We start from the raw sequence: 49131 nt of genomic DNA on the forward strand, positions 1-49131 counted from the left end.
GTAGGGCCGCAACTTCGCGGTGCTCGTTTCGGCCACGCTGGCTCCGACCCGCTAAACCCCGCCCCGGGCTACCGCGACGCAGGCAACTACGGACGGTTAGGCGATCCGATGTACGTCGGCGACGGCGGGTACAACTGGGTTTCTACGGACAACGGTATCTTCGGCATGTTCTTGGGTTTCCATGCAACATGGTTCAATCCCAGCCACGCGGACAGCCGCGCCTACGGTTTTCAGTTGCGTTGCCTCTCGGAATAAACGGGGCGTGCCGCACTCCGAAATGGCAGCCTCTACCCTACGGCGGCCCCGCCCCGGGCTTCCGCGATGCGGGAGATTATGGAAATCCAGGGAAGTTAATGAGTGTCGGTTATGACGGATACAACTGGTCGTCTTCGGTCAGCGGCTGCTTAGGAATATATCTGTATTTTTACATGCAGGGGTTGGATACGCATGCTGTCTATAATCGAGCCCACGGTTTTCCGTTGCGTTGCCTCTCGGAATAAACAGAAGCCGCCCCGGGCTACCGCTACGCAGGCTCGGGCACACCGGCGAGCGTCGGTAACAACGGGTATAGCTGGTCTTCGACGGTCAGCAGTACAAATGGTATGTATTTGGGATTCAACGTGACATTGCTTAATCCTAACAACGCGCTCCACCATGCCTACGGTTTTCAGTTGCGTTGCCTCTCGGAATAAACGGAACAGGGGAAATAAAAAACACATGCCAGATACATATATGTCGATGGAAGCGAAACAGTTACGGATAGTTTATATGGGTACGCCCGATTTTGCGGTGGAACCTCTGCGGCGGTTGGTCGAAGGAGGATATCGTATTGTCGGAGTGGTGACGGTGCCGGACAAACCGGCCGGACGGGGGTGGAAAATGCAGCAGTCGGCCGTCAAACAGTATGCGACGGAGGCTTTGCCGGGAGTGCCGTTGTTGCAGCCGGTGAAGTTGAAAGACCCGGAGTTTGTGGCGGCGTTCGAGGCGCTACGGGTGGATTTGGCGATTGTCGTGGCGTTTCGGATGCTGCCCGAGGTGATCTGGGCGATGCCGAGGCTCGGGACGTTTAACCTGCACGCCTCTTTGTTGCCGCAGTACCGGGGAGCGGCGCCGATCAATTGGGCGGTGATGAACGGAGAGCGAAAGACCGGTGTGACCACTTTTTTGCTGGATCACGAGATCGATACGGGGGCGATTCTGATGCAGAGCGAGTTGCCGATTTCCGACACGGATACGGCGGGGACGGTGCACGACGGGTTGATGGAGCTGGGGGCCGGGCTGGTGGTGGAGACGGTCAAGGGTTTGGCGGCGGGGACGGTGCGGCCGACGGTGCAGCCTCAGGTTCCGGAGGATGGACTGAAGCCGGCGCCGAAGATTTTCAGGGAGGACTGTCGGCTGGTGGCCGAGGGGAAACGGTGGGAGGACTACTCCACCCGCTCGCTGTACGATAAGGTGCGCGGGTTGAGTCCGTATCCGGGGGCTTGGTGCGATTTTCCGGGCGAGACGACAGCCAAGATTTTAGAGGCACACTATGAACCGTTCGATGCTGTGTTGCCGGAGGCCGCTGAGCAGGGGTTCGACACGGACGGCAAGCGTTGGTTGCGGGTGGCGTGCAAGGATGGGTGGCTGTATGTCGACCGGTTGCAGGTGGCGGGGAAACGGGCCATGGAGGTCGAAGAATTTTTGAGGGGATACCATTTTGCAAATGAAAAAACGGTATGAACGGGATGTGGAAAATCGTGAACGGCCGGGTGGTGACGCCGGGCGGGATTTTGCCGCAGGGACAGGTCGTCGTTGCGGAGGGAAGAATCGCCGAGGTGACGGAACGGAATGTCGAACTGCCGGCCGGGGCTGAAGTGTTCGATGCGGAGGGGTGTTATGTGGCTCCGGGATGCATCGACGCGCATGTGCATGGGGCGGCGGGACATGATTTTTCGGAGGCGACGCCGGAGGCTTTCCGGGCGATTGCCCGGGCACATGCCCTGCATGGGACGACGGCGCTTTATCCGACGATTGCCGCCGATGCGGTGGAGGTTTTTCGGCGGTCGATCCGGACATGCGAACAGGTGATGGCCAAGCCGGATGGCGGCGGGGCGTGCATCATGGGGCTGCACCTGGAGGGGAACTATCTGAATCCGGTGATGAAGGGGGCTCAGCATCCGGATCACATCTATCCGCCCAAGCCGGAAGAGTATCGCGAACTGTTGGAGGGGACGACGTGCATCAAGCGCTGGAGTGCGGCTCCGGAGCTGCCGGGGGCGTTGGAGTTCGGGCGGTATGCTTCGGCGCGGGGCGTGGTGGTCTCGGTGGCCCATACGACGGCCGACTATCCGGCGGTGAGACGGGCGTGGGAAGCGGGTTTCACCCATGCGACGCACTTTTACAATGCGATGACGGCGGTTCACAAAGAGGGCATCTACAAACGCGGCGGGACGGTCGAGGGGATTTATCTGACCGAAGGGATGACGGTCGAGGTGATTGCCGACGGGATCCATGTGCCGGCGGATATTTTACGGCTCGTCTATCGGATCAAGGGGCCGGAGCGGGTGGTTCTGGTGACGGACGCGCTGTCGGAAGCGTGCCGCGAGGGAGAGGCGGAGGGGATTTGCCGGCGCGATCCGAGGCTGATGATCGAGGAGGGTGTCTGTAAACTGGCGGACGGTTCGGCCATTGCGGGGAGCATTGCGACGGGGATTCGGCTGATCCGGACGATGGTGCGGGAGGCGGGTTGTCCGTTGTCGGATGCGGTGCGGATGGCGGCCGGGACGCCGGCGCGGATCATGGGTATTTCGGAACGGAAAGGGGAGATTCGCCAGGGGCTGGATGCCGACCTCATCGTGTTCGACGACGACTTCGCGCTGCGGCGGACGATGGTCGGAGGAGGATGGATTCGGAAATAACCTCGGGGCTACTTTTCGTCGATCAGGTAGATCACCTCGCCCGGGCGGTGCATCAGGAAGTTCTCGCGGGCGAAGCGCTCCAGAAAGGCGCTGTCTTTCAGCCCGGCGATCACGGCGCTGTCCTCCGCGATCTTGTGGATATAGAATACCTTTTCCTGTTCGAGCTCCCGGATTTTCTGATTGAGCTGTCGGCTGTCGAGGTAGTTGTTGCGGTCGAAAAAGACGATCCACGCGACGAATACCAAGGTCGCGCAGATGAAGATGTTCCGGTTGGAGAAAAGTCGCTCGAATTTCATGGCCTGCCGGACAAAGATACGGTAAATTTCGGGCGAAGTCAGCGGTTTCGGTCGAAAAACGGTTCCACCGGGCCGTGCCCCGAACCGATCGACCGGTCGCGGGCGGCGGCGATCGCGGCGTGGATGAAATCGGTCGCCTGCTCCGCCGCTTCGGCCAGGGGCTGGCCCAGCGCCAGAAAGGTCGCCAGCGCACTGGAGAGCGTGCAGCCCGTACCGTGCGTATTCCGCGTCTCGATCCGGTCGTGGGTATAGGCATGCGCCGTCGGATCGCCGGTGGAAAAGAGCGTATCGGTGAGCCGGTCGCCGGTCAGGTGGCCGCCTTTGAGCAGGACGGCCTGCGCCCCCATCCCTCGAAATCGCTCCCAGGCAGCTTCGTAGTCGTCCGGCGAGGCGATGGAGAGTCCGGTCAGCTGTTCCGCCTCGGGAATGTTCGGCGTCACGACCGTGGCCAGCGGTAGCAGGCTGTCTTTGATGGCATCGGTGGCGCTCCCGCCGGTCAGCACGTCGCCCGAGGTGGCGACCAGCACCGGGTCGAGCACGATGACCGGCGGACGGTACTCTTCCAATAATTTCGCAACCCGTTCGACTACCTTCCTCGTTCCCAGCATGCCGATCTTCACGGCGTCCGTTCCGATGTCGTCCAGCACGGCACGGAGCTGTTTCTCAACGATATCCGGCGAGAGAAACTCTACATCCGCTACCCCTCTCGTATTCTGTGCCGTCACGGCTGTCAGGACGCTCGATGCGTAGCCGCCCAAGGCCGAGATGGTCTTGATGTCGGTCTGTATGCCTGCGCCGCCGCCGCTGTCCGAACCGGCTATGGTCAGTATGCGTTTCATGGTCAGAAGTGTTTGAATCCGCTGAAATCCAGCGGTTTCCCATCGTATCGAATTTCCGCAGGGCCGGCGACGCAGCGCCCGATCGTAGCCAAAGGCCGACCGAACCGTTCGGTGAACCGTGCCTGCAGCTCTTCGAACCGTGCCGGAGCCACTGTACCCAGCAAAACATAGTCTTCGCCGCCGGTCAAAGCCAGTTCGATGGCATTCCAGCCTTGCTCCGTGGCAACTCGCTGCAATCGGTCGGAGATGGGGAGAGACGCCGTGTCGATCTCCGCGCCGACCCCCGATGCCCGCAGGATGTGTCTCAAATCCGAAGCCACACCGTCTGAAACGTCCATCAGGGCGTGCACGTCGCTCTCTCGCCCCAGCCACTCCCCTTCGGCCAGATGCGGCCTCGGGCGGTGGTGGGCCTCGATCAGGGCGGCGATTTCCGGCGTGGTCGGCAAATCCGCCAGCAAGGCCTGCAATCCGGCTGCCGAATCGCCCAACGGCCCGGTCACGACGATCAGGTCGCCCGCCTCTGCCCCGCTCCGCCGCTTGATCCGGTCGCTCTCCGCCATGCCTAAAACCGTGATATTGATGACGATACCTTGCGGCGCAGCGGTCGTGTCGCCTCCTAAGAGCGGCACGCCGAACGAGCGGTAACCCTCGAAAAAACGGTCGCACCACTCTACCCCGACTCCGTCGGTCGGCAGACCTAGGCTCAGGAAGGTGGCCGTCGGCGTGGCTCCCATTGCCGCCACGTCGCTCAGATTGACAGCTAAGGCCTTGTATCCCAAATCGTAGGCCGAAATCCGGTCGCGCAGGAAATGGACATCTTCGACCAGCAGGTCGGTGGTGACGACCAGCGACCTGCTGTCGTCCCACGGAATCACGGCGCAGTCGTCGCCGATCCCCTCCCAGCCTGCCGGTACGAGCGGCCGGAAAGCGGCGGCGATGCGGCCGATCAGACCGAACTCTCCGATTTCTTCGATTTTCATCGCTCTATGCCTTTTCCGACTCGGTTTTCCATCGGCTGACCCGCTCTACGGCGGCGTCGAATTCGGTCGTCAGCCGCTGCATGATCTCCGCCACCGGCTCCACCTCGCGAATCAACGAGGCGATCTGACCGATCTCCAGCTCCCCTTCCGTCAGGTCGCCTTCGAAGATGCCTCGTTTCGAGCGCTTTGCGCCTAACAGTTCCCGCAACTCTTCAACTGAAGCCCCTCTTGCCTCGGCCTCGGCGACCCGTTGGTAAAATTCGTTCTTGACCAGCCGAACCGGACTCAACTTCTTGAGGGCGAGCATCGTGTCTCCCTCGCCGAGGGTCACGCACAACTGTTTGAAAGCCTCGTGGGCCGACGACTCCGCGGCCAGCGCAAAGCGTGTTCCCAGCTGCACCCCGTCCGCTCCCAGCGTCATGGCGGCCAGCATGCCCGCTCCGGTCGCAATCCCGCCTGCGGCCAGCAGCGGCAGTCCGGTCGCCGCCCGAACCTGCGGAATCAGGGCCATGGTCGTAATCTCCTCCCGTCCGTTGTGTCCGCCCGCTTCGAACCCCTCGGCCACGATGGCGTCTACCCCCGCCGCTTCCGCTTTCCGGGCGAACCGGGCGGAGGCGACCACATGGGCCACCGTGATTCCCGCCTCCTTGAGGCGTCCGGTGTAGAGGGCCGGGTTGCCGCCCGAGGTGAAGACGATCGGTACGCGTTCGTCGATCAGCAGTTGAATCACCCGTTCGATCTCCGGGTAGAAAAGCGGCACATTCACGCCGAACGGCCGGCCGGTATCGGCCAGTGCGGCGCGCGTCTTGGCGATATGTTCGGCCAGCGTCTCGGGGTGCATGGAGCCGGCGCCCAGCAGTCCCAGACCTCCGGCGGCCGATACGGCCGAGGCCAGCCGCCAGCCGCTGCACCAGACCATGCCGCCCGAAACGATGGGGTGTTCTATCTTAAAAAGCTCTGTAATAGGAGTTTTCATTCCGAGGTGAGTTTTTGGATATTTATTGGATAAAGATAAAGCAAAAAATCCATAAATTTGTAGAGTGCAATACCGTTGTCGGAGGGCAGCGGAAAGGCTGAAATTCAGATCGAAACGCGAAATGTCGAAAAAAAAGATCGTTGCTGTCATCGCCGGAGGGGACTCCTCCGAGGATGTGATTTCATATAAGAGTGGGGCGCAGGTGTGGGGCTGTCTGGATCGGAATCTTTATGAACCTTATCTGGTCGTGCTGCGGCACGGGGTCTGGCGGGTCAATCCGGTGGACGCGACGCCTGAGGGGGCGACGGTGCCGGTGGATTTGAACGATTTCAGCTTTGTCGATCCGGCACAATCGGGGGCGGGCTGCCGAAAAAAGTTCGACTATGCGCTGATCGAGATTCACGGGACGCCGGGCGAGAACGGGATTTTGCAGGGGTATTTCGAGCTGATGGGAATCCCCTACTCGACTTGTACGCCGGAGGTTTCGGCGCTGACGTTCAATAAATCGCTCTGCAAAGCGGCTTTGAGGGGGCGGCCGGGGATCAACCTGGCGCGGGAAATCTTGCTGCATCGCGGGGAACCGATTCCGGAGGCGGATACTATTATAAAGGAACTGGGGCTGCCGTTTTTCGTCAAACCGAATGCCAGCGGGAGCAGTTTCGGAGTGACGAAAATCAAGTCGGCTGATCCTGCGGCGATAAAAGCGGCCATCGAAGCGGCTTTCGCGGAGAGCGATGCGGTGCTGCTGGAGCAGTTCGTCGACGGGCGCGAGGTGAGCTGCGGGATGATGGTGATCGACGGATGGGAGTGGATTCTGCCGGTGACGGAGTTGATTACGGAAAACGAGTTTTTCGATTTTGAGGCGAAATATACGGCGGGGGCGTGTCGCGAGGTGACGCCGGCGGAGTTGCCGGAGGATGTGGTACGTCGGCTCAACGAGGCGACGGCGACGGCTTACCGTACTTTGGGATGCCGGGGGGTGGTGCGGGTCGATTTCATCATCGACCGACGGACGGGAGAACCGTACTTTATCGAGGTCAACACCACGCCGGGGATGAGCGCGGCCAGTATCGTGCCCCAGCAGTGGCGCGAGGCGGGCCTGACCATGGGCGAGGCCTTCGGAATGATTATCAACGAAACATCAAAACAATAAAACCGTTATGAGTACCAATTACAAGCTTAAGACCGAAGGAGGACTGAAAGCAGGGGCCGAACCGATGGAGATCGTCACCCGGTTCGAACGCATTCCCACCTACATCGCGGCGACGGCGGAAGAGGGGGCGATTCGTGTAGCCGATGAGATCGCAGCGGCTATTCAGGCTAAGACTGCGGCGGGTGAACGGTGCGTGCTGGCGTTGACGGCCGGAAAGTCGCCGATCGGAGTCTATCGCGAACTCGTCCGGAAACATAAAAGCGAGGGGCTGAGCTTCAAGAATGTCGTGATTTTCACCTTGTTCGAGTTCTACCCCATTCAGGCCAGCGAACAACAGAGCTATACCTACTCGCTGTACGAAGAGCTGATCAATCAGGTGGACATTCCGGCCGAACAAGTGCATACGCTGGACGGGACGGTGCCGGCGGAACGGGTCAGCGAATACTGCAAGGAGTACGAAGCGAAAATTGTGGCGGCAGGCGGAATCGATATCTTGCTGCTCGGGATGGGCGATCAGGGACAGGTGGCGCTGAACGAGGCGGGGACTTATCAGAATACCCGCACGCGGATCGTGGCGTTGAGCAATGCGTCGCGGAAGCTGGTGGCATCGTCGTTCTACGGGATCGAGAACGTGCCGACCCGGGCTTTGACGGTCGGGATTGCCACCCTCATGCAGGCCAAACGCATCATCCTGATCGGATGGGGCGAGGACAAGTCGGAGGTGGCGGCCAAGGTGATCGAGGGAGCTGTGGATGCGGCTGTGCCGGCTTCCTACCTGCAGAACCATACCAATGTCGAAGTGGTGCTGGACGAGGATGCGGCTTCGCAGCTGACGCGCGTGGCGACGCCGTGGCTCGTGGGGACGTGCGTGTGGACGAACCGGTTTATCCGGAAAGCGGTCTTGTGGCTTTGTCAGAAAGTCAACAAACCGATTCTGAAGGTGACCTATCAGGACTATATCGACAACAGCCTCGGGCAGCTGATCGAAGATACCGGAATGACCTATGACAAGATCAATATTCAGGTCTTCAACGATTTGCAGCATACCATCTCGGGATGGCCGGGCGGAAAGCCGAACGCGGACGACTCGACGCGGCCGGCGCGCTCGTTCCCGTTCCCGAAACGGGTGGTGATCTTCAGCCCGCACCCGGACGACGACGTGATTTCGATGGGGGGGACATTTATCCGCTTGGCGGATCAGGGACACGACGTGCATGTCGCTTACCAGACCTCCGGGAATATCGCCGTGCATGACGATGTGGTGCTCCAGACTTTGGATACGGCGCGCGAATGCGGGTTCGAGGACAAGTACGAACATTTCAAGCAGCTGATCCAGAGCAAGGTCAAGGGACAGCCGGAGCCGCTCGAACTGCGGAAATTCAAGGGGGCGATCCGGCGCGGAGAGGCCAGAGCGGCTGACCGGAGCTTCGGCTTGAACGACGATACCAATGTACATTTCCTCAATCTGCCGTTCTACGAAACCGGTTCGGTGAAGAAAGGGGCGATCAGTCAGGCGGATATCGATATCGTGGTCGCGCTGCTGCGGAAGATTCAGCCGCACCAGATCTATGCGGCGGGCGACCTGTCGGATCCGCACGGGACGCACCGCGTTTGTATCGAAATCGTGCTGGCGGCGGTGAACCAGATCAAGGAGGCGGGGGATGCGTGGTTGAAGGATTGCGTGATGTGGCTCTACCGCGGGGCTTGGCAGGAGTGGGATCTGGATATGGTTGACATGGCGGTGCCGCTGAGCCCGGACGAGGTGATCAAGAAACGCCATGCCATTTACCGGCACTTGTCTCAGAAGGATATCGTGCCGTTCCCGGGAGACGACAAACGCGAGTTCTGGGAACGTGCCGAAGACCGGACGCAGGCTACCGCACAACTGTATGACAAGCTCGGGATGGCTGAGTATCAGGCGATCGAGGTATTTGTGAAGTACCCGATTTTCTAACCGCTTTTCCGACTGCTTTCGAAACGAGGCCTCCGGGCGTGAGTCTCTGCAAAAAGAGATCTCACCGCCCGGAGGCCTTGCATTTACCGGAGGGCGGTTGTCAAAAAATTAGACACTGACTGTCTAATTTTTTGACAACCGCAGGAATGGTATGGTTTGGTAAAATATTGATTTCCACCTTGATACTTGGTTTGGTTCGATTTTGGCATACGACAAGACGGATTAAAAATACATTCGAAACTATGAGAATGATTTTACGAAATTTGCTGACTGTCTTGCGGCGTTTCCGGCTGGCCTCGGCGCTCAATATCGTGGGGTTGTCGATTGCCTTCGCCGCCTTCATGATCATTCTGATGCAGGTGCATTACGATCGCTCGTTCGACCGGTTCCACCCGAAGAGCGACCGGATCTACCGGGTCGAGGTGAGCGAGGACAGCACCACTTATAATGCGCTGGTGGGACGGAAATGGGCCGAACTGATCGAAGACCGGCTGCCGCAGATCGAGATGACCGGCTTGCGGATGGATTTTGCGACCATCGGGAATCTGGCCAAAGTCGAACGCAACGGCGCGGTGCAGGGCTATCGGGTCGATGTGCACTTGATCCATCCCGATTTTGCGGAGATTTTCGATTTCGATATGGTCGAGGGGCGGCGCGAAGCGTTGGCCGAGCCGGGACAGGTCGTGATTCCGCAGAGTATGGCCCGTAAGTTCTTCGGCGACGAGAGCGCCTGCGGGAGGCGGATCATCTTCACCTCGACCGCCGATACGGTGATGACTGTCGGCGGCGTCTATCGCGATTTTCCGCGCAATACGCTGGTGCAGAATGTGGCCTATTACGGTATCAATCCGACGGTCTGGAAGCCGTGGGATGGCTGGCATTTCAATTATCAGCTGTATGTTACCCTCTCGGCGGGGGCCGATCCGGCGGAGGTCGAACGGCAGTTGTTGGACGAGGTGCTCCACTCGCCGGATATTCCGGGGTGGATTCGGGATTACAAGGCCGTGCGGCTCCATCCGCTGGCCGACCTGCACTATGCCGCAAATGTGCAGTACGATGCCGTGCCGAAAGGGAGTCGGGCCACGACCTCAGTGCTGCTGGCCATCGCGTTGCTGGTGATCGGCATCGCGGCGGTGAATTTCGTGAATTTCGCCACGTCGCTCGTGCCGCTCCGGATCAAAAGCATCAATACGCAGAAGGTGTTCGGTTCGTCGGTCGGGATGCTGCGCACGGTGCTGGTCGGCGAGGCGGTGGGAATCGCGCTGCTGGCTTTTCTCGCCTCGTTGTTCTGGGTCTATGCGGTCGGGCGGACCGGGTTTACGGCGTTTTTAGACGTCGATCTGAATCTGACGACCGCTCCGGGTATCGTCGGGATCGGGCTGGCGGTCGCTCTCGGCGTGGGGCTACTGGCGGGACTCTATCCGGCGTTCTTCGCTACCCGGTTTCCGCCGGCGCTGGTGCTCAAAGGGTCGTTCGGACTCTCGTCCCGGGGGCGCGCCCTGCGGATGGCGCTGGTCGGGACGCAATATGTTATCTCGACGGGCCTGATTATCGCAGCTTTCTTCATGCAGCTCCAGAACGGCTATCTCCGCACCCGCGATACGGGATATGATACCGAACAGGTGGCGGTGCTCGAACTCAACGATGCGCTGACCATGGAGCATCGGGAGCTGCTGGTGAACCGGCTCAAGGAGAGTCCGCAGATCGAACACGTCGCTTTCTCTCAGTTTCTGTTCGGTACGGGCGGAGCGCAGGTTAACGAGACGGAGGTCGGAGGCGAGACGGTTCGGTTTGCCTATTTACCGGTATCGTCCGAGTTTCTGGACGTGATGAAGATTCCGGTGGTGGAGGGGCGGAATTTCCAGGAGAATGATAACAGGGCCGACAAAATGCGTTTCATCATGAACGAAGCGACCCGGCGGATGTATTCGACCGTGGAGCTGGGGCTCGATCTCGAATACGGCGAGGTGGTCGGTTTCATACCGGATATTAATTACCAGCCGTTGCAACTTGCCAGCTCGGGGGCATTTTGTCTGAGCGTCGAACCGCCGGCGGGACTGTACCGTTCGTCGCTGCCGTGGACGTATGTCCGGATCAACGGCGATGTGGAGCGGGCGGTGGAACATATCCGCCGGACGGTGGCCGAGTTCGATCCGACTTATCCGGTGTCGGTGCAGTTCTACGACGAGGTCTTCAACAGCGTCTACCGGAAGGAGCGGAAGACGACGGCACTGATTACGACTTTTTCGCTGTTGGCAGTGGTGATTTCGTTGGTGGGAGTTTTCGGGCTGGTGGTTTTCGAGACGCAGTACCGGCGCAAGGAGATCGGGGTACGGAAAGTGATGGGAGCTACGGTGGCGGAGATTCTGGGGATGTTCAACCGCTCGTTTGTGCGGATGGTGTTGATCTGTTTTTCGGTGGCGGTTCCGCTGGCGTGGTATGGGGTGACGCGCTGGCTGGAGGGGTTCGCCTACCGGACGCCGGTCTACTGGTGGGTTTTCGTGGTGTCGCTGCTGATCGTGCTGGCGATTACGCTGACTACGGTGACGATCCAGAGTTGGCGGGCGGCGACGGACAATCCGGTGGATGCGCTCAAGGCGGAATAGGTGCGGCGGATGGCGGATGCGCTCAAAAAAAGCAGGGAGCACTCCGATAGAGAGTGCTCCCTGCTGCGTTCAATAAGAAGGTGGTGAAAAATTACCGCAGAATGGATTTCCCGTACCAAGCCTCCGGCACATCGAGCCGCAACAGATCCGCGATGGTCGGCGCGTTGTCGTATTTCATCACGATGCGGTCGATTTTCTGCCCGGCCGGAATTCCGCGACCGACGATGATATAAGGTGCGCGCATCTCATTCATGGTCTTTCCGCCGTGAGCAGTCCCTTTGCCGCCGTGATCCGCCGTAAAGATGACGGCAGTCGATTTCATGTCCATATTCTCCCGCACGCAGTCGTAGATCACTCCCACCAGCGAATCGACTTTTTCGCAGGCCCGGATGTATTCGGGGGTCATCCATCCGATCGAGTGGCCGGCGTGATCCGGTTCGCCGATATGGATGAAGGCGAGCGTAGGCTGGTTGGTCTTCAGAAAGTCGCAGAAGAGGCGGGTCGCTTCGTCGTCGTTGTCCCGGGTGGTCGTGTCGAGGTCTACCGCCTCTTTTTCGAACAGGTAACCTACCCCGTCCCACGAATAGACTACGCCGGTCACCGCTTCCGGCCGCTGGTCGCGCACGAGGCCGAAAATTCCCGGAAACATCCCGTATTTCGTGGTGCAGATCGGTTCCACTTCCGGGGTCTTGCTCCCCCACTCTGTGAAGCCGTGCATCTCGGAGCCGGCTCCCATCAGCAGGGTGGCCCAGTTGATGGCGCTCGACGAAGGAAGTACGCTCCGCGCTTCGGTGGTATAAGAACCCTCTTTCATCATCCGTTCCAGATTCGGGAAACGGCCCGGATTTTTGGTCAGCACCTCCGCGCTGAAACCGTCGCTGCCGATCATGACCACATGTTTCATCTTCGGTGCCCGTGCCGCAGCCGGTTCTGGCACGAGAGCTGCGCCGCCGATGAAAGCAGCTGTCAAGAAGAGAGCGATTGTTTTGTTTGTCATATGAAGTTAAATTTTGGGTTAGTCGTTGTGTTTGCAGAGAACGGAGCGGATTACAGCCCCCGTTTCCGCACCGCTTCGGCGAGCTGGTTCAGGGCGCGTTCGAGCACCGACCGCGGGGTACCGATATTGAGCCGTTCGAAACCGGTTCCCTCGACTCCGTAAATGGATCCGTCGCCGAGGCCCAGCCCTGCCTCGTGTACGAGGAAGCGGTTGAGTTCCTCCTGGGTCATCCCCCACGCGCGGAAGTCGAGCCACATCAGGAAGGTCGATTCCGGTTTGTAGCACCCCACCGAGGGCAACTCCCGCCGGATGAAGTCATGGACGAAGTCGACATTGCCCTGCAGGTATTCCAGCAGTTGGCTCATCCACTCGTCCCCCTGTTCGTAAGCGGTCTGCAAGGCCACGGCACCGAAGATATTGCCGTTTTCGATGTGGATTTTGTCCACTTCGGCCTGATAGGCGGCGCGGCGTTCGGCATTCGGAATCACGGCTGCCGCCGTGGAGAATCCGGCCACGTTGAAACTCTTGCTCGGAGCGATGAGGGTCACCGTCCGGTTCGCCAGGTCGTCGTTCAGCGCGGCGATGTGCAGGTGCTGATAGGGCCGGAAGATGAAGTCGCAGTGGATTTCGTCCGAGATGATCGTGACGTCGTGCTTACGGCACAACTCGCCGATTTTCAGCAGTTCCCCTTTCGTAAAGACGCGGCCGGTCGGGTTGTGCGGGTTGCACAGAATCATCGCGCGCGCCTGCGAGAGCTTGGTGTCCAGGTCTTCGAAGTCGATCCGGTAGCCGCCGCAGCCGCTCTCTCCTTCCGGATCCTGAACCAGCGGGTTGGTCAGCACCGTTCGTCCGTTGTTCCGGATGGTGTTGGCGAACGGGTGGTAGACCGGCGGCTGAATGACGACGCCGTCGCCCGGCTCGGTGCAGCTGAGCATGGCGAAGGTCACCCCTGCCACCACCCCCGGCGAAAAGGCGAGCCATGAAGGGTCTATTTCCCATCCGCTGTGTCGTGCCACCCAGCCGCAGATCGCTTCGTGGTAGCATCGGGGACGGAAGGTGTAGCCGAAAATCGGGTGCTGCATCCGTTGCCGCATCGCTTCGATGATGAAGTCGGCTGTCGCGAAGTCCATGTCGGCGATCCAGAGCGGAATCACTTGGTCGGTTCCGAAAACGGTCATCAGGTCTTCGTATTTTTCACAGTCGGTGCCGTGGCGGTCGATGCAGGTGTCGAAATCGTATCTTTTCATGGTTCGTTGAAAATGCGTACAAATTTAGAGAATAAGGGGTATCTTTGCAACGTTTTCAGAATCGATTTAAGAGTACATTATGGATCAGCAGCATACGAATAAGAAGCGTCCGTTCGGCGGACGCGACGGCCGGAGCGGCCGTTCGTTTTTCCGGACGCGGCGCGAAGAGGCGCTGCGTAGCGAGGAGGAGACCGAAGAGCGCGGAGGCGAACGGACGGAGGGGCCGGTGTTCAAGGATTTCCGGAACGACTTCAGGAAGAAGGGGCCGAAAAAGGAGTTCAAACAGAAGGAGTTCGGCGCGCGGCGGGATTCGTCGCGAAACGACGGAGAGCGTCCGGAGGGGATGAAAAAACGGGTCTATGACTCGGATAAACGGCAGGCCTATTCCAAGAACAAAAAGCAGGCGTATTCCGATAAGCGCTTCGATGAGGGGCGGGAGCGCAAGCGGCGCTATGAGGAGGCGGCGCAGGCGATGCCGGAGGAGATGCGGCTCAACCGCTTTATTGCGATGTCGGGTGTCTGCTCGCGGCGCGAGGCGGATCAGCTGATCGAGGCGGGCGAGGTGACGGTGAACGGCGTCCGGGTCGATCAGCTCGGTTCGAAGATACGGCCGGGCAAGGACGAGGTGCGGCTCAACGGAGAACTGCTCAAGGGGGAAAAGAAGGTCTACATCATCCTGAACAAACCGAAGGGGTATGTGACGACGGTGGACGATCCGCATGCGGACCGGACGGTAATCGACCTGTTGAAGGGCGAGTGCAAGGAGCGGGTCTATCCGGTGGGGCGGCTGGACAAGAATACGACGGGGGTGCTGTTACTGACCAACGACGGCAATCTGACCAAGGAGCTGACCCATCCGAGCTACAATAAAAAGAAGATCTACCACGTTTTTCTCGATAAACCGTGCAGCGAGGAGGATTTGGAGAAACTGACCGCGGGGATCGAGCTGGAGGACGGGCCGATCCGGGCCGATGAGGTGAGCTGGGTGGAGGGGAATATGCGCGAGGTGGGGGTGGAGCTCCATTCGGGTCGCAACCGGATCGTGCGGCGGATGTTCGAAGCGCTGGGATACGAGGTGGTGAAGCTGGATCGGGTCTATTTTGCCGGTCTGACGAAGATGGGGCTACGGAGAGGGTTCTGGCGCTATCTGACGCCGAGAGAGGTGGGGATTCTGAAGTCGAACGCTTACGATTGACGTTTTTCTTGTGGCAGATAGGAAAATCCCGCGGACACATCATGATCAAAGTGTCGTCCGCGGGATTTTTCGTTTTCAGGCGGTTCGGGCTCCTTACAGCCACTCGCGCAAAGCCGACCAGGCCGCGAGTTTCCGCTCGTACGACCACGAGGCGTTGGCCGGGCTGGTGGACGGCAGGGTCAACAGGGCTCTCCCCTCGCCTATCGCGTCGAGACCGATGTGCTTCTTGAAGAGCCGGAAAGCGGGGCCGCCGTTGAAAGCTACCGCCCGGATCGAGGGGTGGGCCGTCAGCAAAGCGGCGATGTCGTTCGGGGCTTCGTCTACGATGTTACTGTCCAGACTTCCCGCCCGGCGGCAGCTGTGGCACACGTCCCACAGGGCGATGCCGGTGCGGCGGAGCAGCTCTAACTTGTCGGCATAGCGCTCCGGTACGCTGTCCGCTCCGCCCAATGCGGCCATGATGCGCCAGAAAGCGTTGTGCGGAAAACCGTAATACTCCTGTTTGGCGAGCGATGCGGCGCCCGGCATCGTGCCGAGGACTAAAACCCGGCTTGTCGGTGTGACGACCGGGGCGAAACTGTGCAGGATTTCCATTATTTTTGTATCGGGGCCTTGGTGGAGCTCCCGTTGGACGAAATTATGAAAAATCGAGTGAAAAAGACCGTTCCGGTCTTGGAAATGAGTTGTGCTGTCTGTGCGGCGAGCGTGGAGAGCACGGTGCGGGCGTTGCCGGGGGTGTATGAGGCGTCGGTGAATTTCGCCGCGGCGACGCTGACGGTGGAGTTCGATCCGGAGGAGGTGACGCTCGGCCGGATGCGGGAGGCGGTGCAGGCGATCGGCTATGATCTGATTATCGACGAAGAAAATGCCGTTGAGGCGCAGGAGCGGGAGCAGCGGAGACACTATCGGGCTTTGCTGCGGCGGACGCTTGGGGCCTGGGCGTTGTGCATTCCGCTGATGGTCGTGGGGATGGGATGGATGCACGCGGAGTGGTCGCCGTGGGTGCAGCTGGGACTGACGATTCCCGTGCTTTTTGTCTTCGGACGCGGATTCTACGTCACGGGGTGGAGGCAGGCCAGGCACGGGAAGGCCAATATGGATACGCTGGTGGCGCTGAGCACCGGTATCGCCTTTTTGTTCAGCCTTTTCAACACGCTCTTTCCGGAGGTGTGGCGGGCACGCGGGCTGGAACCGCATGTCTATTACGAAGCGGCGGCGATGATCGTGGCTTTCGTCTCGGTGGGCAAGCTGCTCGAAGAGCGGGCCAAGGGGAGCACCTCGTCGGCGATCCGGAAGCTGATGGGGTTGCAGCCCAAGACGGCTCGGCTGGTCGAGGCGGACGGAACGGAACGGGAGGTGCCGATTGCGCAGCTCAGGCCGGGCGACCGGATCGCGGTGCGTCCGGGCGAGCGGATTCCGGTGGACGGCCGGGTGGCCGAGGGGGCATCGTATGTGGACGAAAGTATGATCAGCGGCGAGCCGCTGCCGGTGTCGAAAAAGCCGGGCGATCGGGTGTGGACGGGGACGATCAACCAGCGCGGGGCTTTCGTGCTGGAGGCACAGGCGGTGGGGGCCGGGACGGTGCTGGCGCGGATTGTCGAGATGGTCCAGCTGGCGCAGGGAAGCAAGGCGCCGGTGCAGCGGACGGTCGATCGGGTGAGTGCGGTCTTCGTGCCGACGGTGATCGGTATCTCGGTCGTGACTTTTGTGGTGTGGATCGCTTGCGGAGGCTGGGCGAATCTGACTTATGCCTTGCTGGCGGCGGTCTCGGTGCTGGTGATCGCCTGTCCGTGCGCGCTGGGGCTGGCTACGCCGACGGCGCTGATGGTGGGCATCGGTCGGGCGGCCGAGCGGCAGATTCTGATTAAGGATGCCTTTGCTTTGGAGCATCTATGCCGGATCGATACGGTGGTGCTGGACAAGACGGGCACGCTGACCGAGGGGAGACCGGCGGTGACGGAGTGGCTGTGGCTGGTTCCGGAGGCGGTCCGCGGAGGGTTGCAGGCCATCTTGCTGGGGGCGGAGCAGAAGTCGGAGCATCCGTTGGCGGCGGCAGTGGTGGTGGCGCTTTCGGAGGCGGGCGTTTCTGCGGCGGAGGTGACTGATTTCCGCAGCCTGACGGGGAAAGGGATTGCGGTGCGGGGGGCGGACGGAGAGGAGTATTGGGTCGGCAGCCGGGCGTTGGCCGTGGAGTACGGAGCGGAGATACCGGACGGGGTGTCCCGGCAAACCGAGGTGTGGCAGGCGGCGGGAAAGAGCGTGATCGGATATGGCCGGGGGGCTGAGTTGTTGGCGGTGGCGGCGATCGCCGATCCGGTGAAGCCGACTTCGGCGGAGGCGGTGCGGGAGTTGGAGCGGATGGGAATCGAGGTGCACATGCTGACGGGCGATGGGCGGAATACGGCCGAGGCGGTGGCCCGGGAGCTGGGCATCGGGCACCTGCGGGCAGAGGTGCTGCCGGACGATAAGGAGCGGTACGTTCAGGAGTTGCAGGCCCGGGGGCGGCGTGTGGCGATGGTGGGCGACGGGATCAACGATTCGCAGGCGCTGGCGCGGGCGGATGTGAGTGTGGCGATGGGGCGCGGGACGGATATTGCGATGGATGTGGCGATGGTGACGCTGATGAGTTCCGATCTGGCGCGTCTGCCGCAGGCGGTGCTTTTGTCGCGGCGGACGGTGCGGGCGATTCGGCAGAATCTGTTCTGGGCTTTCGTCTATAACCTGATCGGGATTCCGCTGGCGGCGGGTGTGTTGTATCCGGCTTACGGAATCCTGTTGAGTCCGATGCTGGCCAGTGCGGCGATGGCGTTTAGCTCGGTGTCGGTGGTGCTCAACAGTTTGCGGCTCAAATGGAGCAAATTTTAAAGTACGGACAAGATTGCCGCCCCGGGCTACCGCATCGCGTCAACGGGCGGATGGTACAGTGTGGGCAGCCACGGTTCCGTCTACTCGTCTGCGGTCGACGACAGCCATAGTGTATACTTGTACTTCCACTCAACAACTCTCGATCCCAGCGGCATGGGCAATCGTGCCTACGGTCGTCTGTTGCGTTGCCTCTCGGAATAAACGGACTGCGTGAAAAGCCGGGACTACTCTACCCTAAAATCCGAAGATTAATTTTTACATTTACATAAAATGACGATTCATAAATTCAAAACCAATGCGAAGTGTGGCGGATGTGTGGCTGCCATCGGTGCGGCACTCGAAAAGAACGGCGTCGCGGCCGGAGCCTGGTCGTTGGACCTGACTCTCCCCGACAAGGTGCTGACCGTCGAGAGCGATTTGGCGCCGGCGGAGATCGTGCGGATTGTCGCGGAGGCCGGATTCCGGGCCGAAGAACGGTAGACACGGTATGGTGGTCGGACAAGTCGTTTTTACCCTCCGGGCCCGGACGCGCGGGTTCCACCTGGTGACCGACGAGGTGGTGGCCGCACTGCCGGAGCTGCCGGAGGCGGGACTTTTGCATCTGTTTATTCGCCATACCTCGGCCGCGCTGACGATCAACGAGAATGCCGATCCGGATGTGCAGGCCGATTTGGCAACCATTTTCGACCGGCTGGTGCCGGAGCGGCAGCCCTGGTTTCGGCATACGCTCGAAGGGGATGACGATATGCCGGCTCATGCCAAAGCATCGCTCGTCGGGTCGGGCGTGACGGTTCCCATCGTGGGGGGGGCGGTTGGCCTTGGGGCGGTGGCAGGGAATCTATCTAGGTGAATTCCGCGACCGGGCGCAGGGGCGGGAGATTATGGCTATGATTGTGGGATAAGTGAATGAAAAAGAGGATGGAACTGACAACGGTGGAGACGGATGAATATGCCGCTTTGATCGACCTTTGGGAGGCTTCGGTACGGGCGACGCACGATTTTCTGCAACCGGGCGACGTGGAATTCTACAGGCGGCGGATGCCGGAGTATCTGCGTGCGGTGAGTCTGGTTGCGGCGCGGCACGAAGGGCGTATCGTGGCGTTTATGGGGGTACTCGGCGAGGAGATCGAGATGTTGTTCGTGCATCCGGATTTCCGGGGGCGCGGAATCGGTGCGCGGCTGGTGCGTCATGCGGTCGGTGAACGCGGTTGCAGGCGGGTGGAGGTGAATGAGCAAAATGGACAGGCGGTCGGATTTTATGAGCGGATGGGCTTCCGGAGGATAGCTCGTGCGGAGGCCGATGCGGAGGGCAGGCCCTATCCGATTCTCCGGTTGATATGGGTCGGCGATGTTTGCGGTGCAAGGGAATAATCCTTAATTTAGCCGCCTCGAATTTTCACCGGTTATGGATCTGATCACCTTGCTGTTGTTCGCTGTCGGACTCTGTTTCGACTCTTTTGCCGTGTCGCTCTCGTGCGGCATGTCTTGTCATGCGTGCACCCGTCGGCGGCTGTTTCGTTTTGCGGCGGTTCTGGGGGTGTGTCAGGGGGTCACTCCGATGATCGGTTGGGCGGTGGCGATCAATTTCCGGAAAGTGATCGAGGCGTATGACCATTGGATCGCTTTTCTGTTGCTGTTGTTTCTGGGCGGAAAGATGATTCGGGACTCTTTCGGCGAAGAGAATGAGGAGCATTTGAAGGGAAATCCGTTCGCCTGGGGACGGAATGTGATGCTGGGGGTGGCGACCAGCATCGATGCCTTGGCGGCGGGGATCGCCATGGCGATGCTGCCGCTCACGATCGTTCCGTCGGACTCGCAGCTGCTCAATATGTTGGCGGCGGTTTTCATCATTGCTTCGGTCACGCTTGTTTCGTCGCTGACGGGGCTGTATCTGGGGCGAAAAAGCCGGGGGCGGCTCGGCGAGCGGGCTGAGTTGGTCGGAGGGATCATGCTGGTGCTGATCGGTGTGAAGGTGCTGGTGGAGCATCTGGCTGAGTGACCTTTTATGTCTCGTTTATTCCGAGAGGCAACGCAACTGAAAACCGTAGGCACGACTATAGTCGCTACTGGGAACAAGCCAGGCCGTATAAAAGCGCAAGCTCATACCGTTTTCGACGCTGATTGCAGAGGACCAACTGGAACCGTAGTAGCCGGCGGTGCCCAACATACCCGTATTGTCACGGCGGTAGCCCGGGGCGGCGTTCGGGGAGTTGAAATCACAGTATTCACACGATATATCGAAAAACATGAAACGTTTGTTCATCTGTCTGGCCGGTTTGCTGCTGGGAACCGGCATGGCGGCGGCCCGGGAACTCAGGGTGCTGCAACTCAACATTTGGCAGGAGGGGACGTCGGTGCCTGACGGCTATGCCGCGCTGGTCGACGAGATCGCTTATGCCGATGCCGATTTCGTGATGCTCAGCGAGGTGCGCAACTACCGCGATACGCGGTTCTGCGATCGGATCGTCGAGTCGCTGCGGGCGAAGGGAAAGATGTACTATTCGTTCAAAAGCAAGGATTCGGGACTGTTGAGCCGCTTTCCGATTTCGGACAGCGTGACGATCTTTCCGGAAAAGGACGACCACGGGAGTATGTACAAATTGGTCGCTACCCTGCCGAAAGGTCAGAAGGTGAGCGTCTATACGACCCACCTGGATTATCGGAATTGCGCCTATTACCGGGTGCGGGGCTACGACGGGAGCACGTGGGCGGAGTTGCCGGAGCCGGATACCGACTTGGCGAGCATCCTGGCGGATAACGTGGCGTCGCAGCGGGACGATGCGATCCGGCTGTTTATTGCCGATGCTGCCCGGGATGCGGCGGCGGGGCATCTGATTTTGTTGGGAGGCGATTTCAACGAGCCGTCGCATCTGGACTGGACGGAGGCTACGAAAGACAGTGCCGATCATCGGGGCATGGTGGTGCCGTGGACGGTGACCACGCTGCTGGACGGAGCGGGATACGCGGATACCTATCGGGTGAAGTATCCGAATCCGGTGACCCATCCGGGTTACACCTATCCGGCGGACTGTCCGGGGGTGGAGATGCGGCAGTTGCTCTGGGCACCCAAGGCGGATGAGCGCGAGCGGATCGATTTCATCTTCTATCGGCCGGACAAGCGGATGAAACTGAAAGAGGTGACGATTTTCGGGCCACGGGGCTCGGTGCAGCGGGGGAGAGGGATGGTGGAGTCTTCTCAAGACCCCTTCCTGCTGCCGTCGACCGTGAACTGGCCGACGGATCACAAGGGGGTACTGGCGACTTTCCGGATACGGTAATCCGGCCATGAAAAATCGGAGAGGGGGTGGAATTTCCTTAGGAAATTCCACCCCCCTCTTTCGTCGCTTGTCGGGGTACCAGGATTCGAACCTGGGACCCCCTGCTCCCAAAGCAGGTGCGCTAACCGGACTGCGCTACACCCCGAACGTTGAATGCGGCGTAAAGATAGTGCTTTTTCCTGCGCTGACCAAACCGGAGGCGGCTATTTGTTCAGCAGGGCGATGATTCCGGCGTGCAGGGCCGGGGCGGATGCGATGATGGAGTCGCCCGTCTCCGGCTCGCCGCCGGCGTAGTCCGTGATGACGCCTCCCGCGCCTCGGATCACCGGAATCAGGGCGGCGATGTCCCACCGGCTCATGATCGGATCCACCAGAATATCGGCCCTTCCGGTCGCCAGCAGGCAGTAGCCGTAAGCGTCGCCCCATGTCCGCAGGAGCCGGCACTCGTGTGCCAGCGTCATAAAGGCGGAGAGGTTCCGGTGTTTTTCGATGTCGAGCAGGTCGGTCGTCAGCAGGGTCGCTTCACGCAGCGCGCCGCACTCCCGCATCCGTGTCGGCGTGCCGTTCCAAAGCGCCACCTGGTTGTCTCCCACGATCAGGTCGTCCAGCAAGGGGTTGTAGATCGCGCCGTAAACCGCTTTCCCGCCGACTAGGACACCGATCAGCGTGGCGAACAGCGGCACGCCGTGGATGAAACTTTTCGTTCCGTCGATCGGGTCGATGATCCATTCGACCTGCGACCCGGTGTCAGGCCCGGTCGCCGGATGCGTGCCGCTCTCCTCGCCTACGATCGTCCCGCCCGGAAAACGGGCTTCGATCTGCGAGACGATATACCGTTCGATCTCTTTGTCCGCCAGTGTCACCGGCGAGTGGTCGGATTTGTACTCCACCCGGACGTGGCCGATGTATTTTTCGACCGTCTCCCGAATCGTCGGGGTCAGCGAACGGACGAAATCCGAAAATTCCTCGAATGTGAACATAGGTACTATGGAATGTGCATGAATTTATGGGTCTGGATGGAGATGTTCCACCGCGGATTCGTTTTGGCGTACTCCACCAGCACGGGGGTGATCGCCTGATAACGGCTCCACTCGGGTTGCAGGTAGAGGCGGCAATGGCGCGAAACCCGCGCGGCATTCTCTTCGGCCCACGCCAGATCCTCTTCGGTCTCAATAATGACTTTCAGCTCGTCGGCCCGGGTCAAGACTTCCGCCAGCGGCGGTTGCTGCCGCTTCGGCGACAGGCACACCCAGTCGATCTGTCCCGACAGCGGATGGGTGCCCGAGGTTTCGATAAATATCTCCAAACCTTTGGCCTTGAGTAAAGTCGTCAGCGGCTCCAGCGGATACAGGGTCGGTTCGCCGCCCGTGATCACGATAGCCTGGGCCGGCAAGGCCGCCGCCCGTTCGACGATCTCGGTCACCGGGGTCGGCGGGTAGAGCCGGGCGTTCCACGTGAATTTGGCGTCGCACCACCGGCACCCCACGTCGCATCCCCCCAATCGGATGAAATAGGCCGGTTTGCCGGCATGGTATCCCTCGCCCTGAATGGTGTAGAAGTCCTCCACCAGCGGCAACAGACGGCCGCCGTCCAGAAGTTCGTCGATAGAAGCGTGATCTGTCATGTTATTTGTCGTCGCAAACGGCATAGAGCGCCCCGAGGTTACGCCCGGCCCCGTCGTAGTCCATCCCGTAGCCGACCAGAAAGAGCGGCCCGGTCTCGAAAGCGGCGTAGTCGATCGGCAGCGGGTTCGGCTGTTCAGCCTGTCGGTAGTAGACGGTCGGTTTCAGCAGCAGGGTCGCTACCCGTACGCTCCGTGCCCCGCGCTCCTTGAGCATAGCGTGCAGGGTGCGAATGGTCGTTCCGGTCTCCACGATATCCTCGGCGATCAGCACGTCCCGCCCTTCGACCGCTGCCGTAATGGGCACGTCGACCGACACGGTTCCCGACGAGGTCATGCCGGCACCGTATGAGCCGAGTTTCACGAAAGCGACCTCGAACGGTCCGGTCAACTGTCGAAACAGTTCGCCGGCAAAGACGAAAGCGCCGTTGAGGGTCACCAGCAGCAGCGGGCGTTCGGCGTCGGCGTAGTCGCGGTTGATCGTCTCGGCGAGGCGCGAAATCGCGCTCCGGATCGCTTCGCCGGAGAGGTGGAGTCGGAAACGGCGGCTGCGGATCGTTATCGTTTCGGTTTCGGAAGTCACTGCGGATGGAGGCGTTTTGCCGAAAAATTTATACTTTCGCAAAAATACGAAATAAATACCCTATTCCTATGCAACCGAAAGTTTCGATTATCATGGGCAGCACGTCGGACTTGAAGATTATGTCCGAAGCGGCCAAATTCCTGGACGAGATGGGGATTCCGTTCGAAATCAACGCTCTCTCGGCGCACCGCACACCGGACTTGGTGCTGGACTTCGCCCGGAACGCCCATACGCGGGGGGTGAAGGTGATTATTGCGGGTGCGGGCGGCGCGGCGCATCTGCCGGGGGTGGTCGCAGCGCTGACGCCGCTGCCGGTGGTCGGGGTGCCGATCAAGTCGTCCAACTCGATCGACGGGTGGGACAGCATCCTCTCGATGCTGCAGATGCCGTCGGGGATTCCGGTGGCGACGGTGGCGCTGGACGGGGCTAAGAATGCGGCGATTCTGGCCATGCAGATCATTGCCACGGGCGAACCGGAGTTGCAGGCCAAAATGCTGAAGTTCAAATCCGAGCTGGCGGACAAGATTGCGCAGGCCAATCGGGAGCTGGCGTCGGTGGAGTTCAAGAACCGGGTGCGGTAGGCGTGCGGCCCTGGGAAAAAGGGGTGATTTTTGCCCGAAATTTGCAGGAGTTCTGCCGGGGCTGAACGCGGTCTGTGAAAAATCGGCCCGATGTCAGGCATGGAAACGAATGTCATTTATGCTTTTGTACTCACGCTGCTGGCCGGTCTCTCGACGGGGATCGGCAGCCTGATCGCTCTGTTGGCGCGGCGGACGAACCGCCGTTTTCTGTCGTTTGCGCTGGGTTTCTCGGCGGGGGTGATGATCTATGTCTCGTTCGTCGATCTTTTTCCGCAGTCGATGCGTATTCTCGGCGAGGGCTATGGAGAACATTGGGGAGGGGTGGCGACGACGGCGGCTTTCTTCGGAGGGATTCTGTTTATCGCTCTGATCGACCGGCTGGTGCCGTCGGTGGAGAATCCGCACGAGGTGCGCAGTGTGGAGAGTATGCGGCTGGAGTTGCGGAACCGGGATGGGGGACGGCTGGTCAATCCGAAACACATGATGCGGACGGGGGTGATGACGGCGCTGGTGATCGGGATTCACAATTTTCCGGAGGGGATTGCCACCTTTATGGCGGCGTTGGAGGATGCGCGGATGGGGCTGGCGATCGCTGTGGCGATTGCGATTCACAACATTCCGGAGGGGATTGCGGTTTCGGTGCCGGTCTACTATGCGACGGGGAGCCGGAAGAAGGCGTTCAAATTCTCGTTCCTTTCGGGGCTGGCGGAACCGGTGGGGGCGGTGGTCGGATACCTGATTCTGGCGCCGTTCCTGACGCCGGAGATGCTGGGGTATATCTTCGCGGCGATTGCGGGGATTATGGTCTATATCTCGCTGGACGAGCTGCTGCCGGCGGCGCATGAGTATGGCGAGCACCATGTGGCGATCTGGGGGCTGATTGTCGGGATGGCGGTGATGGCGGCGGGTATTGTGGCGTTTCATTAACGAAAATGGTATGGGAAATCGGGTGACACGGTGGTGGAAGGGGCGTTCGACGAACGAAAAACTGATGTATCTGCTGATCGTGGCGTTGGTCGTTGGGATCGCGACGCGGTGGAGGTATGTGGTCGACGAGGTGGGCGAGGCGTTCCGGAATATTTTCATGCGCTGATTCAATCTGATTACAGCATATTCGATGAAAAAACTTACCGGTTGCTTTAGTACGGTCGGACTGACGGCGGAATAATAAGCAAAGGGGGGGGCTGTTCGTTCGGAACAGCCCCCCCCTTTGCATGGAGAGTTACATTCTCGGTTTCTGGACGATACGGATTACCAGTGAGGCGATGAAGATCAGTATCCCGTAGCATATCGGAATAATGGCCAGTCGCAGGCCGCTGCACAGCAGGCTCATGCTGATGTCGCCGGCCATTTCGATGGTGCCGAATGCGTTGAATAATACGATGAAAGTGCTGAGTATGCCGGTGGAGAGTGCGATAGCGCCGATCTCCCGAACCCAGGTCGGGGCTTTCCATGCGGCGAAAAAGAGGGCGATCAGTTCGATGGTCAGCATCGACATCCAGCCCATGCCTCCATTGATGAATAAATCGATCATGGCTTGCGTGATTTAAAGGGTGATTAAAATGGTCGGGGGATTCCGGATTTCCCTATGACAAAGTTAGAGGTAATCGGATCGAATGGTATGGTCGAATCCTGTTGTGGAGTTGCCGAATCCCTCTCTTTACCTTGCAGGGGATGGATTTGGGCTGGAAAGGGGTAATTTTAGAGGAGAAAAATCTGAAAATTGTTTGAAGATGAAAAGCGGGTGCGTTTTTCTGTATTGGAGCGGAATGATTGTATTGGTCGGTTTGGTACTGCTCAGTTTCAGTTATTCGCTGGTTGAAGCGCTGTTTGTTTCGGTTTCGTTTTTGCCGTGCGTACTGTTGGTCGAGTATTTTTACCGACAATTGTCGTTTCGTTGTCCGTTCGATCTGGTCTGGTTTGCGTTCGGGGTGCTGTTTACGCAGTATCTAATCCTGTTGCTCGCCCATGCCTTATTTTTCGAGTCGCCTGCGACCCGTCTGCCCGGCGTTTTGCTGAATCCGGTTTTCGTGTGGCTGGTGTTGTTCGTCTATTTGGCGCCGTTGAAGCTGATTGAGTACTATCTGACTGGGAAGGCCGAGGTTGATGCGAAGCGGTTTGTCGAGTTTATTTCGGACCGGAAGCGGATTTCCGTAGAAGTCGGGCGGATCGCTTATATAGAGTCCAATGACGACGAGGTTTGGCTGCATACCGACGATGGCCGGGCATACCGCAATAAAACGAATATTTCTCACTGGGAACGGGAATTGGGGAAGCCGTTCCTGAGAACTCATCGCTCGTTTCTGGTGAATGCCGGATTGATCGAGCGTTATGAGGAAGCGGCGGTGTATGTCCGGGGTGCCAGAATCGATATTTCCCGCAAATATCGTTCGGCTGTACTGGAATGTTTAAAGGGCGGTGAATTCTGAGAATCACCGCCCTTTTCCGTATCTGTTTATTCGGCCTTTTTGACCAGCTCCATCCCGCGGCGCAACGCCGCCTCGTTGGCCGGAATCATCTTGTGCGCCCGCTCCGGCAGCGAATGTCGCAAGCCTTCGATCACATTCTCGATCGTCACCAGCGGCTTGATCTTCAGAAAGGCTCCCAAAACGAACATATTGAATACCTTGGCATTCCCGCTCCGCGCAGCCTCGACTGCCGCATCGATGGTATAGATATCCAGATCGGTTCTGTGCGGCGCCTGTGTGATTCCGTTCGGATCGTAGAGCAGCGTTCCGCCCGGCTTGATCGAATCCTCGAATTTGTCTAACGACTGCTGGTTCAGGACAATACCCGTGTCGAACTCCTGCAGGACCGGCGAACTGATCTTCCGGTCGCTCAGAATCACCGTCACGTTGGCCGTCCCGCCCCGCATCTCCGGCCCGTAGGACGGAATCCAGCTCACCTCCTGCCCCTGCATTACGCCCGAGTAGGCCAAAATCTTCCCCATCGACAGAACCCCCTGCCCTCCGAATCCGGCTATAATGATCTCTTCTTTCATAATGTGTCGTTATTTTTCAGCAGCCGCTCCGGCCGAGGTCGTGTCTTTCAAATCCCCCAGCGGATAGGTGGCGTGCATGTTCTCTTCCATCCACCGATTGGCCGCCACGGGCGACAGTTTCCAGCCCGAATTGCAGGTCGCCACGATTTCGACAAAGGAAAATCCTTTGTTATTGATGGAATTTTCGAACGCCTTTTTGATCGCTTTTTTCGCCCACCGCACGTTGGCCGGCGAGTTGACGCTCTGTCGCGTCACATAGGTCACCCCGTCCAGCAAGGCGAGCGTATCGGCCACTTTGAACGGATAGCCGTTCAATTCCGGCGTCCGTCCCATCGGCGTGGTGGCGGTCTTCATCCCCAGCAAAGTAGTCGGCGCCATCTGCCCTCCGGTCATCCCGTATATCGCATTGTTGATAAAGATGATTGCGATATTATCCCCCCGGTTCGCCGCATGGATAGCCTCCGCCGTCCCGATCGCCGCCAGGTCTCCGTCCCCCTGATAGGTAAAGACGAGTTTGTCGGGACACAGCCGTTTGATTGCCGTGCCTACGGCCGGTGCCCGTCCGTGCGAGGCCTGAACCCAGTCGATGTCGATGTAGTTGTACAGAAAGGCCGCACAGCCCACCGGAGTAATTCCGATCGCGTTCTCCTCTGCGCCCAATTCGTCGATCGCTTCGGCCACCAGCTTATGTACCGTCCCGTGCGAACAACCCGGACAGTAGTGCATCGTGGTGTCCAGCAACAAGCGCGGACGACCGTAAACCCGATTCTCGTCCGTTTCGGCCACTTGGAATATAGGTGTCTCTGCCATAGTCGTTTACAAGCCTCCTGTCTCGGTCATGAATTGTTTCAGCGCGGCGAAAACTTCGCGCGGCGAGTGGATAATCCCTCCGGTGCGTCCGAAGTGACGCACGGGTATTTCAGCGTTCCCCACCGCCATCCGTACGTCTTCAATCATCTGCCCCATACTCAGCTCGACGGACAGAAAGCCTTTGGCATGCTGTGCCGCGCGTCGAATCGTTTCGCTCGGGAACGGGAAGAGGGTAATCGGACGAATCAAACCCACTTTCAAACCCTCGGCCCTCGCGTCTTCGACCACTTTGGCGCAGATGCGCGACGATGCCCCGTATGCCACTAAAATATATTCCGCATCCGCGACCTCCATCTCTTCGACCCGCACCTCCTCACGCTCCATCCGCTCATATTTCGCCTGTAACTTGTGGTTGTGCCGCTCCATGGTCTCCGGATCGATGTAGCATGATGTCACGATGTTCCGCTCTTTCCGTCGGGCGCCTTTCCCGAGCGCCGCCCACGGACACTCTTTGCGTATCTCCTCCTCCGTCCGGCGCGGTTTCTGCGGGCTCAGCCGCACTTTTTCCATCATCTGTCCGATCACGCCGTCGGCCAGAATCATGGCCGGATTCAGGTATTTGAAGGCGAGTTCGAAAGCCAAGTCCACGAAGTCGTTCATCTCCTGTACCGAATTGGGTGCCAGCACCGGCATGCGGTAGTCGCCATGCCCTCCCCCCTTGACCACTTGGAAGTAGTCGGCCTGAGAAGCCTGGATCGTTCCCAGACCCGGCCCCCCGCGCGACACGTCGATCACCACGCAAGGCAACTCCGCCCCCGCCAGATAAGAAAGTCCTTCGCACATCAAAGAGAGCCCCGGGCTCGACGTCGAGGTCATGACGCGTTTCCCGACCGACGCCCCTCCGTATACCATATTGATCGATGCCACCTCGCTTTCGGCCTGCAAAACGACCATGCCGGTGGTCTCCCACGGCCGCAGTTCGCTCAAAGTTTCGAGCACCTCCGACTGCGGGGTGATCGGGTAGCCGAAGTAACCGTCGGCTCCGCATCGCACGGCTGCGTAGGCGAGCACTTCGTTCCCTTTCATCAGTTTGATATCTTCCATCTTTCCTTATGCTTCTTGTTTTTCGCGATACACGACAATGCAGCTGTCCGGACACACCACGGCGCACCCGGCGCAGCCGATGCAGGCGTCGGGCGAAGCCATATAACAGTAGTTGTACCCTTTGGAGTTGACCTGCGGATTCAGTTCGATGGTTTGTGTCGGACAGGCCTCGATGCAGACGCCGCAACCTTTGCAACGTTCGATGTCGACGACGATCTTTCCTTTTATTTTGGCCATGGCGGATGTGCTGGAGTTTTTCGTCTCCCTACTAACGTGCAAAGGTACTCCGAATGTTGTCCGGCGGAGGCGATAATTTGGATTTATATACGATGTCCAAATAAATAAAAACAAGGATAACGTATTGTTATCCTTGTTTTTGCAAATCGAATAATTGTAAAAACCAACTCGTTGTTTTGCCGTTCTACTCGTCGAGTGCATGAATGACCAGTCCCGACCGCAGTTTCGGTTCGAACCACGTGGTTTTCGGCGGCATGATGTTGCCCGTATCTGCAATGTCGATCAGCTGTTTCATCGAGACCGGATACAAGGCGAATGCCACGGCCATCTCTCCGCTGTCCACGCGGTCGGCCAACTCCTGGAGGCCGCGGATGCCACCCACGAAATCGATCCGTTTGTCTGTCCGCAAATCTTTGATTCCAAGAATTTTGTCGAGCACCAGATTCGAAAGGATCGTCACATCCAGCACCCCGATCGGATCCGTATCGTCATACCTCCCCTCGCGAGCGCGCAGGCTGTACCACTCTCCCGCCAGATACATGGAAAAATCGTGCAATTCCGCCGGTCGGTAAATACCCTTGCCTTTTTTCGTCACGATAAAATCGGCTTCCAAAGCCGAGAGAAGTTGCGCTGGCGTCAAACCGTTCAGGTCTTTCACCACCCGGTTGTAGTCGATGATTTTCAGCTGGTTGTCGGGGAAAATCACCGCCAGAAAATAGTTGAACTCTTCCGTTCCGGTATACGTCCCCCCGGCCTTGAGCAAAGCCTCTTTTTTTTCAGCCCCTACCCGTGCCGCGGCAGCTGTCCGATGGTGTCCGTCCGCCACGTACAAGGCCGGAATCCGGGCAAAAATTTGCGTAATCCGTGCCATCGTATCCCGATCGTCGATCACCCAGAATTTATGTCCGAATCCGTCCCCATCGGCAACGAAATCATATTCAGGTGCTTTCGAAGCCGTAACCTGTCGGATGATGGTATCCATCTCTTCCTGTGCCGGATAGGCGAAAAATACCGGTTCGATGTTGGCGTTCTGGTTCCGGACGTGAATCATCCGATCCTCCTCCTTGTCGGGCCGGGTCAGTTCGTGCTTCTTGATCTTACCGTCCACGTAGTCCTGAAAATGGCATGCCGCCACCAGACCGTACTGCGTCCGCCCCTCCATCGTCTGGGCATAGACATAATAGTGTTCTTCGTTGTCCTGCACGAGCCACCCGTTGGCTTTCCACTTTTTAAAATTGGCCACGGCTTGGTCGTAAGCCTGTGCAGAGTGCTCGTCGATGATCGGGTCGAAGTCGATTTCCGGCTTGATGATATGGAGCAGCGACTTTTCCCCCGCCTCGGCCTTCGCCTCTTTGGAATTAAGCACGTCGTACGGGCGCGAAGCGACCTCTTTGGCCAAACTCCGCGGCGGCCGAATCCCTTTGAAAGGTTTGATCTGTACCATATGCTATTTGTTCACCTGGAATTTGGTCACCCCGTCTTTGAAAAAGGCCACGATCTGCCGTGCTGCCGCCAATCCTGCGTTCACGTTGGCCTCGGCGGTCTCGGCTCCCATCTTTTTCGGGGTGGTGAAGAAGCGTTTTTCGAATTTTTCCGCCAGCTCGGCAGCGGTGTCCGGCAGAATGTCGGTGATGTATTTCAAGTCGGAGCGTTCCGTCAAGGCCTTGGCCAAGCCTGCTTCGTCGATCACCTCCTTGCGTGCCGTGTTCACCAGAGTAGCGCCCTTTGGCATCGACATAAGAAGCTCATAACCAATGGATTTTTTCGTTTCTGCCGTCGCCGGAATGTGCAAGGAGAGGTAGTCGCTGTTTTTGTAGAGTTCCGCCACGGACGAAGCCATCTTCACTCCGTCGTTGGAGAAAATCGCTGCGTCGGTGATGAACGGGTCGTAGGCCGTGACTTCCATCCCCAATGCCCGTCCGTACCGCGCTACGATCCGACCCACATTCCCATAGGCATGAATCCCCAGCCGTTTTCCGCTGATTTCATGCCCCGTCCCTGGCGTGAACTGGTTCCGGGCCATGAAGATCATCATCGCAATGGCCAGCTCGGCCACGGCGTTGGAGTTCTGTCCCGGCGTGTTCATCGCCACGATTCCCCGCGCCGTGCAAGCCGCCAGGTCGAGATTGTCATATCCTGCCCCTGCCCGAACCACGATCTTCAATTTCGGTGCCGCGGCAATCACATCTGCGGTCACCTTGTCCGACCGCACGATCAGTGCGTCTGCATCTGCAACGGCTGTTTTCAGCTCATCGGCGGAGGTGTATTTTTCGAGCAAGGCGCATTCGTATCCCGCCTCACGGGCGATCTCTGCAATACCGTCTGTCGCTTGTTTCGAGAAGGGCTTCTCGGTCGCTACCAATATCTTCATAACAAATCGTAATTGGGTTCCCAATTTTGAAAACCGGACGGAACCGTACCTTTTGAGTTCGTCTTCCTCGTGCTACCTCGGCAAATCCCGCAAGCGGTCTCTGCTCTCGGTACGCTACTCGGTTCTGAAGAAAAGGTACCCAAAAGACTTTTAGTTAGCTACGCTACTCCTTACGCTCCGCAGTCCTCATTCTCTGCGATTGCTTTTGGGTCGGGGTTGTAGCGCGCCAAAGGTTGTGATTGCATTAAGCGCGCTACAACTCCCGGCCCAAAAAAAGTCCGAGAGTTGGGCCACCGGCAGCTTTAGGATGCGTAAGCATCCTCTAATAAAGTTTTTCTGGTTCTCTTTGTTCACAAAGAGAACAGTACCCTCCAGTCCCCAAAATGGGGGCGTTAATTGTACTGTTTTTCGAATTCCTGCATGCAGTTCACCAGCGCCTGCACGCTCTCTTTCGGCATCGCGTTGTAGATCGAAGCCCGGAAGCCGCCCACTAAGCGGTGTCCCTTGATTCCGACCATCCCGCGTGCCTTGGCGAAATCGAGGAATGCGCTCGGTTCCAGCTCCTTGTGAGCCTCGCTGTAGACGAAGCAGACATTCATCAGCGAGCGGTCTTCTACGGCCGCCGTCCCCGTGAACATCGAGTTGCGGTCGATTTCGTTGTAGAGAAGCGCCGCTTTTTCTTCGTTCAGTTTTTGGACGGCCGGAACGCCGCCGATCGACTTGAGCCATTTCAGCGTTTCGCGCACCACGTAGATCGGGAAGACCGGCGGTGTGTTGAACATCGATCCCCCTTCCACATGCGTCCGGTAGTCCAGCATGGTCGGGATCGCCCGCGAAACCTTGCCCAGGATGTCGTTGCGCACGATGACGAACGTAACGCCCGCCGGCCCGAGGTTTTTCTGCGCCCCGCCGTAGATCAGGCCGTATTTCGATACGTCCACCGGCCGGGACAGAATATCCGACGACATATCCGCCACGAGCGTCACTGGCGAGTCGATATCGGTTTTGTACTCCGTCCCGAAGATGGTGTTGTTGGTCGTGATGTGCAGGTAGTCCAGATCGGTCGGAATGGCGTACCCTTTTGGAATGTACGAGAAGTTTTTGTCTTCCGACGAAGCCACCGTTTCGACCTCTCCGAACAGCTTGGCCTCTTTCAGCGCCTTTTTGGCCCATACGCCGGTGTTGATATACCCGGCTTTCTTTTCCAGCAGGTTGAACGGCACCATGCAGAACTGCATGCTCGCCCCGCCGCCCAGAAACAGGACGCTGTACCCCTCCGGAATACGGAGCAGTTCTTTGAACAGAGCTACGGCTTCGTCCAGCACCTCTTCGAAATCTTTCGTACGATGCGAGATTTCGAGCACCGACAGACCGATGCCATTGAGGTCCAATACGGCTTTGGCGGCGTTTTCGACTGCTACGCGCGGCAGAATCGAAGGGCCGGCGGAAAAGTTGTGTTTTTTCATATCGGGTGTGTATGTTGAATATCTTCGGTTTGTGTCGTCGGCTGTCCGGCGGACGGAAGGCCCAAATATCGGAAAATATTATCCAATCCCGAAATTTTTTGAAGGATTTTGTTCGCAGAGGGAGGTGCGGAAAGCGCATCCGAATCGAAAAATGAGAAATTCGCGTTATATTTGTTCGGTACAAATCAGCGAATCGTTATGGTAAAGTCGATGACCGGTTACGGTCGTGCCGAACGGCACACGAAACAACGGAAAATAATCGTCGAAATCAAGAGTCTCAACAGCAAACAGTTGGATATGTCGGCGCGGATTCCGACCCTCTATCGCGAGAAGGAGTACGACATCCGCAATACGGTGGGACGGGCATTGGGACGGGGGAAGGTGGATATCGCCGTCTCGTTCGAGAACCTCGGCGGGGCGAAGACGGGATGCGGCGGGACGATCAATGCCGCTCTGTTCAAGTCTTACTACGAACAGCTCGTGCGGCTGCGGAGCGAGTTGGGCGATACGAACGGGAATGAGCCGCTGATGACGGCTGTGTTGCGTCTGCCCGAGGTGATGCAGACCGAAATGGTGAAGATCCGTCCGGAGGAGTGGGCCGCACTGGCCGAAGCGGTGGACGAGGCGGTGGAGAACCTGAACCGGTTCCGGGAACAGGAGGGAGAGGTGCTGATCGCAGATCTCCTGAAGCGGATCGATACGATCGAGGAGCTGGCGGCTCAGATCGTGCCGCTCGAGGGGGAGCGCATCGAGACGGTGCGGGCGCGGCTGAGGGACAATCTGGAGGCGTTGCAGGTGAAGGTGGACAACAACCGGTTCGAGCAGGAGATTATCTACTACCTCGAAAAATTCGACATTACGGAAGAGAAAGTGCGGCTCAAGCAGCATTGCGACTACTTCCGGACGGTGGCTCGGGAGTCGGAGGGGGTGGGACGCAAGTTGGGCTTCATCGCGCAGGAGATCGGCCGCGAGATCAATACCACGGGCTCCAAGGCGAATCACGCAGGGATTCAGAAGCTGGTGGTGAGGATGAAGGACGAGCTGGAAAAGATCAAGGAACAGTTACTCAACCTCTTGTAAAAAACATTTCGAGTTATGGGCAAAGTCTTGATATTCTCGGCGCCGTCGGGATCGGGCAAAACGACCATCGTCCGGCATCTGCTGGATCGCTTTCCGGAGCTGGAGTTCTCGATTTCGGCCACGTCGCGGGCGCCGCGGGGCGAAGAACGGGACGGGGTGGACTACTATTTCATGGATGCGTCGGAATTCGCCGCACGGGTCGAGGCCGGAGAGTTCGTGGAGTGGGAGGAGGTCTATGCGGGAACCTGCTACGGGACGTTGAGGGCCGAGATCGACCGGATCTGGGATCGGGGGCATGTCGTGGTGTTCGACGTGGATGTCGTGGGGGCGCTGAATATCAAGAAGCTGTTCGGCGATCAGGCTCTGTCGGTCTTCATCATGCCTCCGTCGGTGGAGGCGTTGAGGGCGCGGCTGGAGGGGCGCGGCACCGATTCGCCGGAGGCGATCGAACGCCGGCTGGCCAAGGCGGAGCAGGAGATCGCCTATGCGCCGAAGTTCGACCGGGTGATTGTCAATGACGACCTGGAGACGGCTTATGCGGAGGCAAGGCGGGTGGTTGGCGATTTTCTGGCCGGGCGATGAGGCGGAGCGGAGAGAGGCGAATCGCGCTCCTGATGGGGTCGTTCAATCCGGTGCACGGCGGGCATCTGGCGGTGGCGCGGTATGTGGTGGAGCGGGAGCTGGCGGAGGAGGTGTGGCTGGTGGTGTCGCCGCAGAATCCGTTGAAAAAGCCGGAGAAGCTGGCTCCGTTCGAGGATCGGCTGGAGATGGTGCGGTTGGCTTTGGCGGAGGTCGGCGAGGCGCGGCTTCGGGTTTGCGATGTCGAACGCGAACTGCCCTACCCTTCCTATACCATTCATATGGTCGAGTATCTGCAGGGTCTCTATCCGGACGTGCAATTTACGATTCTGGCGGGAAGCGATATCGCCGACCAGTTGCCGCGGTGGTACCGGTCGGAGGAGTTGCAGCGGCGGGTGGGGTTCCTGTTCTATCCGCGAGGCGGCGGCGTGGCGTCGCCGGAGATGGCGCAGGCGCCGGGATTCGAGATCGACTCGACTTCGATTCGACGGGCGCTGGCGGAGGGGACAGATTTGGCGGAGGGTGCGGTGCCGAAGGCGGTGGAGGCTTATATCCGCGAGCGGGGATTGTATGGGGCGACCGGAGGGGCGGATTTCTATTTCGAACGGGGGCGGCTGTATTATCGTCAGAACGATTTCGGGCGGGCGCTCAACGATTTCAACCGGGCGCTGGAGCTGGAGCCGGGGCATACGGCGGCGCGCGAGATGCGCGATATGACAGAGGCGATTCTCAACTTCCGGAATTTCGACCTCTATAATCCGTGAGGGAGGTGCATAGATGAGAAACAGGTATCGGGTAATAGGGGGTTGTCTGATTGTCTTTTTTGTTGCTTGTATTGCGATATTCTTTCGCCGGCACGATATTCCTTATCAGGCTTGTTATCGACTCTCGGTGAAGCATACGGGATTTTACCCCGACGCCTATCGTTTTATCCATTCCGAAGAGGAATTCGGGAACCTTATGCAGCTGGTCGATAGCGAATTGGATGCAGATAGTCTGATTTCGCGGAATCAATTGGATTTTGCACGATATACTTATTTGATCGTCTTTGGGGCAAAAATCAAAAGGATCTGTTACAGTTATAAATCAACGTGGTTCGATGATCGCTCCCCCTCCTATGCCAAAGCTCGGAGAAGAAATAAAAACTGTGTGTTTGTGGAGTATGATCTGCCGGATAACCAGGTGTATCTTTATCAGTTGGAGCGGGATACGACCTGGACCGGTTTTGATGGGATATAGATGCGCGTGACGGATTTTTGTGAAGAGCGGGTGCACCATCGTTTAGATGATGGTGCACCCGCTCTTTTTGTCTGATATTAATACGGTGTCCGGTCACTCTGCTCGACGAACCGGAGTTTCGAGGTGTCGAACCCTTGCTGTCTGGCCACTTCGAGCAGCTTTTGGGTCGTCTCCTGCGATAGTTGTGGCTGCCGCGACAGAATCCACAAGGTCTTGTGCCGCTTACCCGCCACCAGAGCGTACTGGTAGTCCGGATCCAAGGCCAGAATGTAATACGGACTGTAGAACGGCCCGAAGAAAGAGACCTTCAGAAAGCCCGGCCGGACGGGGTCTTTCGGTGCCCCTAACTTGGCTTTGCCTTCGGTCGAGACTGTCGGGCCGTCGGGCGAACCGCGCCGGCCGCTGTTCACCACCCGGATCTTGCCGTCCGGCCGCTGGGTGTATTCGGCGGTGACGGCATACAGACCGCGTTCGAATCGGTAGTCGAAGCGGGCGATTTCATACCATGTGCCCAAATAACGCTTCGGATCGAAGCCGGTAATCGTTTCGTATTCCATCGTTCGATAGTTTATAAGGGTTTGTACCGGACGACGGAACATCAAGAAGCGTGCCTAAATCGGGCGGGTCTTCTCTTGCAGCCAGTCACGCTCCTCGGACGTCAGCCGCGGCGCGAGCCGTTCGTATACCGCGGCATGATACCGGTTCAGCCAGTCGCGCTGGTCGGTGTCCAACACCGCTGTATTGACGGCGCGCAGCGAAATGGGGCACAAGGTCAGCGGTTCGAACCGCTGAAAACCGGACGGACATCCCTCTTCCGTCACCAGGGTCAGGTTTTCGATGCGGATACCGTGTTTCCCGGTGAGGTACAGTCCCGGTTCGCAGCTCTGTACCATGCCCGGTTGCAGGGTCACTGGATTTTCGTTCATCCGGATCGACTGGGGCCCTTCGTGCACGCAAAGGCAGTGCCCGACCCCGTGCCCCGTCCCGTGCAGGTAGTTCTGTCCGGCGCGCCAGAGGTGACGGCGGGCCAGCACGTCCAACTGTGCCCCCCGTGTCCCGGTCGGAAACAGCGCGGCGCTCAGGTCGATCATCCCCCGTAAAACGGCGGTATAATCCCTCCGCTGCTCCTCCGTGGGTGCGCCGAAATGGTAGGTGCGCGTGATGTCGGTCGTTCCGAACGGGTACTGCCCGCCGCTGTCGATCAGTAGAAAACTGTCGGTGCCGATCGCCCGGTCGCTCTCCTCGGAGACGGCATAGTGTACGATCGCCCCGTGCGAACCATATCCGGCAATGGTTTCGAAACTTTCGCCGCGGAAATCGGGATCGGCCGCCCGAAAAGCGTGCAACCGGTTGGCGATCTCCCGTTCGGTCGGTCGTCCGCCCGCTTCGATCGTCTGTTCGAGCCACATTTCGAACCGCACCAACGCCACCCCGTCCACCTCCATCGCCCGCCGGAATCCGTCGATCTCGGTCGGATTCTTGACGGCTTTCAGCAGGGCGATCGAGCTGTAAGGGGGCGTCTCCTCTTCGATTCGAGCCCCGGCTGCCTCCAAAGCGGCGTAATGAGCCTGATCCAACCCCTCCGGATGGATCACCACCGGCCGATTCGCCAGTGTGGCGAGGTAGTCGCCGAAAGCCTCGTAAGCCCGTACTTCCACCCCTTCGGCAGCCAATCGTTCCCGTTCCCGAGAGCCGAATCGCTCAGGCACGGTGAAAAGCAGGGCGCGTTCCGGCTCGATGGACAAGTAACCGATCATCACCGGATTATATTCGATGTCTGTGCCCCTGATATTCAGTGTCCAGGCAATCTCGTCCAGCACGGCGATCAGCCGTACCGCCTCCTCTGGCTTTCCGTCGCCCAGTGCCCGGATGCGCTGCAGTTTCGAACGGGTCGACTCGCCGCTGTATCGTTCCTCTAAAATCGTGGCCGGTTCGGCCGGAATATCGGGCCGTCCCTCCCAAATCGTGTCGAACGGATCGGAACAGCCGATCAAGGTCATCCCCCTCTCCGCCGCCTCGTCCGCCAGCCGCTGGAAAGCCGTGTGGCTGAACAGACGGCTGTCCACCCCGATCCGCTGTATATCGGGCTGTGCCGCCAGCCACTCCATGATCTCCGGTGTCCCGGCCAGTCCCATCCGCTGGAGTTCGATACCGCTTCCGTCGAGCTGCGCCTCGGCTTGCAGAAAGTAGCGCGAGTCGGTCCACAAAGCGGCCCGTGTTCGCGTCACGACCGCCGTCCCCGCCGACCCGTCGAATCCGCTGATCCAAGCCCGACACGCCCAGTGTGGAGCGACGTATTCGCTGAAGTGCGGGTCGTTCGACGGCACGATGAAGGCCTCGACCCCCTCCGCCGCCATCCATTTCCGCAGTTTTTCCAGACGATTCCGAACCATATGCCTATTTCGCAAATTTCATTTCGTCCAGCAGATAGCCCGCGCCGCCGACCCGGTCGATCAGGAACAGCGCGTAGCGGATATCCAGGGCGATGTTGCGGCAGACGACGGGATCGTATTCCAGGTCGGACATCGTCCCCTCCCAGCAGCGGTCGAAGTTCACGCCGATCAGTTCGCCCCGGGCGTTCAGCACCGGGCTGCCCGAGTTGCCGCCCGTGGTGTGGTTCGTGGCGATGAAAGCCACCGGCACCGTCCCGTTCACCGCCCACCGGCCGTAGTCTTTCGTCTCGTACAGTTGCCGCAGCCGGGCCGGCACGTCGTAGTCGTAAATCTCCGGATTGTCCTTCTCCATCACCCCGTCGAGGGTCGAGAAGGGTTCGTAGCAGACCGCGTCCGCCGGACGGTAGCCGTCCACCTTGCCGTAGGCGATGCGCAAGGTCGAGTTGGCGTCCGGATAGAACTCGTGCTCGCCCCGCCGCATCTCCATCATGCCCCGCATGTAGGTGCGGTATTCGCGGTCGATCTGCTTGTTCAGCGCCGCATAAGCCGGTTCGATCCGGTTTTTGTAGACCTCCGTGAAAGCCCGATAGGCCTGTACGGCGGCATCGTTGTCGATGGTGCCGTGCAGGGCGGTCGTATCTTCCGAGGCCAGCAGGCGGTTTACCCGGGTCGAATCGGTGAAGAGGCTGGAGTCGAAAATCGCTGCCATATCCGTGGCTGCCCCGGTCGGCCGGAATTGTTCCGGAACGTTTCGGAGGTATTCGCTCATCAGCGCCCCGGCGGTCTCCCGGTCGATGGCCGGTACGTAATCTTTATAGAACTTGTCGGCCGCGGCTTGCAGTTTGGTTCTCGTCTCCGGGGTCAGATCCTTGGCCTCCGCGAATGTGCCGGCGAATTTGAGCAGCTCGATCGCCAGAACCGCCTCCGCATGGTAGTCCCGGGCAAAGGCGTACGACTCCAGCGAGTCGTACAGTGCCGCCAGTCTGTGCGTGGTGCCCGCATATTCCGGCTTATCGGCCGCCCAAGCCTCGAACCGGCGTTCGAAAGCCTGTTTCTTTTCGACGGTGCCGAGGCGTTTCACCCCTTTCATCTCGCCCTGCCACTTTTTCCAGGCGTTCGACACGCTGGCGTTCTTCGCCGCATACTGGATCCGGACTTTCGGATCGGCCGCCTGGGCGCGGTTCATGATGTTCAGCCGCAGTGTCCGCAGGTTCACCTTGTGCGGGTCGCTCTTCTCCTCGATGTAGCGCACGGCTTCGGAGTGCAGGTACTGGTACGTCCGTCCCGGGAATCCGTAGACGAAGGTGAAGTCGCCGGGCTGCATCCCGCGCAGCGAGATGGTGAACGATTTTTTCGGCACGTACGGCACATTGTCCGGCGAATAAGGCGCCGGTTTGTTGTCCCGCCCCGCATAGACGCGGAAAATCGAGAAGTCGCCCGTGTGCCGCGGCCACATCCAGTTGTCGGTGTCGCCCCCGAACTTACCCACTGCCGACGGCGGTGCGAAGACCAGTCGCACGTCTTCGAATACTTCGTAGACGAACAGAAAGTATTGATTCCCATAGTACAACGCCTCGACCGAAGCTTTGTAGTGATTCCCTTCGGTCGCCGTCCGGACGACAGCCTCTTTGTTGGCGTCGATTCTCTTTTGCCGCTCCGCTTCGTCCATATTCGGTGTGACGCCGTCCAGAATCCGGTCGGTCACATCGCTCATTTCGACCAGAAAGCTGACCACCAGCCCCGGATTGGGCAGCTCTTCGCTGCGGTTCATGGCCGCGAAGCCGTGGGTCAGGTAGTCGTGTTCCACGGAGCTGTGCTGCTGAATCTGTCCGTAACCGCAGTGGTGGTTGGTGATCAGGAGGCCCTGGTCGGAGATCAGTTCGCCGGTGCAGCCGCTGCCGAACCGTACGATGGCGTCTTTCAGGCTGGCCTGGTTCACGGCGTACAAATCCGGTGCCTTGAGCCGGAAGCCTTTGGCGCGCATCTCTTTGATGCGTCCCTGCTGGATCAGGCTCGGCAGCCACATCCCTTCGTCGGCCCGCACCGCAGGACGGCCGAACAGCAGGGCGCCGCAGGTCAGAGCGAATAGAGTCGATTTTTTCATATCCCGTTAATTGATTTATTATTGGCAGTGTGTCGTGTCCGGATAAAGTCGGTCAGCTCGGTGTATAGAAGCCGCGTGGGCAGTCCCATGACGTTGTAGAACGATCCGTCGATACGCTCGATTCCCACGTAGCCGATCCACTCCTGAATCCCGTATGCTCCCGCCTTGTCGTACGGTCGGAAGGTGTCGACGTAAAAGGCGATTTCGTCCGCAGAAAGCCTCCCGAACGTTACCGCGGTGGTCTCCGAAAAGGTGACTTGTGCCGAACGATTGCGAATCGTCACGCCCGTCGTGACGTGGTGCGTGCCTCCCGATAAGGTGTGCAGCATCTCGACAGCTGCCTGTCGGTCTTTCGGCTTGCCGAGCGCCCGATTGCCGGACAGAACGAGGGTGTCGGCCGTGATGAGTATCTGGTTCTCCATCAGCGGCATCGGGTAGGCTTCCGATTTCAGCCGGGAGAGGTAGCCCGGCACCTCCGCCAGCGGCAACGAGGCGGGATAACGCTCTTCGACCGTATAAGCATCCGCCACCCGAAACGGAATCGCCATCCCGGTCAATAACTCCCGCCGTCTCGGCGATCCGCTGGCGAGAATGATGTCTAAATCTTTGAATTCCACGTGATTTGTCGACGTTATTTGATCTGGAAATCCAACATGGGCCTCCCCTCCAGTTCTGCGGTAATCCGGTCGCCGATATGCACCTGCCCCACTCCGACCGGCGTCCCGGTGAAGAGCAGGTCGCCGATCCGCAGGGTGACGAACTGCGAAACATAAGCGATGATCCGATCCACACCGAAAATCATCTCTCCCGTAAAACCCGTCTGTTTTCGTTCGCCGTTCAAATCCATCGAGAAATGGAGGTTTTGGATATCAGGCAATTCCGCTTTCGGCACAAAGACCGGCGCAATGGCCGCCGAGTGGTCGAATCCTTTGGCGATCTCCCACGGCAGCCCCTCGGCCTTGCACCGCCGCTGCAGGTCGCGGGCCGTGAAATCGATTCCCAGCCCCACTTCGTCGTAACAGCGGTGGGCGAACCGCTCTTCGATCCCCTTGCACAGCCGGTTGATCCGCACCACCAATTCGCACTCGTATTGCACGTCTTCCGAAAAATCGGGAATGTAGAACGGATCGTTGTTCCGCAGCAGCGCCGTGTCCGGCTTGATGAAGAAGACCGGCTCCCGCGGGGCTTCGCGCGGCGTCTGTTCGTCCCACACCGACGGAAGTTCCCGGACGTGTTCCGGGTAGTTCATTCCGATGCAGATAATCTTCATTTCGAATGATTTACGTGTAATAACCGCACCATCTCGTCCGCCACCCGTGCCGATGCGCCCGGCTCACCGACCACCCGGCGCAACTCTTCGAAATCCAGCCTGATTCGTTCGTATTTCGTCCCTCCCGGCAATACCGCACGTAGCTCCGCTTCCGCCGTCTCCGGCGTAAAATCGGTCTGAATCAGTTCGCGGATCGCTTCCCGGTCGAGGATCAGATTGACCAGTGAAATGAAGCGCAGCCGTGCGCTCACCACCTTTTTCGCAATCCAGAAACTCACGGCCGAGCCGCGGTAGCAGACCACCTCCGGAATCCCCAGCAAGGCTGTTTCGAGCGTCGCCGTCCCCGAGGTGACCAGCGCCGCCGCCGACCGGGCGATCGTCTCGTAAGTCCGGTCGCAGACGAACCGCACGTCGCTCCCCTCTAAATAGTTGTCGTACAGCGATCTGTCGAGCCACGACACGCCCGTTACCATAAACTGGTACTCCGGAAAACGTCGCGCCACGGCCACCATGGGCGGCAGGTTATAGCGAATCTCCGAAGCCCTGCTCCCCGCCACCAGCGCAATAATAGGCCGGTCGTCCAGACCGTTCTCGGTCCGGAAAGCCTTGTCGTTCTCCGGCGTCACTGCCGGCCGGTCGGTGATGGCGTCCATCAGCGGATTGCCGGCATAGAAAGCCTCGACTCCATGCCGCCGGAAGTAGTCGGTTTCGAACGGAAAAATGATGAAGAGCCGGTCGACATACCTCCGCAAATCATTGACGCGCCGCTCTTTCCACGCCCATACTTTCGGGGCGATGTAATAAAAGACCTCCGGCCGTTTGGTGCCTGCCGGCCAAAGATGCTTGTGGGCAAACTTCGCCATCCGCAGGTTGAAGCCCGGATAGTCTATGAGAATCAACGCATCGGGCCGATACGCCGCCATGTCTTCGCGGCAGAATCGCATCTGCCGGCCGATCCGCCGCAGGTTCTTGAGCACCTCCCAGAACCCCATGATCGAAGCCTCTTTGTAGTGTCTGACCAGCGTGCCCCGCCCGCCTGCCGCTTCGGCCATCTTGTCGCCGCCCCAGAAACGGAATTCCGCCTCTGCATCTGCCTTCAGCAGCCCCTTGATGAGGTTCGACCCGTGCAGGTCGCCCGATGCCTCGCCCGCTATGATGTAGTATTTCATGCCGTTCGGTTATTTGATCTCCAGCAAGTCCGGCCGCAGCCGTTGTGTCCGTTCGAAAGCCTGATCCTCCTGCCACTTCGAGATTTCGGCAAAATTTCCGGAAAGCAGCACATCCGGCACCCGCCATCCGTTGAACTCCGCCGGGCGTGTATAGACCGGCGGCGCCAGCAGGTTGTCCTGAAAGCTGTCCGTCAGGGCCGAACACTCGTCGCCGATCGCTCCCGGCAGAATCCGGACGACGCTGTCGGTGATAATCGCCGCCGCCAGCTCGCCGCCTGTCAGCACATAGTCCCCGATCGAGATCTCGCGCGTAATCAGATGCTCCCGCACCCGATAGTCCACTCCCTTGTAGTGTCCGCACAGGATAATCAGATTGCCTAAGGTAGATAATCGGTTGGCCTCCTGCTGGTTGTAGGTCACCCCGTCCGGCGAGGTGTAGATCACCTCGTCGTACTCCCGTTCCGAGCGCAGTTGCGTGATAATCTTATAGATCGGTTCCACCTTCATCACCATTCCCGCCTCGCCGCCGAACGGATAGTCGTCCGCCGTACGGTGTTTGTCCTCGCAGTACTCCCGCAGGTTGTGGATGTGTATTTCGACCAGCCCCTTGTCTTGCGCCCGTTTGATGATCGACTCGCTCAGGGCACCGTCCAACAGTTTGGGCAACAGGGTGATAATATCAATTCTCATGCGTCGTGCGATCGCTTTTGTAGTTTACGTCGCCGCGCAACGCTTCGACGATGAACGGGTTGAACATCACTTCGTGCGCCACGGTACTGCCCGGCCCGTGTCCCGGAAAGATGCGGGTGTCGCCGCCCAGCGGAATCACCTGACTGATAATGCTCTCCATCAGGGTCGGATAGCTTCCGCCTGGCAAGTCCGTCCGACCGATGCTCTCTTTGAACAGCAGGTCGCCCGTCAGCAACAACTCTGCGTCCGGTACATGGATCGCGACGTGTCCCGGCGAGTGCCCCGGGGTCTGGAGGATGCGGAGGGTGCTGTTCCCCACCGGAATGGTCTCGGTGTCCGCCAGGTCGATGTCCACCGTCGGAATCGGATCGACGTCGAAGCCCATGTCGGCATAGCAGTGGGCCGTCTCCATGATGGGTTTTTCGTTGCGGTGCAGCGCAAAGGGAATCCTCCACTGCCGCTTGACGAACTCCACGCCGCAAATATGATCCACGTGTCCGTGTGTGTTGATCGCCATCACCGGCCGCAGGCCGTTCTTTTCGATGAACGAGACGAGGGTCTGACGTTCCTGTTCCGTGGAGCAGCCGGCGTCGACGATGACGCACTGTTTCGTCTCGTCGAACAGCACGTAGGTGTTTTCGCCGAACGGATTGAAGGTGAGTGTGGCCAGTTTGAGCATAACCGTAAGGGTGCTAAGAGGGTTTATCGCCTCCAAATTTACGAAATTTACCCGTATCTTTGCCTGTATACCGAACGAACGATCGTTTATGAAACCGAGAAAAAGTAAATATCCGCAGATCGAGGGGCTGGAGATTACCGACATAGCTGCCGAGGGAAAATCATTGGGAAAATACAATGACGTGGTGGTTTTCGTGCCGCACACGGTGCCGGGCGATGTGGTGGATGTGCAGATCAATAACAAGCGGCGGCGGTTTATGGAGGGGTATGTGCTGAATTTCGTGAAGTATTCGCCGCTGCGGGTGGAACCTTTCTGCAAGCATTACGGCGAGTGCGGGGGGTGCAAGTGGCAGGCGCTGCCCTACCCGATGCAGCTGGAGTACAAACAGCGGCAGGTGGAGGATCAGCTCCGGCGGTTGGGGGGAATCGAGCTGCCCGAGATTTCGCCGATCATCGGGTCGGAGAGGAGCGAATATTACCGGAACAAGCTGGAGTTTACCTTCTCCGACAAGCGGTGGGTGCCGCGGGCGGAGGTAGCCGAAGGGGCGGCGACGGGGGATGGGAATGCGCTGGGCTTTCATATCCCGGGCATGTTCGACAAGGTGCTGGATGTCGAGTGGTGCCACCTGCAGCCGGAGCCGTCGAATGCCATTCGGCTGGAGATCAAACGGTTCGCACAGGGAAACGGGATGGAGTTTTACAACCTGCGGGAGCATCGGGGGTTGTTGCGGAATATCGTTGTCCGGACTTCGACCACCGGCGAGGTGATGGTGACGGTGGTGTTCGCGCGGGAGGATGCGGAACGGCGGACGGCGCTCTTGGAGCATCTGCGGGCGCAGTTCCCGGAGATTACCTCGCTCAATTATATCATCAATGAGAAACTGAACGATTCCATCGGAGATCAGGAGGTGTTTTGTTATGCGGGGAAACCGTATATGGAGGAGCGGATGGAGGGACTGACTTTCCGGATCAACCCCAAGTCGTTCTACCAGACCAATTCGGAGCAGGCGTACAACCTCTATAAGGTGGCGCGCGAGTTTGCGGGGCTGACGGGGAGCGAGATTGTGTACGACCTCTATACGGGGACGGGGACGATCGCCAATTTCGTGGCGGCGGGGGCGAAACGGGTGGTCGGGATCGAGTATGTGCCCGAGGCGATCGAGGATGCCAAACAGAATTCGGCGCTCAACGGGATCGGGAATACGCTTTTCTTCGCGGGGGATATGAAGGATGTGCTGAATGCGGAGTTCATCGCCGAACACGGGCGGCCGGACGTGATTATTCTCGATCCGCCGCGGGCGGGGATTCACGGGGATGTGGCGGCGACGATTCTGGCGGCGGCGCCGGAGCGGATCGTCTATGTGAGCTGCAATCCGGCGACGCAGGCGCGCGACCTGGCGATTTTCGATTCGGCTTACCGGGTGACCCGGGTGCAGCCGGTGGATATGTTTCCGCATACGCACCATGTCGAAAATGTGGTGCAGCTGGTGCGGCGTTGATTCGGGAGGGGGCATGACGGAGTTTCTGAAAACGGCGGATGGGTCGATGACGGTGCGTCATCCGGTGCTGGGCGAGCTCTACCACTCGGATCGGGGGGCGGTGGGCGAGGCGGAGCATGTCTATATTCGGGCCGGGTTCGATGCGGTTTCCGCCGGAGAGGCGGCGGTGTTCGAAGTGGGGTTCGGAACGGGGCTCAATGCGTGGCTGACCTTTCGGCGGGCGGCGGAGACGGGGCGGCGGGTGGATTATCGGGCGATCGAGCTCTATCCGGTGGAGCGGGAGGATGCGGGGCGGCTGAACTATACGACGGAGCCTCTGTTCGAGCAGTTGCACGAGGTGCCGTGGGACGGGGCGCTGCATGAGGTGGGAGCGGGAGGCGGGCTGACGAAGTATCGGGCCGACTTGCTGACGTTCGATTTCACGCCGTTGGCGGGATGCTTCGATGTGATCTATTTCGATGCCTTTGCGCCGGATGCTCAACCGGAACTCTGGTCGGCGGAGGTGATGGAGCGGATGTTTTCCATACTCAGGCCGGGCGGTGTGCTGGTGACCTATTCGGCCAAGGGAACGGTCAAACAGGCTCTGCGGGCGGTGGGATTCGAGGTGGTGCGGCTGCCGGGGGCCTTAGGCAAACGGCACATGGTGCGGGCGGTGAAACCTTCGGTGGAATAAAAACGGATTTTTATGGAAGACAAGGAATTGGTGGCAAGGGCGTTAGAGGCGGCGGAACGGGCCTGGGCGCCTTACTCGGGTTTTCGGGTGGGAGCGGCGGTGCTGCTGGAGGACGGTACGGTCGTCTGTGGAAACAATCAGGAGAATCGGGCCTACCCGTTGGGGAGTTGTGCGGAGCGGGTGGCGGTCAATTATGCGCGGGCGAATTTTCCGGAGTTGCGGATCGTGACGGTTGCGGTCGCCTCGCCGGATTCGGAGGTGCCGGTGACGCCGTGCGGCGGGTGTCGGGAGCTGCTTCTGGAGGCGGTGCGGGCACAGGGCGCACAGGATATACGGGTGTTGATGGCGGATCGAACGGGCCGTCTGGTTCGAGCGGCGATGGTGACGGAGCTTTTGCCGTTCGCATTTGAATTCAAATAGAGATGAAGAGCGAAAAGGCGAAAATGTTGGCCGGCGAGCCTTTCAAACCGGGCGACGAAGAGTTGGAGCGGGATCGGACGTTGGTGCGGGAGCGGTTGTATCGGTTGAATATCGCCGGGGCGGCTCGGTCTTTGTCCGAGCATGAGGATTTGTTGGCGGAGCTGTTGCCGAATTGTCCGCGGGGGACTTTGGTGAGGCCGCCGTTCTATTGCGATTACGGGTATAATATTTCGTGCGGCGAGGGGGTGTTTATCAATTATAATTGTGTGATTTTGGATGTGGGGCGGGTGCGGTTGGGGGCCCGGGTGCTGATTGGGCCGAATGTGCAGATTTATGCGGTGACGCATCCGATGGATGCGGCCGAACGGAGCAGGGGCGAAGAGTGGGGAGAGGAGGTGACGATCGGCGACGACTGCTGGATCGGCGGCAGTGCGGTGATCTGTCCGGGGGTTCGGATCGGCCATCGTTGTGTGGTGGGAGCCGGATCGGTGGTGACGAGGGATGTGCCGGATGATACGGTGGTGGCTGGAAATCCGGCGCGGATGATTCGCCGGCTGCGGCGTGATGAGGCGGAGGAGTTGTAGCCGCATGTTATACAGCGGCGCCGGGTAGTTGGGGCAGAGGTTGCGTTATTGGGGTAGCGGCTGCTATTTCGGAGTGCCCGTAGGCACCGTTTATTCCGAGAGGCAACGCAACTGAATACCGTGCCCCCGGTAGTCTGAACTGCTAGGGTTGAGATGAGTCACGCCAAAATACAAGTACACTCCACCGCTGCCATTCGCCGAAGAGGAGTAGCAGAATCCGTTGTAGCCGATGCCAATCAGCGTGCCATTGACTCTGTCGCGGAAACCCGGGGCGGATTGTCGGGTCGGAACCAGCGTGGCTGAAACGAGTACCGCGAAGTTGCGGCCCTACGCCGGGAGTGGCGTCCGGGTGACCCCGGCGGAACGGAGCGATGCTTACGCATCGCTAAGGTTGTCTCTGCTTCCGTTTATTCCGAGAGGCAACGCAACGGAAAACCGTTGTCACGACTGCCCGAGGTACTGGATGCGAGATATTGCGTATCAAAACCCATGCACATGCCACCGATACCGCCATCTTCTGAAGTGAACGACCAGCTGTAACCGCCGCTGCCGACGCCGTTCAGCGCACCCGTATCCCGATTGCGGCTGCCCGGGGCGGGTCTCTCTTTCGTATAATCAGAGATTTAGTCGTTTGAGGTCGATCGTTCGAAAAAGGCCCACAGTTTATCGTCTGCCGGTGTCGGTGCTTCGACGGTGATCGTTTCGTGCGTGACCGGATGCTCGAAACTCAGGCGTCTGGCCCACAAGGATATCCCGCCGTCTTTATTGGAGCGCGCCGCGCCGTATTTCAGATCGCCTTTGATCGGACATCCGATCTTGCTGAGTTGGCACCGGATCTGATGGTGCCGCCCGGTCAGCAGTTCGATTTCCAACAGATGATAACGGTCGCCGGAGGCCAGCAAACGATAGTTGAGAACTGCCTCTTTAGTTTCTGCCCGCAAGCGCTCCGGAACGGCCGCCAAAGTGTCGTAAGCCGTCGATTTGTTGGTCTTTCCGTTACGGACGATATAGTGTTTCAATTCTCCGGCCGCAGTTTTTTCGGAGGGGCGGTTTTCGACGATAGCCCAGTAGATTTTCCGGAATCGGCGTTGTTTCAGTTGTTCGTTGAGCCGGACGAGTGCTTTCGAAGTCCGGGCCAGCAACACGGCACCTCCCACCGGCCGGTCGATCCGGTGCACGACGCCCAAAAAGACGGCCCCCGGTTTGGCGTATTTCGCTTTGATATAATCCTTTACAGTCTCTTCCAGCGCGGGGCCTCCCGACCGGTCGGGCTGTACCAGTTCGCCGGGGCGTTTGTTGACTACGATGATGTGGTTGTCTTCGTACAGTACTTCGATCATGGTTGGCGAAAGAGATAAAAAAATCCCGCCGGTCTTTCGATTTACAAAGTGGGGGCGAGTAAACCGAAAGCGAGTGCCGGCGGGAAAAATCGTTGGTTTATTCGTGTCTACCCGCATGGAACCGTACCTTTTCTGAAGAAAAGGTACCCAAAAGACTTTTAGATAGCTACGCTACTCCTTAGGCTCCGCAGTCCTCAGTCTTCGCGGGTCTGTCGGGCTGGGTTTCCGGTGTGGCGCGCTATTTATACGGGTAATACCTTAAGCGCGCCCACCGGGAAATCACAGCCCGACGAACAGGCCGAGAGTTGGGCCGCCGGCAGCTTTAGGATGCGTTAGCATCCTCTAAAGTTTTT

The 49131-nt window shown here is 59.1% G+C and carries 54 protein-coding genes, 1 tRNA gene and 1 pseudogene; 27 read left to right on the top strand and 29 right to left on the bottom strand.

Annotation, left to right across the window (positions count from 1 at the left end; all coding sequences use genetic code 11):
- The 4 genes from QZ292_RS01495 to nagA form a co-directional block, all read left to right on the top strand.
- The coding region (locus QZ292_RS01495; protein ID WP_294596844.1) for a hypothetical protein at positions 1-255 on the top strand (255 nt) is incomplete at its 5' end.
- A gap of 98 nt (positions 256-353) precedes the next feature.
- Positions 354-500 (top strand): hypothetical protein, encoded by a 147-nt coding sequence (locus tag QZ292_RS01500; RefSeq protein WP_294596847.1) that lies wholly within the window; start codon positions 354-356, stop codon positions 498-500.
- 238 nt (positions 501-738) lie between these two features.
- Complete coding sequence (fmt, locus tag QZ292_RS01505; RefSeq protein ID WP_294596980.1) at positions 739-1722, top strand: methionyl-tRNA formyltransferase; 984 nt, start codon at positions 739-741, stop codon at positions 1720-1722.
- Complete coding sequence (gene nagA, locus QZ292_RS01510) at positions 1719-2900, top strand: N-acetylglucosamine-6-phosphate deacetylase (RefSeq protein WP_294596850.1); 1182 nt, start codon at positions 1719-1721, stop codon at positions 2898-2900. Before fmt ends, nagA begins: the two co-directional genes overlap by 4 nt.
- Positions 2901-2908: 8 nt before the next feature.
- Here nagA and QZ292_RS01515 read toward each other — a convergent pair whose 3' ends face one another.
- Genes QZ292_RS01515 through QZ292_RS01530 form a run of 4 tightly spaced genes read right to left on the bottom strand, consistent with a single transcriptional unit; the run spans position 2909 to position 5991 of the window.
- On the bottom strand, positions 2909-3196 hold the full coding sequence (locus QZ292_RS01515) for a septum formation initiator family protein (RefSeq protein WP_294596853.1): 288 nt from the start codon (positions 3194-3196) through the stop codon (positions 2909-2911).
- A 38-nt stretch (positions 3197-3234) separates the two neighbouring features.
- Positions 3235-4035: a bifunctional hydroxymethylpyrimidine kinase/phosphomethylpyrimidine kinase gene (gene thiD / locus QZ292_RS01520; protein WP_294596855.1), complete on the bottom strand. Its 801-nt coding sequence runs from the start codon at positions 4033-4035 to the stop codon at positions 3235-3237.
- A 2-nt stretch (positions 4036-4037) separates the two neighbouring features.
- On the bottom strand, positions 4038-5015 hold the full coding sequence (gene thiL, locus QZ292_RS01525) for a thiamine-phosphate kinase (RefSeq protein ID WP_294596858.1): 978 nt from the start codon (positions 5013-5015) through the stop codon (positions 4038-4040).
- 4 nt (positions 5016-5019) lie between these two features.
- Entirely contained in the window at positions 5020-5991 is a 972-nt protein-coding gene (locus QZ292_RS01530) for a nitronate monooxygenase (protein WP_294596861.1), read from the bottom strand.
- Between the two features lie 121 nt (positions 5992-6112).
- Here QZ292_RS01530 and QZ292_RS01535 point away from each other — a divergent pair, with 121 nt between their 5' ends.
- The 3 genes from QZ292_RS01535 to QZ292_RS01545 all read left to right on the top strand — a co-directional run bounded on the left by QZ292_RS01535 (position 6113) and on the right by QZ292_RS01545 (position 11704).
- Positions 6113-7144 (top strand): ATP-grasp domain-containing protein, encoded by a 1032-nt coding sequence (locus QZ292_RS01535; protein ID WP_294596866.1) that lies wholly within the window; start codon positions 6113-6115, stop codon positions 7142-7144.
- Positions 7145-7151: 7 nt separating this feature from the next.
- Entirely contained in the window at positions 7152-9098 is a 1947-nt protein-coding gene (locus tag QZ292_RS01540; RefSeq protein WP_294596868.1) for a 6-phosphogluconolactonase, read from the top strand.
- Between the two features lie 242 nt (positions 9099-9340).
- Positions 9341-11704 (top strand): ABC transporter permease, encoded by a 2364-nt coding sequence (locus QZ292_RS01545; RefSeq protein WP_294596871.1) that lies wholly within the window; start codon positions 9341-9343, stop codon positions 11702-11704.
- Between the two features lie 91 nt (positions 11705-11795).
- Here QZ292_RS01545 and QZ292_RS01550 read toward each other — a convergent pair whose 3' ends face one another.
- Together QZ292_RS01550 and QZ292_RS01555 are read right to left on the bottom strand one after the other, a co-directional pair.
- Entirely contained in the window at positions 11796-12701 is a 906-nt protein-coding gene (locus QZ292_RS01550) for an alkaline phosphatase (protein ID WP_294596874.1), read from the bottom strand.
- A gap of 50 nt (positions 12702-12751) precedes the next feature.
- Positions 12752-13948: a PatB family C-S lyase gene (locus QZ292_RS01555; RefSeq protein WP_294596877.1), complete on the bottom strand. Its 1197-nt coding sequence runs from the start codon at positions 13946-13948 to the stop codon at positions 12752-12754.
- 79 nt (positions 13949-14027) lie between these two features.
- Between QZ292_RS01555 and QZ292_RS01560 the strand changes: the two genes are divergently transcribed.
- The gene (locus QZ292_RS01560) at positions 14028-15143 is read left to right on the top strand and encodes a pseudouridine synthase (protein WP_294596880.1); all 1116 of its coding nucleotides are present in this window, start codon (positions 14028-14030) and stop codon (positions 15141-15143) included.
- A 93-nt stretch (positions 15144-15236) separates the two neighbouring features.
- Here the strand turns inward: QZ292_RS01560 and QZ292_RS01565 are convergent, their stop codons facing one another.
- Entirely contained in the window at positions 15237-15737 is a 501-nt protein-coding gene (locus QZ292_RS01565) for a DNA-deoxyinosine glycosylase (RefSeq protein ID WP_294596882.1), read from the bottom strand.
- A 45-nt stretch (positions 15738-15782) separates the two neighbouring features.
- Here QZ292_RS01565 and QZ292_RS01570 point away from each other — a divergent pair, with 45 nt between their 5' ends.
- The 6 genes and pseudogenes from QZ292_RS01570 (at position 15783) to QZ292_RS01595 (ending at position 20007) form a co-directional block, all read left to right on the top strand.
- Complete coding sequence (locus QZ292_RS01570; RefSeq protein ID WP_294596884.1) at positions 15783-18008, top strand: heavy metal translocating P-type ATPase; 2226 nt, start codon at positions 15783-15785, stop codon at positions 18006-18008.
- Positions 18009-18068: 60 nt separating this feature from the next.
- On the top strand, positions 18069-18209 hold the full coding sequence (locus QZ292_RS01575; protein WP_294596886.1) for a hypothetical protein: 141 nt from the start codon (positions 18069-18071) through the stop codon (positions 18207-18209).
- Positions 18210-18278: 69 nt separating this feature from the next.
- The gene (locus QZ292_RS01580) at positions 18279-18488 is read left to right on the top strand and encodes a heavy metal transport/detoxification protein (RefSeq protein ID WP_294596889.1); all 210 of its coding nucleotides are present in this window, start codon (positions 18279-18281) and stop codon (positions 18486-18488) included.
- Between the two features lie 10 nt (positions 18489-18498).
- A pseudogene (locus QZ292_RS01585) lies at positions 18499-18910 on the top strand (secondary thiamine-phosphate synthase enzyme YjbQ).
- A 16-nt stretch (positions 18911-18926) separates the two neighbouring features.
- Positions 18927-19379 carry a GNAT family N-acetyltransferase gene (locus QZ292_RS01590; protein ID WP_294596891.1) on the top strand — a complete coding sequence of 151 codons (453 nt, stop codon included), beginning with the start codon at positions 18927-18929 and terminating at the stop codon, positions 19377-19379.
- 34 nt (positions 19380-19413) lie between these two features.
- Complete coding sequence (locus tag QZ292_RS01595) at positions 19414-20007, top strand: manganese efflux pump MntP family protein (protein WP_294596893.1); 594 nt, start codon at positions 19414-19416, stop codon at positions 20005-20007.
- Positions 20008-20022: 15 nt separating this feature from the next.
- On the opposite strand, the gene QZ292_RS01600 is transcribed toward QZ292_RS01595, so the two are convergent.
- The gene (locus tag QZ292_RS01600; RefSeq protein ID WP_294596896.1) at positions 20023-20271 is read right to left on the bottom strand and encodes a hypothetical protein; all 249 of its coding nucleotides are present in this window, start codon (positions 20269-20271) and stop codon (positions 20023-20025) included.
- Here QZ292_RS01600 and QZ292_RS01605 point away from each other — a divergent pair.
- Positions 20255-21286: an endonuclease/exonuclease/phosphatase family protein gene (locus tag QZ292_RS01605; protein WP_294596899.1), complete on the top strand. Its 1032-nt coding sequence runs from the start codon at positions 20255-20257 to the stop codon at positions 21284-21286. The genes QZ292_RS01600 and QZ292_RS01605 overlap by 17 nt on opposite strands.
- A gap of 70 nt (positions 21287-21356) precedes the next feature.
- Here the strand turns inward: QZ292_RS01605 and QZ292_RS01610 are convergent.
- The 4 genes from QZ292_RS01610 to QZ292_RS01625 all read right to left on the bottom strand — a co-directional run bounded on the left by QZ292_RS01610 (position 21357) and on the right by QZ292_RS01625 (position 23490).
- A tRNA-Pro gene (locus tag QZ292_RS01610) sits at positions 21357-21431 on the bottom strand.
- Between the two features lie 58 nt (positions 21432-21489).
- Positions 21490-22266 carry an inositol monophosphatase family protein gene (locus QZ292_RS01615; protein ID WP_294596902.1) on the bottom strand — a complete coding sequence of 259 codons (777 nt, stop codon included), beginning with the start codon at positions 22264-22266 and terminating at the stop codon, positions 21490-21492.
- Between the two features lie 5 nt (positions 22267-22271).
- Complete coding sequence (locus QZ292_RS01620) at positions 22272-22910, bottom strand: 7-carboxy-7-deazaguanine synthase QueE (RefSeq protein WP_294596904.1); 639 nt, start codon at positions 22908-22910, stop codon at positions 22272-22274.
- 1 nt (position 22911) lies between these two features.
- Positions 22912-23490 carry a phosphoribosyltransferase family protein gene (locus QZ292_RS01625; protein WP_294596907.1) on the bottom strand — a complete coding sequence of 193 codons (579 nt, stop codon included), beginning with the start codon at positions 23488-23490 and terminating at the stop codon, positions 22912-22914.
- 68 nt (positions 23491-23558) lie between these two features.
- Between QZ292_RS01625 and purE the strand changes: the two genes are divergently transcribed.
- The 3 genes from purE to QZ292_RS01640 all read left to right on the top strand — a co-directional run bounded on the left by purE (position 23559) and on the right by QZ292_RS01640 (position 25164).
- Complete coding sequence (gene purE, locus QZ292_RS01630; protein WP_294596911.1) at positions 23559-24071, top strand: 5-(carboxyamino)imidazole ribonucleotide mutase; 513 nt, start codon at positions 23559-23561, stop codon at positions 24069-24071.
- Between the two features lie 99 nt (positions 24072-24170).
- Entirely contained in the window at positions 24171-24998 is an 828-nt protein-coding gene (gene zupT / locus QZ292_RS01635; RefSeq protein WP_294596983.1) for a zinc transporter ZupT, read from the top strand.
- Between the two features lie 22 nt (positions 24999-25020).
- Positions 25021-25164 carry a hypothetical protein gene (locus tag QZ292_RS01640; RefSeq protein ID WP_294596914.1) on the top strand — a complete coding sequence of 48 codons (144 nt, stop codon included), beginning with the start codon at positions 25021-25023 and terminating at the stop codon, positions 25162-25164.
- A gap of 129 nt (positions 25165-25293) precedes the next feature.
- On the opposite strand, the gene QZ292_RS01645 is transcribed toward QZ292_RS01640, so the two are convergent.
- Positions 25294-25605 (bottom strand): hypothetical protein, encoded by a 312-nt coding sequence (locus tag QZ292_RS01645; RefSeq protein WP_294596917.1) that lies wholly within the window; start codon positions 25603-25605, stop codon positions 25294-25296.
- Between the two features lie 199 nt (positions 25606-25804).
- Here QZ292_RS01645 and QZ292_RS01650 point away from each other — a divergent pair, with 199 nt between their 5' ends.
- Complete coding sequence (locus QZ292_RS01650) at positions 25805-26500, top strand: LytTR family DNA-binding domain-containing protein (protein WP_294596986.1); 696 nt, start codon at positions 25805-25807, stop codon at positions 26498-26500.
- 26 nt (positions 26501-26526) lie between these two features.
- Here QZ292_RS01650 and QZ292_RS01655 read toward each other — a convergent pair whose 3' ends face one another.
- The 7 genes from QZ292_RS01655 to serC form a co-directional block, all read right to left on the bottom strand.
- Positions 26527-27072, bottom strand: a complete 546-nt coding sequence (locus QZ292_RS01655; protein WP_294596920.1) for a 2-oxoacid:acceptor oxidoreductase family protein — start codon at positions 27070-27072, stop codon at positions 26527-26529.
- A gap of 9 nt (positions 27073-27081) precedes the next feature.
- Complete coding sequence (locus QZ292_RS01660) at positions 27082-27882, bottom strand: thiamine pyrophosphate-dependent enzyme (protein WP_294596922.1); 801 nt, start codon at positions 27880-27882, stop codon at positions 27082-27084.
- Positions 27883-27888: 6 nt separating this feature from the next.
- Positions 27889-28986 (bottom strand): 3-methyl-2-oxobutanoate dehydrogenase subunit VorB, encoded by a 1098-nt coding sequence (gene vorB / locus QZ292_RS01665; protein ID WP_294596924.1) that lies wholly within the window; start codon positions 28984-28986, stop codon positions 27889-27891.
- 6 nt (positions 28987-28992) lie between these two features.
- On the bottom strand, positions 28993-29223 hold the full coding sequence (locus QZ292_RS01670; protein WP_294596926.1) for a 4Fe-4S binding protein: 231 nt from the start codon (positions 29221-29223) through the stop codon (positions 28993-28995).
- Between the two features lie 184 nt (positions 29224-29407).
- Positions 29408-30667, bottom strand: a complete 1260-nt coding sequence (locus QZ292_RS01675) for a DUF1015 family protein (protein WP_294596928.1) — start codon at positions 30665-30667, stop codon at positions 29408-29410.
- A 3-nt stretch (positions 30668-30670) separates the two neighbouring features.
- Positions 30671-31594 carry a 3-phosphoglycerate dehydrogenase gene (locus tag QZ292_RS01680; protein WP_294596931.1) on the bottom strand — a complete coding sequence of 308 codons (924 nt, stop codon included), beginning with the start codon at positions 31592-31594 and terminating at the stop codon, positions 30671-30673.
- A gap of 392 nt (positions 31595-31986) precedes the next feature.
- A complete protein-coding gene (gene serC / locus QZ292_RS01685) occupies positions 31987-33060 on the bottom strand; it encodes a 3-phosphoserine/phosphohydroxythreonine transaminase (protein ID WP_294596933.1) in 1074 nt (357 codons plus the stop codon).
- A 198-nt stretch (positions 33061-33258) separates the two neighbouring features.
- On the opposite strand from serC, the gene QZ292_RS01690 reads away from it, so the two are divergent.
- From QZ292_RS01690 to QZ292_RS01705, 4 genes are all read left to right on the top strand, one after another.
- Positions 33259-34140 carry a YicC/YloC family endoribonuclease gene (locus QZ292_RS01690; protein WP_294596934.1) on the top strand — a complete coding sequence of 294 codons (882 nt, stop codon included), beginning with the start codon at positions 33259-33261 and terminating at the stop codon, positions 34138-34140.
- A 15-nt stretch (positions 34141-34155) separates the two neighbouring features.
- A complete protein-coding gene (gmk, locus tag QZ292_RS01695) occupies positions 34156-34722 on the top strand; it encodes a guanylate kinase (protein WP_294596935.1) in 567 nt (188 codons plus the stop codon).
- Positions 34719-35483 carry a nicotinate (nicotinamide) nucleotide adenylyltransferase gene (nadD, locus tag QZ292_RS01700; RefSeq protein ID WP_294596936.1) on the top strand — a complete coding sequence of 255 codons (765 nt, stop codon included), beginning with the start codon at positions 34719-34721 and terminating at the stop codon, positions 35481-35483. Before gmk ends, nadD begins: the two co-directional genes overlap by 4 nt.
- A gap of 196 nt (positions 35484-35679) precedes the next feature.
- On the top strand, positions 35680-35958 hold the full coding sequence (locus QZ292_RS01705; protein ID WP_294596938.1) for a hypothetical protein: 279 nt from the start codon (positions 35680-35682) through the stop codon (positions 35956-35958).
- Positions 35959-36035: 77 nt separating this feature from the next.
- Here the strand turns inward: QZ292_RS01705 and QZ292_RS01710 are convergent, their stop codons facing one another.
- The 8 genes from QZ292_RS01710 to QZ292_RS01745 are packed head-to-tail and all read right to left on the bottom strand — an operon-like array spanning position 36036 to position 44263.
- Positions 36036-36515: a lipocalin family protein gene (locus QZ292_RS01710; protein WP_294596941.1), complete on the bottom strand. Its 480-nt coding sequence runs from the start codon at positions 36513-36515 to the stop codon at positions 36036-36038.
- A gap of 54 nt (positions 36516-36569) precedes the next feature.
- The gene (locus QZ292_RS01715; RefSeq protein ID WP_294596943.1) at positions 36570-38351 is read right to left on the bottom strand and encodes an aminopeptidase P family protein; all 1782 of its coding nucleotides are present in this window, start codon (positions 38349-38351) and stop codon (positions 36570-36572) included.
- Between the two features lie 4 nt (positions 38352-38355).
- Complete coding sequence (locus QZ292_RS01720) at positions 38356-40455, bottom strand: S46 family peptidase (protein ID WP_294596946.1); 2100 nt, start codon at positions 40453-40455, stop codon at positions 38356-38358.
- Positions 40452-41072: a Maf family nucleotide pyrophosphatase gene (locus QZ292_RS01725; protein WP_294596949.1), complete on the bottom strand. Its 621-nt coding sequence runs from the start codon at positions 41070-41072 to the stop codon at positions 40452-40454. Before QZ292_RS01725 ends, QZ292_RS01720 begins: the two co-directional genes overlap by 4 nt.
- A gap of 14 nt (positions 41073-41086) precedes the next feature.
- Entirely contained in the window at positions 41087-41725 is a 639-nt protein-coding gene (locus QZ292_RS01730) for a fumarylacetoacetate hydrolase family protein (protein ID WP_294596952.1), read from the bottom strand.
- Positions 41722-42894: a lipid-A-disaccharide synthase gene (lpxB, locus tag QZ292_RS01735; RefSeq protein WP_294596954.1), complete on the bottom strand. Its 1173-nt coding sequence runs from the start codon at positions 42892-42894 to the stop codon at positions 41722-41724. The genes QZ292_RS01730 and lpxB overlap by 4 nt, the downstream gene beginning before the upstream one ends.
- A gap of 9 nt (positions 42895-42903) precedes the next feature.
- The gene (gene trmD / locus QZ292_RS01740; RefSeq protein ID WP_294596957.1) at positions 42904-43584 is read right to left on the bottom strand and encodes a tRNA (guanosine(37)-N1)-methyltransferase TrmD; all 681 of its coding nucleotides are present in this window, start codon (positions 43582-43584) and stop codon (positions 42904-42906) included.
- Positions 43574-44263, bottom strand: coding sequence for an MBL fold metallo-hydrolase (locus QZ292_RS01745; RefSeq protein WP_294596962.1), 690 nt, complete (start codon positions 44261-44263; stop codon positions 43574-43576). The genes trmD and QZ292_RS01745 overlap by 11 nt, the downstream gene beginning before the upstream one ends.
- Before the next feature lie 88 nt (positions 44264-44351).
- On the opposite strand from QZ292_RS01745, the gene rlmD reads away from it, so the two are divergent.
- Genes rlmD through QZ292_RS01765 form a run of 4 tightly spaced genes read left to right on the top strand, consistent with a single transcriptional unit; the run spans position 44352 to position 47438 of the window.
- On the top strand, positions 44352-45761 hold the full coding sequence (rlmD, locus tag QZ292_RS01750) for a 23S rRNA (uracil(1939)-C(5))-methyltransferase RlmD (protein WP_294596966.1): 1410 nt from the start codon (positions 44352-44354) through the stop codon (positions 45759-45761).
- Complete coding sequence (mnmD, locus tag QZ292_RS01755) at positions 45727-46434, top strand: tRNA (5-methylaminomethyl-2-thiouridine)(34)-methyltransferase MnmD (protein WP_294596969.1); 708 nt, start codon at positions 45727-45729, stop codon at positions 46432-46434. Before rlmD ends, mnmD begins: the two co-directional genes overlap by 35 nt.
- Before the next feature lie 12 nt (positions 46435-46446).
- Positions 46447-46854: a cytidine deaminase gene (locus tag QZ292_RS01760; protein ID WP_294596972.1), complete on the top strand. Its 408-nt coding sequence runs from the start codon at positions 46447-46449 to the stop codon at positions 46852-46854.
- A gap of 2 nt (positions 46855-46856) precedes the next feature.
- Positions 46857-47438, top strand: a complete 582-nt coding sequence (locus tag QZ292_RS01765) for a sugar O-acetyltransferase (RefSeq protein WP_294596974.1) — start codon at positions 46857-46859, stop codon at positions 47436-47438.
- A gap of 623 nt (positions 47439-48061) precedes the next feature.
- Here the strand turns inward: QZ292_RS01765 and QZ292_RS01770 are convergent.
- Positions 48062-48778 (bottom strand): RluA family pseudouridine synthase, encoded by a 717-nt coding sequence (locus QZ292_RS01770; protein ID WP_294596978.1) that lies wholly within the window; start codon positions 48776-48778, stop codon positions 48062-48064.
- Between the last annotated feature and the right edge of the window lie 353 nt (positions 48779-49131).

It is taken from the genome of uncultured Rikenella sp., assembly GCF_910577125.1.
Lineage (GTDB): Bacteria > Bacteroidota > Bacteroidia > Bacteroidales > Rikenellaceae > Rikenella.

What these genes read in the sequence shown, in the direction of transcription:
- QZ292_RS01605 (WP_294596899.1), top strand. Translation starts at nt 20,255, where the DNA reads ATGAAACGTTTGTTCATCTGTCTGGCCGGTTTGCTGCTGGGAACCGGC.
- QZ292_RS01720 (WP_294596946.1), bottom strand. Translation starts at nt 40,455, where the DNA reads ATGAAAAAATCGACTCTATTCGCTCTGACCTGCGGCGCCCTGCTGTTC.
- QZ292_RS01580 (WP_294596889.1), top strand. Translation starts at nt 18,279, where the DNA reads ATGACGATTCATAAATTCAAAACCAATGCGAAGTGTGGCGGATGTGTG.
- QZ292_RS01565 (WP_294596882.1), bottom strand. Translation starts at nt 15,737, where the DNA reads ATGGAAATCCTGCACAGTTTCGCCCCGGTCGTCACACCGACAAGCCGG.
- QZ292_RS01745 (WP_294596962.1), bottom strand. Translation starts at nt 44,263, where the DNA reads ATGCTCAAACTGGCCACACTCACCTTCAATCCGTTCGGCGAAAACACC.
- QZ292_RS01770 (WP_294596978.1), bottom strand. Translation starts at nt 48,778, where the DNA reads ATGATCGAAGTACTGTACGAAGACAACCACATCATCGTAGTCAACAAA.
- fmt (WP_294596980.1), top strand. Translation starts at nt 739, where the DNA reads ATGGAAGCGAAACAGTTACGGATAGTTTATATGGGTACGCCCGATTTT.
- QZ292_RS01550 (WP_294596874.1), bottom strand. Translation starts at nt 12,701, where the DNA reads ATGACAAACAAAACAATCGCTCTCTTCTTGACAGCTGCTTTCATCGGC.
- QZ292_RS01570 (WP_294596884.1), top strand. Translation starts at nt 15,783, where the DNA reads ATGAAAAATCGAGTGAAAAAGACCGTTCCGGTCTTGGAAATGAGTTGT.
- rlmD (WP_294596966.1), top strand. Translation starts at nt 44,352, where the DNA reads ATGAAACCGAGAAAAAGTAAATATCCGCAGATCGAGGGGCTGGAGATT.
- mnmD (WP_294596969.1), top strand. Translation starts at nt 45,727, where the DNA reads ATGTCGAAAATGTGGTGCAGCTGGTGCGGCGTTGATTCGGGAGGGGGC.
- trmD (WP_294596957.1), bottom strand. Translation starts at nt 43,584, where the DNA reads ATGAGAATTGATATTATCACCCTGTTGCCCAAACTGTTGGACGGTGCC.
- QZ292_RS01670 (WP_294596926.1), bottom strand. Translation starts at nt 29,223, where the DNA reads ATGGCCAAAATAAAAGGAAAGATCGTCGTCGACATCGAACGTTGCAAA.
- zupT (WP_294596983.1), top strand. Translation starts at nt 24,171, where the DNA reads ATGGAAACGAATGTCATTTATGCTTTTGTACTCACGCTGCTGGCCGGT.
- QZ292_RS01760 (WP_294596972.1), top strand. Translation starts at nt 46,447, where the DNA reads ATGGAAGACAAGGAATTGGTGGCAAGGGCGTTAGAGGCGGCGGAACGG.
- nadD (WP_294596936.1), top strand. Translation starts at nt 34,719, where the DNA reads ATGAGGCGGAGCGGAGAGAGGCGAATCGCGCTCCTGATGGGGTCGTTC.
- QZ292_RS01675 (WP_294596928.1), bottom strand. Translation starts at nt 30,667, where the DNA reads ATGGTACAGATCAAACCTTTCAAAGGGATTCGGCCGCCGCGGAGTTTG.
- QZ292_RS01650 (WP_294596986.1), top strand. Translation starts at nt 25,805, where the DNA reads ATGAAAAGCGGGTGCGTTTTTCTGTATTGGAGCGGAATGATTGTATTG.
- serC (WP_294596933.1), bottom strand. Translation starts at nt 33,060, where the DNA reads ATGAAAAAACACAACTTTTCCGCCGGCCCTTCGATTCTGCCGCGCGTA.
- QZ292_RS01660 (WP_294596922.1), bottom strand. Translation starts at nt 27,882, where the DNA reads ATGGCAGAGACACCTATATTCCAAGTGGCCGAAACGGACGAGAATCGG.
- QZ292_RS01645 (WP_294596917.1), bottom strand. Translation starts at nt 25,605, where the DNA reads ATGATCGATTTATTCATCAATGGAGGCATGGGCTGGATGTCGATGCTG.
- QZ292_RS01655 (WP_294596920.1), bottom strand. Translation starts at nt 27,072, where the DNA reads ATGAAAGAAGAGATCATTATAGCCGGATTCGGAGGGCAGGGGGTTCTG.
- thiD (WP_294596855.1), bottom strand. Translation starts at nt 4,035, where the DNA reads ATGAAACGCATACTGACCATAGCCGGTTCGGACAGCGGCGGCGGCGCA.
- lpxB (WP_294596954.1), bottom strand. Translation starts at nt 42,894, where the DNA reads ATGAAATACTACATCATAGCGGGCGAGGCATCGGGCGACCTGCACGGG.
- QZ292_RS01690 (WP_294596934.1), top strand. Translation starts at nt 33,259, where the DNA reads ATGGTAAAGTCGATGACCGGTTACGGTCGTGCCGAACGGCACACGAAA.
- QZ292_RS01545 (WP_294596871.1), top strand. Translation starts at nt 9,341, where the DNA reads ATGAGAATGATTTTACGAAATTTGCTGACTGTCTTGCGGCGTTTCCGG.
- QZ292_RS01500 (WP_294596847.1), top strand. Translation starts at nt 354, where the DNA reads ATGAGTGTCGGTTATGACGGATACAACTGGTCGTCTTCGGTCAGCGGC.
- QZ292_RS01620 (WP_294596904.1), bottom strand. Translation starts at nt 22,910, where the DNA reads ATGACAGATCACGCTTCTATCGACGAACTTCTGGACGGCGGCCGTCTG.
- QZ292_RS01730 (WP_294596952.1), bottom strand. Translation starts at nt 41,725, where the DNA reads ATGAAGATTATCTGCATCGGAATGAACTACCCGGAACACGTCCGGGAA.
- nagA (WP_294596850.1), top strand. Translation starts at nt 1,719, where the DNA reads ATGAACGGGATGTGGAAAATCGTGAACGGCCGGGTGGTGACGCCGGGC.
- QZ292_RS01560 (WP_294596880.1), top strand. Translation starts at nt 14,028, where the DNA reads ATGGATCAGCAGCATACGAATAAGAAGCGTCCGTTCGGCGGACGCGAC.
- QZ292_RS01515 (WP_294596853.1), bottom strand. Translation starts at nt 3,196, where the DNA reads ATGAAATTCGAGCGACTTTTCTCCAACCGGAACATCTTCATCTGCGCG.
- QZ292_RS01710 (WP_294596941.1), bottom strand. Translation starts at nt 36,515, where the DNA reads ATGGAATACGAAACGATTACCGGCTTCGATCCGAAGCGTTATTTGGGC.
- purE (WP_294596911.1), top strand. Translation starts at nt 23,559, where the DNA reads ATGCAACCGAAAGTTTCGATTATCATGGGCAGCACGTCGGACTTGAAG.
- QZ292_RS01680 (WP_294596931.1), bottom strand. Translation starts at nt 31,594, where the DNA reads ATGAAGATATTGGTAGCGACCGAGAAGCCCTTCTCGAAACAAGCGACA.
- QZ292_RS01530 (WP_294596861.1), bottom strand. Translation starts at nt 5,991, where the DNA reads ATGAAAACTCCTATTACAGAGCTTTTTAAGATAGAACACCCCATCGTT.
- QZ292_RS01705 (WP_294596938.1), top strand. Translation starts at nt 35,680, where the DNA reads ATGCAGCTGGTCGATAGCGAATTGGATGCAGATAGTCTGATTTCGCGG.
- QZ292_RS01595 (WP_294596893.1), top strand. Translation starts at nt 19,414, where the DNA reads ATGGATCTGATCACCTTGCTGTTGTTCGCTGTCGGACTCTGTTTCGAC.
- QZ292_RS01555 (WP_294596877.1), bottom strand. Translation starts at nt 13,948, where the DNA reads ATGAAAAGATACGATTTCGACACCTGCATCGACCGCCACGGCACCGAC.
- QZ292_RS01540 (WP_294596868.1), top strand. Translation starts at nt 7,152, where the DNA reads ATGAGTACCAATTACAAGCTTAAGACCGAAGGAGGACTGAAAGCAGGG.
- QZ292_RS01535 (WP_294596866.1), top strand. Translation starts at nt 6,113, where the DNA reads ATGTCGAAAAAAAAGATCGTTGCTGTCATCGCCGGAGGGGACTCCTCC.
- QZ292_RS01715 (WP_294596943.1), bottom strand. Translation starts at nt 38,351, where the DNA reads ATGGTTCGGAATCGTCTGGAAAAACTGCGGAAATGGATGGCGGCGGAG.
- QZ292_RS01615 (WP_294596902.1), bottom strand. Translation starts at nt 22,266, where the DNA reads ATGTTCACATTCGAGGAATTTTCGGATTTCGTCCGTTCGCTGACCCCG.
- vorB (WP_294596924.1), bottom strand. Translation starts at nt 28,986, where the DNA reads ATGGAAGATATCAAACTGATGAAAGGGAACGAAGTGCTCGCCTACGCA.
- QZ292_RS01600 (WP_294596896.1), bottom strand. Translation starts at nt 20,271, where the DNA reads ATGAACAAACGTTTCATGTTTTTCGATATATCGTGTGAATACTGTGAT.
- gmk (WP_294596935.1), top strand. Translation starts at nt 34,156, where the DNA reads ATGGGCAAAGTCTTGATATTCTCGGCGCCGTCGGGATCGGGCAAAACG.
- QZ292_RS01765 (WP_294596974.1), top strand. Translation starts at nt 46,857, where the DNA reads ATGAAGAGCGAAAAGGCGAAAATGTTGGCCGGCGAGCCTTTCAAACCG.
- QZ292_RS01590 (WP_294596891.1), top strand. Translation starts at nt 18,927, where the DNA reads ATGGAACTGACAACGGTGGAGACGGATGAATATGCCGCTTTGATCGAC.
- thiL (WP_294596858.1), bottom strand. Translation starts at nt 5,015, where the DNA reads ATGAAAATCGAAGAAATCGGAGAGTTCGGTCTGATCGGCCGCATCGCC.